Here is a 54,588-nt window from a genome sequence, read left to right as displayed (position 1 = left end):
GATGACTTCAATCGCGAAGGACTGGCTATTGAGGTCGACTTCTCGCTGCCTGCTGAACGTGTCGTGCGTGCGCTGAACCAGATCATTGAGTGGCGCGGAAAGCCCCAAGCTATTCGTGTGGACAACGGCCCAGAATACGTCAGCGGAAAGCTCATGGAATGGGCTGAGAAACGCAATGTGCGGCTCGAATATATCCAGCCCGGTAAGCCCCAACAGAATGCCTATATCGAGCGCTACAACCGCACCGTTCGTGGCGAATGGCTGGGGCAATACATCTTCGAAACAATTGAGGAGGCACAAGACCAAGCAACACAATGGCTCTGGACTTACAACAACGAGCGACCCAACATGGGCATCGGCGGCATGACACCCGCAATGAAACTGAAAACGGCTGCGTGAATTCTACGGCTGGACCCCATTAAAAATGGGGGGATTACCTAAGCGCTTGGCTTGAAACCCGTCCTGCAATTCATGCAGATATACAGCCTCCTGTGCGAGTATTTGGTACCAGCGCCTTTTCTACCGCGGAAGGTAAAAGGTCTATCAGGCGAATGCCCGGTCGCAACAAACAATGAGGGCCAACCTACGGCCCTTAATGATGAGAGCGGTCGGCCCTCATTGCTGCGAAATGATCGGCGGGGCGCACCTACTAGTTCTTACCCGCCTTCGGAGTTGCGGACTTTCCGAAGCTTTTCGAAGTAGCGAACCCTTTTTGATAGTTCTCGCTCGAACCCGCGTTCAACAGGCAGATAATGCTGGGGCCTTGCCATCCCATCAGGAAAGAAAACCTGACCAGAGAAACCGTCGGGAGCATCGTGATCATATTGATACCCTTCGCCGTATCCAAGATTCTTCATCATTGCTGTGGGCGCATTCACGATGTGCATGGGGGGAGGTGCGGAACCGGATATTTTCGCATCAGCGCGCGCGGCTTTGTGTGCCAAATAGCCGGCATTCGATTTCGGGGCCAAGGCCAAGTAAATTGCGGCCTGAGATACAGCCAGATCGCCTTCGGGACTGCCAAGCTTTTCGAAAGTGTCCCACGCGCTCAGACAGATACGGGATGCCTCCGGATCTGCCAACCCTACGTCCTCCCATGCGATCATTGTCAGCCGCCGCAGGATAAAACGAGGATCTTCGCCGCCCTCAAGCGCTCTATGGACCCAGTAAATTGCGGCCTCGGGGTCAGAACCCCTTATCGATTTCTGGATGGCACTTGCGATCGAGTAGTGACCATCTGACGCGCGATCATACTGCGCCGCGCGCTGTGTCAAGCGATTGGCCACTTCCTTTGCAGAATAGATATGGTCCCGGGGCCAAGTGAGCGTGCTCTCGACCAAATTCAGAAGAGCCCGCCCATCACCATCCGCCATGGCACAAAGGAGCTCCTTCGCTTCGTCGTCCAAAGGCAGGGGGCTATCAAGAACCCTCTCAGTGCGTGCAATTATGGCGGATAGCGCTCGTTCGTCAAGGCGCTCCAAGACCATCACCTGACACCGGCTAAGCACAGCCCTGTTCACAGAGAATGATGGGTTCTCTGTCGTTGCTCCGCATACGGTAACCGTCCCGTCTTCCATCACTGGCAGCAAGGCGTCAAGCTGGGTCTTGTTGAAACGGTGGATCTCGTCAATGAAAAGGAGTGTTCCCTGCCCCCTGCGGTGGCGGCCGCGCGCCGCCTGGAAAGCCCTCTTAAGGTCCGCGACGCCACTGAATATTGCACTGATCTGCTCGAAATGAAAATCCGTTTTCATAGCCAGCAGCCTGCCAATAGTGGTCTTCCCGACGCCGGTCGGCCCCCACAGGATTAGAGACGAGATTTTCCCTGCTGCCAACATGGAGCCCAGCGGACCATCGCCGGCCAGTAGCTTGTCTTGACCGATAACTTCCTCGATGGCTTGAGGCCTCAGTAGGTCAGCCAAGGGGCGGGTCTTAGCCTTTCCTGTTTCAGGCTCAGTCGCATCGTCTTGTTGCTCAAACAGGTTCATTCGTCGCTCCATTCATTTCCCCAATCAAAGGCACATCAGGTCTTCGTTCGAGGTTCGCGACAAACGTGCATCGAATTCGGGCCACCTTAGAAGTCCGCGTCCAGGTGCTGTAAAAGGTTAGTCTTTCGCTGGAGGGCGATTGAGCCTCGATCCACCGCTTGCTGGACTAGGCCCATATCCTCACTGCAAACAATTAGTTTCTTCTGTGCGCGTGTCGCGCCCGTGTAGAGCAGCGTCTTATCCAGCATGTGCGTTGCCCTTCTGTTCAAGACGAGGATTACGTTCTCCCACTGCGACCCCTGCGCCTTATGGATGGTCATAGCGTAACCGAGGCTCATCTTGTCCAACAGGTCTGCATTTAGATCGAACATCCGGCCGCCGATCTTAACGCAGCCAAGGTGCCCGTCCTCGGTTTGTTCATCGAAGATCTCCACGATGGTGCCGAGATCGCCATTTCTAACGCCAATGTCGTAGTCGTTCTTTGTTATGAGGATTGGATCGTTCAGGTAGAACTTGCTGCCTGTGAAACTTACGTAGTCATAGACGCCGTCCTCATGGACTAGACGAACTACAGGACGGTTGAAGCCCAGCCGGCGTTGCATGCCCATGTTCAGGTTTCCGACACCAGCTTCGCCAGCTTGCATCGAGGTTAGAATTGCGCACCGTTCAGCCCCCCCGTGAACCTGGAACAACTGACCAATTTCATCTGGGTCGACGCGTCGTAGGACAGCGCAATCAATTTCCACTCCCTCCTGATAGTCAGGCAAAGCTATGCACCCGTGTTGATGCCTCACCGCCGTTGCAAACCGATGAATTCCGCTCTCGGCTCCTTGGCGTTTCACCTCAGTTAGTTCGACGGCCGGGAAGGTCGATTTCATAATGTTATGAAACAACAGGCCGCCCCCGACGGGCGGCAATTGGTCCACGTCACCTACGAAGATAAAACGCGTGGCAGCAGGTAGGTGTAGCAGAAGGGCGTGCATGGAATATAGATCAACCATACTGGCTTCATCGATCACAACGATGCAATGGTCGGGACGCTGGTCCTGCTTCTTCCTTGCCATGTCCGCACAGAACTTAGCAATTGTCGAAGCAGGTCTACCAGTGGCTTCAACCATCCTTTGTGCAGCCCGCCCTGACAACGCGACCTGGAAGATATCAACACCAAAGGAGACCCTCTCCAACACCGTCACGATAGCCTGAAGGATTGTCGTCTTGCCCGTCCCTGCTCCGCCCGATAGCGCGAACACGTTCATACTTGACGCAAGCAACACCGCACGCCTTTGCTCATCCGTGAGCCTGAATTGAATGGTCTGCTCAAATTCGCGCAATCGCTCCGTAACCGCCTCAACGGTTAGATTGCACTCCCAATCCGCCGCGCTGCTGCCCGCGCCCGGCGGTCGAAGGATTGCATCACGCAGCCTCTGCCCCGTAAGGGCCTCAAGCAGAAATTCCCCTTCAAGTTGAAAGCCGTCCTCGCCACGGATATAGCCGATGAGTTCCTGTTCCATCGCGTGCCGCAGGACGACATTGAAGTCGACACCCATCTCTCTGCATTTCTTCTCGAACGCAGGCCGTAGCATCAAAGTCGATGACGTAGCGCGACAATATTGCGAAATGAGATCGGCTGCCAACGCAGCTTGGTATTTCGGGTGATCCGAGGCAAAGCCCAACCCCTTTGCAATCTTGCAGCACAGCTCGAATGGGACGTCGAAGTTCAGCAGCCGAAACGGGTTCTCCTTCAACATCGCGATGGTTTTCTCACGCCAAACCGCCGAAAGCGTTTCAGCCAGCTTTACCGGCAGATGGTGATCAGCAAGCCAGTTGATAGCTGCCATGTAGGCATCGCTTGGGAATTCCAGTAGCAGTGGGCCGATGGACCGACTCGGAACCCCAGCCTCCAAAAGCGAGCTAATGTCCCGTTCCTCGATGATCTCGATCAAGCGAGGATTGCGGGCCAGGCGACCAGCCTTGACCTCCCCAATGCCCTTCACGTTTCTCTGGAGCCACGTTTCCAGCAAGCGAGTGTTTGGCTTTACGAACCGAGCTGTATGGGCTTCGAGATGATCCTCGATGATTGTGTATCCGCCGGCCGTGAACGTTGTCTGTGCCGTCGGCCCGTCGACTTCCCACAAGGAACCAACCTTGGCAGCATCCTTGCAGGCTTCTGGCAGCGAAACAGAGAGGCTATTCGCCACGTGTATGACGCTGCCATCAGCTGCGATGCGCATAGCGCTGACAGAGCCATTTCGACGCCTCTTCGATACCTGGATGAGCATGGGTCAGCGGAAGTCTTTCGTCGTCTCCAAGAAGGCATCTCTCGCCGACTTGAAATGCTTCACCTCTTCGAGTTCACGGCGCAATTGTCGGTTCTCCTCTTGCAAGCTTGCGATCCGCTGCAACAGCTTCGAATTCGACGTCGCTGTGCGCTTCATTCGATCATTGGCTCTTTCCCTCGCGGCGCTTTCCTCAGCGATGGATTTGGATAGGGCTGGATGTTGCGAACCCCATCGAACGTCGAGTTCTTCGACGAGTTGTTTGATGGCGGGGTTCTGTCCAAATGAACGTCTGTTGAAGCCAAGCTCAGTGGCAACCTCCTTGCGGTTTAGCTTACCCCGACGAATATAGTCCGCATGATCACCCCGCGCTTCCCGCTCAGAGACCCATGCAACGAAGCGAGCAAAGTTCTCGCTCCCTAATTGCCGACCGCTGGACATTATTCCGCCACCTTCATCTGGAACTTGGTCCTCAACTGATCTTTAAGCCTGCTGATCTCTTCGTATGCTTCAACAAGCTTCCCTTGTAGTCGCTCTACATCCTCATCCAACTTGGCGTTATTTTCGAGAAGACGATTGTTCTGTTGGAATAGCGAAACATAGGAATGGTTCTGGGACGCTAGGCGATCGGCCATGTTTTGCTCGAACGCCGCTTTGGCATATTCCGAAAGCTTTATCTGCTCGAGCTTACGATACTTTTCAAGCAGGGCCGAGTAGGCGGCCTTTCTCTCAGTTGCTGAGGGCCTAGCGTTGCTCAAACTCCGGGCCTTGATCGCGGCCTCCAAGCGCGTGTTCAGCGACCCTATGAACTCTACAGTGCGCAGAACATCTCGCCGATCCTTATTTCTGAGGTGTCCCTCGTTGAGCCCCGCTGCTTTGTTGAGAGTTGCGGCGACCAATTTCCACTCCTTGATTTTGACTGTGCGTCCGGGCTTCAATCCCCGGGTGAATGCCAGCTTCTTCTCGAACGCTACGAGTGCGACATCCACAATGCTTTTGTAGCTTTGCGCAACATCAGCATCATAATACCAGAGAGGCGGGCGAGCTTTGTCAGGCAGCTGAGGAGAGAAATCGAGATCAAAATCTTCCATTTCAAGGTCAGACATCCACCTTCTCCATTTTTCTCACCAGAGCCTCCAGAGCCCTAAGAGTCTTTTGAGCGCCATCAACGAACAGTGGGCCGATCAGATCATTGCCTTGCCATTCCTGAGCCTCCGCTCGGTAGGTCGCAAGACGTCGTTTTAATGTCAGGAAGTGAGGATCATCCTTGTTGTCAGTTTGTTTTATTATGCAACTATTTACACACCCTACGCAGCTATCTACATCAGCCGTTTGGGTTCTTGGAATACCCGCTTCGTCACGGCAATTCGCGAGTTGTTTTGTGTTCTCAGTCAAAACACATAAACCATATTCATGAGGGGTGACAATCGGCTCGCCAACATGCTCTTCTATAATCTGCCTAATGGTTGCATCACGCGCACTCTTATCGTGCATCTCGACTAAACCAATATTGTCCGCTTGCCTCGTGAGGAATTCACCCAGCTGCCCATGGAGGGTGGCAGCACCATCTACGTATCGACTGACGAGTTCAAAAATCTGGCGCCTGCCAAGGTGCTGATACTCCGACAGCTCGACCTTATTATGCGTGTAGACTCCAGTCATTTTCGACCCGAAATGGTGCCGGTAATGATCGCGGATAAGTGGCATAATATTTCCATCGAAACGGCGCATGGCAAACTCGGCCCAAGCATGGCGGAATCCATGAGCTGTTACGTGCGGGCAGTAGTTACGGACATCATCACCCTGTCCCTCAAGAAAAATCTCGTAGAAGGAATTAACCTGCATCGTAACGTTAATAGCGTTTTTATTCAGAGAGTATACCGGCTGGTTCTGCGAGTTGAAACTATACCTAAAGTAGGAGAAAAGCTCTTTCCTCCTCTCGCAGGTCAAGCCGACGCCACCTAGACCATCCAGGACATCGATAAAATCGGCGACAGCAGCCGAAACATGCCGATCCGTAACGACCCCATGGTTGGTTTTTTCGATGTTCGACGCGAAGATATAGTCCGCCCCCTTTTTCTCGAACGCGTCGCGTGCCATTCCGCTCGCTTCACTATGTCGGATACCAGTCAAAATAAGAATCGCCAAATAACATGCTGTAAGAAGATGGTCCCCCTTTCGGGTAATTGAACTCTTAATTGAATGTGTGCCAATCGCGAATGGGATTGATGGAAGGGGAAGCTGATCTCTCGACTTCACGTTCGGGTAACACTTGCAAAGCTCCTCGAAGAACACTTGATCTACAGACCAAGCCTTTAATCGGCTGCCATAGCATGTGCTCCGTTCACCAAAATTTGAGAAAAATTGGCCAGCGGTCTTCCAACTAGGAAGCCTTCCCTCTTCGCGAAGCCTTCGTTCCGTTTGAAACCACGCGAGGACGTATTTGGTCTCATCCGATTTTATCAGCTGGAAACAATAACCTAGGACAGCCAAAGCAATTTCGAAAGGAACGATCGAAAAACTTCCGCCAGCCCGCCAATCTGCGTAGCTTTCGCCGGCATCTCTCACCCATACTGAGCAAAGGTCTTCCCAACGCCCACTTAGATTAGACGCCGGTAAGTACTGCTCAGGCACCAAACGGTGCTCCGCGTACCGCAAATCATACATCCACGCAAGTAGACGAATTCTACTGAACACCGTGGGCCCCCGAGCAATCGAACCATCGATATTGTGTATCACGAGCTCTATAAGTTCACTCTCACTGAGATCAGCTAGCAGTCGCCCCTGAAACTTACTGTTCATGAAATGAAATACTGAGGCAATGTTACCATAGGTAGAACTCATGCTTCTGGGACTCTGCACAGTCGCAAAGCCATCATCCACCCCTTCACAACGCAAGAACACAATATTCTTTGCGACCAGCTGCTGCCAGCTTCGAAGCTCCCCGAAACGACTCCTAAAGTCAATTTTCACTACCTCGCCCGAATCGACGTGATGAATAAACCAAATATCGTCGAAATACTTACCTGGGTTCTTGGCGTAACAAGAAGAGTCAATGAGAGGAGCACCGTCAGACGAACTAGCAGCATCTATCATTCCACGATCCATGAGTTCCCCCCTTCCGATATCGGTGCATGTGGTATCCTGCGTTCCAAATGCCCATATTTTTCAGATGCATCTTTCAGACTGACAGCACTGAAGCGCTTCAGGAGCAACTCAAGAAAGTTAAGCTTTGCCCACGCATTGATAGCCTTGTCGAGGTCTTGGGTGGCAAAAAGACCCTCTAACTCTCCCTCGATATGGCGCACCTCTTCCATCATCATGCGAGCCGTGAGACCGGAATCGAAGAGATAAATCATTCCATCCTTTTTAATCAAACCGCTTTTTTCGACAATAAATTTCTCTGCCTTGGCGGCCGCTAGGATTGTTTCGGGAGGAGCTTCGAGACTACTTCCCCGCAAGCCTATAAAATCCACTAAAGCAGAAACTGAAAACGGGCTTGTTCTCTCCTCCCATTCACCAATAATATCATGTGAAATACTGGCCATTTCCTCTGACACGGCGGCGGCAAACGCCCTGCCCTTCCTCAGCTTCACTTTATCTCTCGACCGCGCCCGATAGATTTCCTCACGGGTCTTCAATGTATGAAATTCATTCTGCGCTTGTCGTGAGAGTTCATCTGGATCTTCACTGTAATAGGACTTCAGCAGCGTAGTGGATTTAATGAATCCTCCTCGTTTTGCTTCTTCCGCATATACATGCGACTGAGCAATTGCCGAAGGAAGCAGTGCTTTAGCCGTACGCCTTTCGACGTCACCAAAATTAAACGCTCTGCCATTCTGACGTTTGACTTGAACGACGCTTAAGTATATCTGTTTAACTACAATTAAGTTTGCGTCTGACAAACCGTACTCGATCAGCCCTTCCGAGTGATCGGAAAAAGCCAAATGATAGAAATTCCAGGTGGAGCTAAAACGGGCAGTCTGCGGTTTATAGGGTGATATCATCGCTTCAGAAACGACATTCCCCAATGGGCGCTGATCATAGTCCCACAGATATGCTTTAAGCGCTCGACCCATCCTTGTATTCTTCTTAATACAAACGTTCTCTGCCTTACCACTCCGCCCCTTGAAGCTTCTAATCCAAATTCCTGTCGCATCTTCATCAATTTGCGCCCGTTTGAGGCGAACCGTGTTAGACAACTGAATTCTTCGTGATGCCAACAGCCAGACAAGGCACGTCTCTTCTTCCAAACTGGGGCCTAAGAAGTCGAGAAGTGAAAGCATTAATCTGGACATAATGGAGAAATTCTTCCCTCCATTTTCCCAAATAGACCATTGAGATTTCGGGTATGAACATGACGCAGTGACTTTTAAAAGCTGGTCTGCGAAACCCTTCGCTCCATTTTTGGCCAAATTCACTGCGGATGAAAAACGTTCGAAATGTATTGACTTCCGCCATTGGGACATTGCGATTGCATTGAGAAACGCATCATCCATAGCCACCAGAATCTCGATGTTAATACCCAAGATTTCGAACCACTCATTCTCCCATTTCAGAACTCTGGGTGAGTACGCTTGTGTTCTTTCAATCTTCCTGAGCCGTTCCACGCCGATCCGCGTCACCGCATCGCAGATCTTAGCATATAGCTCTGGATGCTCGTTCCGAAGTCGCTTTCGAACATCTGACCATTTTCGGATAAACGCAGATGCATAATCAGTAACAGCATCGATGTACTGCTCATTCGTATAGTTAAGACTATCGCCGAATACATCTTCGAGAGACCTGGTCGGGTATCTTTCTACCGCTCTTAGGTTTGGCCAATAGCCGCTATCGAGGGCTTTTGCCCCCTTCCCCCCGATAAGGGTTCTGATCTCGCGCTTCACTTTTAGATCATCGCTCTTATCGGCGGCTTTATTGAACAGCCTCTTGGCGTCGTCCATGCTTGCCTTGATGCTGTATTCTGATGTCAACTCAGACTTTAAACGCTTGAGTAGCGCTCTTCCAAAATAACGCCTGTCTGATTCTTCACCGCTGACCGCTACCTTCACTATATATTCAAATGCTCTTTTATAACTTGGCACACGGGAAGCTGTGATGCCCGATTCTGGGGAATTTATGACTGCAATCATCGGCCCGATATATCGGTGGCATCGTAGTTGGGCAGGGACGCCAACCTCTTGAACCACGCCGAGGCTATCTACACCAATCCGTGCCACCCCCTTCAATGTGCCTGGTACATTCTGGACGTCGCTACGGTATCCTGCAGCATAGTCGCTCTCTTCTTCAGTAAGGCCTCCACGAATTAAACGCGCTTCCGCAAATGAAGATCGATTAGTCATTCAAACTCCTCCGTCACGTAGCGGACTTGGCTGGCATCAGATGTTTGATCGACCATTTTGGCATTCTGTTCTTCAGCGTTGCCATGGAGAAGGATTTCGAAGTTGATGTATATATTCGTGGTGTCGAGACTTTCATGCCCTAACCTCTCTCTAAGCTGCTCATAGTTTTCGTTCAAAGCGCGAAGCCTATTCGCAAGGTTAGTCGCGTAGGTATGTCTCAATCCGTGGAATGTCCGTGTCCGGCTATGCCGTATCCACATATCGAGATTGGGAGTGTTCGCATTCCCATTCAATAGTATGGCGTCCTTGCAAGACTTATAAATTTTTGACGGATATGACGTGCTTAATCTTTTGTCGCGCGCCGACCCAAACGCAATATCGCCCGACACATGAAAGGTATTAACATAGCGGAGGATATCCTTCGCCAAGGCAGTTGGGAAAGCAATCTTCCGTACCTTTCCGGAACCCCGCCCCTTACCAATGATTGCGTATAAAAAATCGTTTCTCTGGCTGCTTTCAGCTTTCTTCAGCTCACTCCTAATTCTTGGAATACTGAAGTTGTCGGGATCAACGATTTCAGCGCCGCGGCAACCGGTCTCGTAGGCTACGCGAAGTATGAGTTCATCTCGCCTTCTTAGCCTCGCGTTCTTTTTAACAACGTAACCAGAGAGGGTTTCGAAGTCTTTATAGGAAAGGTATTTCGCGTAAAGGCCAAACGGATCGAGTGAATTCTTTGTTCCGGCCGCCAGATTCACTTCCTCTTGCAGACTATGATTTATGTATTCCGATACCTCTATAGCCTTCTCAATGAACCCCAGATGCTCCATCGCCCTATAGAACTTTGCGATGAACCCGTGATAGTGTTCAACGGTAGTCGCTTCTAATCGCTTCTCTTGAAAGAGATGTTTGTCTAAGTATGCTTCGAGAAAGAACGCATCGACTTGGAGAGGCTCTATCCCTTTGCTTTTGGCAAAGTTCAGGAAATTTGCGACTTGGTGAGCCAGTTGATCATAGCCTCTCGGCTTCCGGTAGTATTCATTCATGAGCCAGATAGACGCAGGGAAGTAGGGTGCGAGCGTATCACCGTCTCGGATCATCTTGACGGTTCTCACCATGCCTTGGTGTTCGACTTCGCAAGTGACAACCTCAAATCCGCTCATACTGCTCCTGATGATGATCTGCAGGCTGTGGGCAGGTAGTTAATTCACCATTCAATATTACATTTTGCCGTAAAAATATACCCCGTCGTCGAAACGACCCTCAAAACGCTGGTTTGGGTATTTTTTTGCTTTGGTCTATAGAGTTAAATATGAAATCAGGTTGTAATGCGAATCCCCCGATTTGTCGTATTGCGCGGCCCGCCGCATGAGGCGTTTCGACAGCCCCGCCTTGTCGAGCGGCGCATCGCCTTTCCACGCCGTGACCTGCTCGATCAGGTTGAGCAGCGCCCGCCCGTCGCCATCTGCCATCTCCAAAAGCGCCTCGCGCGCCTCGGGCTGCAACGGCAGGGGCTTGCCCAACTCGCGCTCGGCCCGCTGCGCCAAGCGCTCCAGATCGGTGAGCGGCAGGCGCTCCAACACCAGCACCTGCGCGCGAGACAGCACAGCGGCGTTCAATTCGAAACTCGGGTTCTCGGTGGTGGCACCGACCAGAAGGATCGTGCCATCCTCCATATGCGGCAAGAACCCATCCTGCTGCGCCTTGTTGAAACGGTGGATTTCGTCGACGAACAAAAGCGTCCCCTGCCCCTGCCGCCGCCGCATCTTGGCCGCGTCGAAAACCTTGCGGAGTTCCGGCACACCCGAGAAAATCGCGCTGATCTGCACGAAATGCAGATCGGTCTCATCCGCCAGAAGCCGCGCGATGGTGGTCTTGCCAACGCCGGGCGGCCCCCAGAAGATCAGCGAAGACAGCGCGCCCGCGGCCAACATCACCGACAGCGGCGCATCGGGGCCCAGCACTTTCTCTTGCCCAATCACCTCGGACAGCGCGCGCGGCCGCAGCCGGTCCGCCAAGGGGCGGTGCCCAGCCTCTGCTGCTGCGTCGCCGTCATCAAATAGATCCGCCACGCTACCCCCTGAACCGCAGAGCGACACGCCGGTCGCCGCGCTGAATAACCATCTGAATGCGCCGCACCTCGCCCGACAGCAGGGCGGCCAAACTGTGCGTCTCTGCCACCTCTACCCCATTCACCGAAAGGATCACATCACCATCCCGCAGCCCCACACGCGGGCCATAGCGGCCCGCATCCATGACCACGACGCCACTGCTTTCCAACGGCAGGTTCAGTTCTGAAATCACCGCCGGATTGATACGCGCAGCGCGCAATCCGGGCAAAAGGCTCCGCGCGCCTAGCGTGACCTCGGCCCGGTCCGGTTCATCCGGGGCGGCGATCAGCGCCACGGTCATCTCTTGCAGAACGCCATCGCGCCTGACGCCCACGCGCGCGGAATGACCAAGACCGGCGACCGACATGCGGTAGATCATCTCTGACGGCGTGTTGACCGGCTGGTCATCGACGCTGACGATGACATCCCCCACCAGCAACCCCGCCGCGTTGAAGGGGCTAGCGCGATGCAGCCCCGACACGATGATCCCACCCGGTCGATCCAACCCCAGCGGCCCGGCCATATCTGCATCCACCGGTTGCCCGGCCAAACCCGCCCAAGGGCGGCTGAACGCCACCTCCCCCGCGCGGGCCTGCGCGACAAAGGCCGCGACAAGATCAGCAGGGATCGCAAAACCGATACCGTTGCTGCCACCCGAGCGCGTCAAGATCGAGGTGTTCACCCCGATAAGCCGCCCCGCCATGTCAATCAGCGCCCCGCCCGAGTTGCCGGGGTTGATCGGCGCATCGGTCTGAATGAAATAACCTTGCCCGCCATTATCCGCCGCCCCCGACCGTGCAAGACCCGAGACGATCCCGCTCGACACCGTCTGCCCCACGCCGAAGGGATTGCCGATGGCCAAGGCAAGCTCACCCACCTCGACCGCATCGCTGTCGCGCAACTCAAGAAACGGCAGGTCCGCCGCGCCTTCCAGCTTGAGAATCGCCAGATCGCTTTCCGCATCGCCCAACAGCACATGGGCGCTGAATTCGCGCCGATCATTCAGCACCACACGGATATCGGTTGCCGTGCCCACCACATGATAGTTCGACACCACGATGCCATCCGCCGACAGAATCACCCCGGAGCCGAGCGAATTCTGCACCCGGGGCCGCTCGGAGAAGGGATCCCGAAAGAATCGTTCGAAAAACGGATCGGCCTGAAGCGGCGTGCGCTGAGGCTTGGTCAGGATGCGGGCGTAGATGTTGACCACCGCGGGGGTCGCCTGTTTGACCAGTGGCACGAAACTCAACTGCATCTGCGCGGCGGAACTGGGCACCTGCTGCGCCGCTAGGGGGGCGGCAAGCAGCGTTAGGATCATCAGCAAATATCTCATGCCGTCAGATATGCGCAGCCGCCCCGGCTGGCGCAACTCCCATTTCGGACTGATCTTGAAATCTCTGCCGCGACAACGAAAAAGCCCCGCCAAATGGCAGGGCTTTCCATTCCGCAATCTGCGAAATCCTATTCTGCGGCGTCTTCTTCGGCCAGACGCGCTTTGTCTGCGGCGCCTTTGGCGTCGCGGTCGCGGTCGACGAATTCGATGATCGCCATCGGCGCCATGTCACCATAGCGGAAGCCAGCTTTCAGAACGCGGACGTAACCACCTTGGCGGTCTTTGTAGCGCGGGCCGAGGATGTCGAACAGTTTCGCGACATACTGGTCTTCTTTCAGCTTGCTTGCTGCCTGACGACGGGCGTGCAGATCGCCACGTTTGGCCAGCGTGATCATCTTTTCGATGATCGGCTTCAGTTCCTTGGCTTTCGGCAAGGTGGTTTTGATTTGCTCATGCTCGATGAGCGAGCCTGCCATGTTTGAGAACAGCGCCTTGCGGTGTTCATGTGTACGGTTCAGGCGGCGGTATCCACGTGCGTGACGCATTGTCTTACTCCAATAGTGATGCCCTCTACGGGCGGTTTTGCTTTGTCTGGCCCACGATGCGTGTCAGGGGCTCTCCTTGGGGCTTGCGCCCGGTCGTAACGGTGCCCGATTTCTTTTGCAGAAATCGGCCCGGAAACTTTAAAAGCTTCCGGGGCCGTGTCTCTTAGAACGAATCCTCGAACTTCTTGGCGAGGTCTTCGATGTTTTCGGGCGGCCAGTCTTCGACATCCATGCCAAGGTGCAGGCCCATGCCCGACAGCACTTCCTTGATCTCGTTCAAGGACTTGCGGCCGAAGTTCGGCGTGCGCAGCATTTCGGCTTCGGTCTTCTGGATCAGATCGCCGATGTAGACGATGTTGTCGTTCTTCAGGCAGTTTGCCGAACGCACCGAGAGCTCCAGCTCGTCGACTTTCTTGAGCAACAGCGGGTTGAACTCAAGACCATCGTCGTCGTCCTGACGGGACGCCGATTCCGGCTCGTCGAAGTTGACGAAGATGCCGAGCTGGTCCTGCAGGATACGCGCGGCGAAGGCCACGGCGTCATCCGGCGTGATGGACCCGTCTGTTTCCACTTTCATGGTCAGCTTGTCGTAATCCAGCACCTGGCCCTCACGGGTGGGCTGAACGTCATAGGAGACCTTCTTGACCGGCGAATAGATCGCGTCGATCGGGATCAGGCCAATGGGCGCATCTTCAGGCTTGTTCTTGTCAGCGGAGACATAGCCCTTGCCGGTGTTGACGGTCAGCTCCATGTAAACATCCGCACCATCGTCGAGGTGGCAGATCACATGCTCGCGGTTCAGAATCTCGATACCGGCGGATTCGGAGATGTCACCGGCGGTCACAACGCCCGGACCTTTGGCAGAGATCGACAGGCGTTTGGGGCCTTCGACTTCCATGCGCAGGCTGACGCCCTTCAGGTTCAGGATGATGTCGGTCACGTCTTCGCGCACACCGGCGACGGAGGAAAACTCGTGCAGCACGTTGTCGATCTGCACAGATGTGATCGCCGCGCCCTGCAGCGAGGACATCAGCACGCGGCGCAGCGCGTTGCCGAGGGTCAGGCCAAAGCCCCGCTCCAGCGGTTCGGCCATGACAGTCGCCTGACGTGCGGGGTCATTGCCCGGCTTGACGTCAAGCTGTTGCGGCTTGATCAATTCAGCCCAATTCTTGTGGATCATGCGTCCCTCCATCCTTGTTTGTGCCTCATGTCCAAATGACACAAACGCTCGAGGTTTCTGAAAAGCGGTATGGGGCCGCACGCAAGGCGCGACCCCATGTAAAACAGTCCCGACTTAAACGCGGCGGCGTTTGGGCGGGCGGCAGCCGTTGTGGGCCATCGGGGTCACATCACGGATCGAAGTGATGTTGAAACCGGCAGCCGCCAGAGCGCGGAGGGCGGATTCACGACCCGACCCGGGGCCCTGAACTTCGACTTCCAGCGTCTTGACGCCGTGATCCTGAGCTTTACGGCCAGCATCTTCTGCGGCCATCTGAGCTGCGTAAGGAGTCGATTTACGCGACCCTTTGAAACCCATGGTGCCAGCGGAGGACCAGGAAATTGCGTTGCCTTGAACATCCGAGATCAGGATCTTGGTGTTGTTAAAGCTCGAGTTCACATGCGCCACGCCTGCGGCGATGTTCTTGGAGACCTTACGCTTGGTCTTTGTCTTATCGCGTGCCATTGATCAGACCCTCCCTTATTTCTTCTTGCCAGCAATGGCCTTAGCGGGGCCTTTGCGGGTGCGAGCATTGGTGTGGGTACGCTGACCACGGACGGGCAGGTTACGACGGTGGCGCAGGCCACGGTAGCAGCCAAGGTCCATCAGACGCTTGATGTTCATCTGCGTATCACGACGCAGGTCGCCTTCGACGGTGTAGTTGGCGTCGATGTGCTCACGCACGGCCAGAACTTCGGCGTCGGACAGCTCGTTAACGCGACGGGTCGCGTCGATGCCAACGGCTTCGCAGATGGCTTTGGCGGAGGAGGTGCCAATACCGGTGATATAGGTGAGGGCGATTGGAACCCGCTTTGCAGTCGGGATGTTTACGCCGGCAATACGTGCCACGTTAGCTATTCCTTTTCGTTGCGGGTCCGTCGCTCCAGACCCTTTTTTCACAACACAAGCCCGAGGCGTTTGGGCCATCGGGCTGAGGCTGATCAGGTAATCTTGCGGGGCTGGGCGGAACCCTTGCCGCAATTTGATTCTCTTGCGAGATAGGGGTGACTATGAGGTTTTGCGCAGGGCGTCAAGCCTTGCACAAAACTCCCGTAGGATCAGTGGAGCGGAGCGAAGGGCAGCGTCGCCCCTGCCCCACCACCGGGAAATCACTTGTCGAGAATCTGCGCGATTGCGCCGCGGACTTCTTCGATCTGACCCAGACCATTCACACCGCTGAGCATCTCTTTGGCATAGTAATAGCCGATCAGCGGAGAGGTCTGTTTGTAGTAGGCCATCAGACGGGTTTTGAGGCTTTCCTCATTGTCGTCCGCGCGGCGCTTGAACTCGGTCCCGCCACAGTTGGCGCATTTCCCATCTTCGGGGATCGGTTTGGTCAGGTCGTTGTAAACCTCGCCGCAGGACGCACAGGTGGAGCGTGCGGTGATGCGGGCGACCAGCGCCTCATCGTCGACCTTCATCTCGATCACGGCGTCGAGGGTCTGGCCCTCTTGCTGCATCAAATTGGCCAGTGCGTCGGCCTGCGCCAGCGTGCGGGGGAAACCGTCGAAGATAAAGCCGCCATGCTCGGCCTTGTCGGTGAGCTTTTCGCGGATCAGGCCGATCACGATCTCATCGGTGACCAGCGCGCCGCGGTCCATGACATCGGCCACGATCTTGCCCATCTCTGTACCGCTGTCCTTAGCCTCACGCAGCATGTCGCCGGTGGAGAGCTGAACCATGTTGCGGGTTTCGACCAGATGACGTGCTTGGGTGCCTTTGCCTGCGCCCGGAGGCCCGAGTAGGATAATATTCATCGACGTACGGGGCTCCGTTTCTTGCGTGTACCTTTGCCTTTGCCCGCGCCTTTGCCGCGCAGCTGAGACTTCTCAAGCAGACCTTCATACTGGTGCGCCAGCAGATGGCTCTGAACCTGTTGGATCGTATCCATTGTGACCGAGACGACGATCAGCACCGAGGTGCCACCGAAGTAGAAGGGAATAGCGAACTGGCCGCGCAGAATCTCGGGCAGAACACAGACCGCCGCCAGATAGGCCGAGCCGAGCACGAGGATGCGGTTGACCACATATTCCAGATACTCAGAGGTGCGCTTGCCGGGGCGGATGCCGGGGACAAAGCCGTTCTGGTTCTTCAGGTTGTCGGCCACGTCATCAGGTTTGAAGCTGACGTTGAACGTGTAGAAATACGCAAAGAAGACGATCATCGCCACGAAGAACAGCAGGTAAAGCGGCTGACCGGGGCCGAAGTTCGCCAGAAGCCACGACATCACTGGGCTGGTGGAATTGCCCGAAAACGTGCTGACGGTGACCGGCAGCAGCAGCAAGGACGAGGCAAAGATCGCCGGGATCACGCCTGCCGGGTTCACTTTTACGGGCAAATGGCTGGTGCCGCCGTCATACATCTTCATCCCGACCTGACGGCGGGGGTATTGGATGTGAATCTTCCGCAGCGCGCGCTCCATGAAGACCACGAACATGATCGTCGCAATCACCATGACCAGCACACCCACGATCACCGCAGGGCTGATGGCACCCGAGCGGCCCGAGGCAAAGAACTGCGCGATGGCTGCGGGAACCTCGGCGATAATGCCGACGAAGATGATCAGCGAGATGCCGTTGCCGATGCCGCGCGCGGTGATCTGCTCACCCAGCCACATCAGGAACATGGTGCCGCCGACGAGGGTAATCATGCAGGCGGCGATGAAGCTAAAGCCCATCTGCCCATCCGCCACGATGTCACCAGCCTGAAGGCTGACCGCAAGACCGTAGGACTGCAAGGTCGCCAGCGCCACGGTGCCGTAGCGCGTGTACTGGTTGATCTTCTTGCGCCCCTGTTCGCCCTCTTTTTTCAACTGTTCCAGCGCCGGGACCATGGAGGTCAGCAACTGGACGATGATCGAGGCCGAAATATAGGGCATGATGCCCAGAGCGAAGATACCCATCCGGCCAAGTGCGCCGCCGGTGAACATCGAGACCATGCCGCCGATGCCTTGGCCCGCGCTCTCCATAAAGTCACGCAGTGCGCCGCCGTCGATGCCGGGCACCGGGATAAAGGTGCCAAGGCGGTAAACGATAAGCAGCCCGAGTGTGAACAGGATCCGATTGCGCAGGTCTGTTGCCTTGCCCAATGCGGCCCAGCTCGTGTTCGCGGCCATGTTTTCGACGGCAGATACCATGAGGGGTCTCTTCTTTTGTTGCGAAAACGCCGCCCGGGCCGTTTTCCGGCGGGCGGCGTTCGGGAAAACTTGAGGTTATGTAAGCGGCTGGCGCGCCGCTCACAAGCCTTAAGGCCGCTTTACTCGGATGCCTCGGCCGCCTTGGGGGCGGTCACGGTCACCTTGCCGCCTGCCTTCTCGACCGCCTCGATGGCGGACTTGGAGGCGCCAGCGACGTTCAGGTCGATCTTGGAGGTGATGTCACCCTTGGCCAGAACGCGGATACCGTCCAGCTCACGACGCACCAAACCGGAAGCGATCAGAGCCGCACCGTCGATGGTGTTGCCGGCGTCGAGCTTCTTGGCGTCGATGAACTTCTGGATCAGGCCCAGGTTCACGACAGCGAAAGACTTGCGGTTCGGCTTGTTGAAGCCACGCTTGGGCAGACGCTGGTAGATTGGCATCTGGCCGCCTTCGTAGCCGTTGATGCTGACACCGGAACGGGACTTTTGACCCTTGATACCACGGCCACCCATCTTACCCTTGCCAGAGCCGGGACCACGGCCAACGCGCATACGCTTCTTGGTTGCGCCTTCGTTATCGGAAAGTTCGTGCAGTTTCATGTCGCTTCTCCTTTTGCCGGAAATGGCCCCCAGCGACGGGAGTGGCCAAACGCGGCGTTGCGATTCCATTGCGACCCAACACGGGCCACCGGGGGCGTATAGGGGATGACGTGGCGCGTGACAAGGGGGTGAGCACGCTGGCCCTCTTCCCGGGCCACAAGGGCCCTCGCCTGCCCGTGGGGTGGCGATCACGACGGTAATCCGTGCCACTTTATTATGCGGCGATAGCGCGCCTTGGCAGAGTTGCGCCATGCCTCAGTAAATCGCCAACCCGGTCGCACCATAGGCGCGCCCACTATTGTTGGCACGCCTTTGGCGTGACTAACGGGCAGGCGATGGTCCGGCGCCTGCGGCTTGATACCGGGCCAGTGGCGCTTCAAAACGACGCACCCAGTCCGCACAAAGCAAAACGCCCCGCAGTTCCCTGCGAGGCGCTTCCGTAGAGCGGTCCCCCAACCCTACCGCTGAACTGGCGTTCAGCCTTTCTCTTCGACGATCTCAACCATATGCGAGACCTTGTTGATCATGCCGCGGACGGAAGGTGTATCTTCCAGTTCACGTGTACGACCCATTTTGTTCAGACCCAGGCCAACCAAAGTTGCCTTTTGCTTAGCGGGGCGGCGGATCGGCGAGCCGACCTGCTTGATTACGAGTGTCTTGGCCATGCTTATGCCTCCTCAGCCACTTGTGCGGAGGACTCTACGTTGTCTTCACGCTTGGGCAGAATGTCAGCCACTTTCTTGCCGCGACGCTGCGCGACGGAACGGGGCGATTGCTCTTTCTTCAGACCGTCCAGAGTGGCGCGGATCATGTTGTAGGGGTTCTGCGAACCGACCGATTTGGACACAACGTCTTTCACGCCCAGCATCTCGAACACGGCACGCATCGGACCACCGGCGATGATACCGGTACCTTCAGGTGCTGTACGCATGATAACGCGGCCTGCGCCGTGGCGACCATGCATGTCGTGGTGCAGGGTGCGGCCTTCGCGCAGTTGAACGCGGATCATCTGACGCTTGGCTTGCTCAGTCGCCTTGCGGATGGCCTCGGGTACTTCTTTCGCTTTACCCTTACCAAAGCCCACGCGGCCTTTCTGATCGCCCACGACCACGAGTGCGGCGAAGCCGAAACGCTTACCACCCTTAACGGTCTTGGACACGCGGTTGATCGCGACCAGACGGTCAGCGAATTCCGGGGTTTCGTCGCGTTGGTTGCGGCGGTTGCCCCCACGGTTGTCATCTCTTGCCATCTGGCATCTTCCTTTTTCTGTGGCCCTGAGGCCCTTAGGATCAATCCTGGTGAGCCCTTGGCCCCCGGATCATCGAGAGGGCCAACCCGGCCCTCTTCGCAGGAAAGCTATGCGCGGGGCACAGCCTCCATATGAAAGCGGGTGCGTGGTTGCCCACGCACCGGACAATCAGATCTTCAAACCGCCTTCACGCGCGGCGTCGGCCAGAGCCTTCACCTTGCCGTGGAAGAGGAAGCCGCCACGGTCGAAGTATGCTTCTTCGACGCCGGCCTTCTTGGCACGTTCGGCAATCGCGGCACCGACCTTGGTCGCTGCTTCGATGTTGTTCTTGCCGAAAACGCCCAGATCCTTTTCCATCGAGGAAGCGGAAGCCAGTGTCACGCCGTTCACATCGTCGATCAGCTGAGCCGAGATGTTTTTGGACGAACGGTGTACCGACAGGCGAAGACGCCCGGCGTTCACTTTGCGGAGTTTGTTCCGAACGCGCATGCGGCGTTTCAGGAACAGCTGTCTTTTGGTGTTTGCCATCTTTCCGTTCCTTACTTCTTCTTGCCTTCTTTGCGGAACACGAACTCACCCTTATAGCGGATGCCTTTGCCCTTATAGGGCTCGGGCTTGCGCCATGCGCGGATGTTCGCGGCGACCTGACCAACAAGCTGTTCGTCAATGCCTTCCACAACGATTTCGGTCTGCTTCGGTGCTGTCACGGTGACGCCTTCGGGCGCAACGTAGTCAACATCGTGGCTGAGGCCGAGGTTCAGTTTCAGCGTGTTGCCATTGACGGCCGCACGATAACCAACACCCTGGATTTCCAGCTCCTTCTTGAAGCCCTCGGTGACGCCGGTCACGAGGTTTTCAATCATGGTGCGGGACATGCCCCACTGTTGACGTGCGCGCTTGGACTTACCACGCGGTGTCACAGAGATTGCATCGTCTTCGACCGTCAGGGTCACGTCGTCAGTTGCGCGGAAGCTGCGGGTGCCCTTGGGGCCCTTCACTTCGATCGTCTGACCGCTCACCGATGCCGAGACGCCCGAAGGCATGGCGACTGGTTTCTTACCAATACGAGACATTGTCTTCTCCTTAGAATACGGTGCAGAGCACTTCGCCGCCAACATTGGCAGAGCGTGCAGATGCGTCCGACATCACACCTTTGGAGGTGGAGACAATCGACACGCCGAGGCCCTGACGGACAACGGGGATGTCATTGACGGCCATGTAGACGCGACGACCGGGTTTGGAAACCCGCTTCAGTTCACGAATAACAGGTTCGCCTTCGTAGTACTTGAGGCTGATCTCGATGGCGGGGTGGCCATCGGCGCCCGTGACTTTTTCGTAGCCGCGGATGTAGCCTTCGTCGGCCAGCACGTCCAAGACCCATGCACGCAGCTTGGAAGCCGGTGTGGAGACGGTGGATTTGCCGCGCAGCGAAGAGTTACGGATGCGTGTCAGCATATCTGCGATAGGATCGTTCATCTGATGCGCTCCTTACCAGCTCGACTTGACCATGCCGGGGATTTGGCCCGAAGAGCCGAGGTCCCGCAGCGCGATCCGCGAAATTTTCAGTTTACGATAGTAGGCGTGCGGGCGGCCCGTCAGCTGGCAGCGGTTGTGCAGACGCACAGCGGAGCTGTTGCGCGGCAGTTTCGCCAGTTTCAGGGAAGCGCGGAAACGCTCTTCCATCGGTTTGCTTTCGTCGCTCACGATCTCTTTCAGAGCCGCGCGCTTCTCAGCGTACTTTTTGACCAGTGCTTCGCGCTTCTTTTCGCGCTCAATCATGGATTTCTTAGCCATTTCTAATCCTTCCCGCGCTTATGAATTGAAGGGCATGTTGAAAGCTTTCAACAGCGCCTTGGCTTCAGCGTCGGTTTTCGCCGTGGTGGCGATCACGATGTCCATACCCCAAGTCTCGTCAACTTTGTCGAAGTCGATTTCGGGGAACACGATATGCTCTTTCATGCCCATGGCGTAGTTGCCACGGCCGTCAAAGCTCTTGCCCGAGATGCCGCGGAAGTCACGGATACGGGGCATTGCGATCGTGATCAGACGATCAAGGAATTCGTACATGCGGTCGCCACGCAGGGTGACTTTCGCACCCAAAGGCATGTCTTCACGCACGCGGAAACCAGCGATGGATTTCTTGGCCACGGTTGTCAGAGCCTTCTGGCCTGCAATCGCGGTCAGGTCTTCCTGAGCCGACTTGGCTTTTTTGCTGTCGCGCACGGCTTCGGCACCGCAGCCGATGTTCAGAACGATCTTGTCCAGCTTGGGGATCATCATGTCGTTCTTGTAGCCGAATTCCTCTTTCAGGGCGGCGCGGATCTTCTCGCGGTATTCGGCCTGAAGGCGGGGTGTGTAGGTTGCGGTATCAAGCATCGATCACGTCCCCCGTGGTCTTGGCAAAGCGCACTTTTTTGTCGCCTTCGATTTTGAAACCTACGCGCGTGGCTTTGCCATTGGCATCGACCAGTGCGAGGTTGCTCAGGTCGATCGGCATCGCCTTGGGGATGCGGCCGCCCTGAGATGTCTGTGTCTGGCGCGTTGCGCGGATAGCGATTTTCACGCCGTCAACGATGGCCTTGTTCGACTTGGGGTCAACAGACGAGATGGTGCCCGTCTTGCCCTTGTCCTTGCCGGACAGGACGATGACCTTGTCACCTTTGCGAAGTTTAGCAGCCATGATTACAGCACCTCCGGAGCGAGCGAGATGATTTTCATGAAGTTCTTCGCACGCAGCTCACGAACAACCGGCCCGAAGATACGGGTGCCGACAGGCTCGTTGTTGTTATTCAGGATAACAGCAGCGTTGCGGTCGAAGCGGATGGCGGTGCCATCTTCACGACGAACTTCTTTGGCAGTGCGAACGACAACGGCCTTACGGACGTCGCCTTTTTTCACACGACCGCGTGGGATGGCTTCCTTGACCGAGACGACAATGATGTCGCCGACGGATGCGTATTTACGCTTGGAACCACCCAGGACCTTGATGCACTGAACACGGCGCGCGCCGCTGTTGTCAGCAACATCCAGGTTGGTCTGCATCTGGATCATTTGGTTTCTCCCGACCTTCTGGGGGGCGATGCGGCCCTCATCCCAGGGTTTCGTTTAAGGGGCTCAGGCTTCGGTTTTGTCCGAAGTCAGAACTTCCCAACGTTTGGTTTTCGACTTGGGGGCACATTCGATGATGCGAACGCTGTCGCCCACCTTGAACGTGTTGTTCTCATCGTGAGCCCGGTACTTCTTGGACTTACGGATGGTCTTTTTCAGAACCGGATGCGTAAAGCGGCGCTCTACGGAAACGGAAACTGTTTGTGCGTTGGCGTCCGATGTCACGGTGCCTGTAAGGATACGCTTGGGCATGTTTCAGGCTCCTATTATTCGGCTGCCGCAGCAGCGGCTTTCTGGTTCAGCACGGTGTGGACACGGGCCACGTCACGCTTAACAGTCTTCAGACGTGCGGGGTTTTCCAACTGGCCGGTGGCCTGCTGGAAACGCAAGTTGAAGGATTCTTTTTTCAGGTTCACAAGTTCGTCGCGGAGCTGGTCCGGCGTCTTGTCATGCAGTTCGCTGGCTTTCACGGCCTCTTCCTTTCAACATCACCAGTAGGCCCCTGTCAGGGTGACCATGATTCTGGTGGAGTTCATGATGAAAGGTGCCAATACGCGCTGAGGTCGCTCATGGCAACCCCCGTTGGCCCGGCGCCTGTGAATTAGGCGGGAAAGACGCTGGCGATAGGAATATGTTCCGCATAAGAAGGGCCTATGTCAAACATCAAATCGCTTTTCGCCACCCGCCTCTACCACGCCGCCCTGTCGGACCATGGCAAACCCATCGACACCGATGAGCTCGCCGCCTCTTGTTTCTCGATCGCCGAGGATGATGAGGCCGGGCAGGACTGGTGCGAAGAGAACGGCTATGCGGGCTACACCTCTTATGCGTCGCTCGACGACCTCCCCTACCGCTTTCCGATCTTCAAAGATCTGGTCGCGGTGCTGGACAAACATGTGGCCGCCTTTGCCAAGGATCTCGACTTCGATCTGGGCGAGCGGAAGCTGGTGCTCGACTCCCTGTGGCTGAACATCCTGCCCGAAGGCGGCATCCACACCTCGCATATCCACCCCCACTCCGTGATCTCTGGCACGACCTATGTGACCATGCCCGAAGGTGCCAGCGCGATCCGTTTCGAGGATCCGCGCCTGCCGATGATGATGGCCGCGCCGGGCCGGGTGAAAGACGCCCGCGAAGAGCTGCGCCCCTTCATCTATGTCGCACCCGACGCGGGCGACGTGTTGCTCTGGGAAAGCTGGCTGCGTCATGAGGTGCCGATGAACATGATCGAAGAAGACCGCGTTTCGGTCTCGTTCAACTACAACTGGGCCTGACCCATGGCCGAGGACGTGAGCGCCCTCCCCCTGTCGGATCTGACAATCGACGCCGAGACCCGCCCGCCCCTGCCCGACATGGGCGACGTCACCGAGGCACAGCGACAAGCTGGCCGGCATCTTGCGGCGATCCACCGTCACTACCTGAGCGATTTATCACAAATCGCTCAGGTGATGACCCGCATTGAGGCCGGAGACGCGCCCCCGGCTGAGCTTGCGCATATCGTCCTGCATAGCCAGATGGCCCAGAATTTCGCCGCCGCCGGGACGCTCTGCGGTCAGCAATGCTGGGCGCTGACGATGCACCACAATATCGAAGAACAGAGCATTTTCCCGCAGTTGCACGCCCGCGGCTCTGAACCGGTGCGCGCAATCGTGGACCGGCTGCGGGCCGAACATGAGGTCGTTCACGCGCTTCTCGAACGGCTGGGCGCGGCGGCGGGCGGATTGACCGAGGCACCAAGCTCAGAACAATTCGCCGAAACCCGCGAGATATTCGACCAACTGGTCGCAGTGGTGCGCTCGCATTTCAAATTCGAAGAGACCGCCTTGGCCGAGGCATTGGGCGTCTATCAGGTCGACATCTGAGGCACCGCCCGGCGGCTATTTCAGCTTCTTCGCCGCCTCTTCTTGCGCCTTGACCGCTGCCTTTTCTTCCTTGGTCAGCTTGTTGCCCCACTGATTGTTGCTGAGCCCGAGATCACTGGGCATCGGCTTGGTCTTGCCCTTCTTCACCTCTCCGCCCTTGTCGAGAAACACTTTGATGAGGTCTTCGTCGGTGTTCGGCTTTGGGACGTGCTTCATCGGGCTGGGCCTTTCCTGCGGCATGGGGTTAAGCAAAGGCTACCTAGATTAAAGCGCATTGGCCAGCGTTGCAGGTGCTGCTTGCCCCGCCTGCCCGATTGGTGAACATTCAACCTTTAGCTTTATTTGGGTATCCCCTGCCGATATTTGTCCCGTTCCTTTTGCTCTTTATATCCCTCGCTTTTACAACCGCCGCCGCGTCCACGCCGGGCTATGAGGACTTCAGCCTGCTCGGCGCGCTTTGTGTCATCGCCAGTGCGATCCTTCTACTGCGGTCTTTGCGCGGCGCGCAGCAGCAGCGCAAAAAATGGATCATCGTCGACGGCTCCAACGTCATGCATTGGAAGACCGGCGCGCCGAACATGAATGCGGTCCGGGACGTTGTGGATGAGTTGCGCACGAGGGGCTATTCCCCCGGCGTCGTGTTTGACGCCAACGCGGGCTATCTGCTCGCGGGCCGCTATCAACATGACAAGGCGCTGAGCAGACAACTTGACCTGCCGGTGGACCGGGTGATGGTCGTCCCAAAGGGCACGCCTGCAGATCCCTATATACTCCAATCCGCCCGAGACTACGGCGGGCAGGTCGTCAGCCGCGATCAGTTCCGCGATTGGGCGGAGGCCCATCCTGAAATCGCTGAGCCGGGGCACCTGATCAAAGGTGGCTACCGGGATGGCAAACTCTGGCTCGACCTTGAGGCCGACGCGCCGGTCTGACAACGCAAAACCCCCGCCGATCGCTCGACGGGGGTTTTATGTCTTTCAGCCACCCCTTGCGGGGCTGCGGGCTTACCAGTCCTCGCGGACAACAACCCGGGTTTTGATCGGCAGCTTCATGGCTGCCAGACGCAGGGCTTCGCGTGCCACGTCTTCACCGACACCGTCGATTTCGAACATGATACGGCCCGGCTTGACCTTGGCTGCCCAGAAGTCGACGGAACCTTTACCTTTACCCATACGAACTTCGACGGGCTTGGAGGTAACCGGTACGTCCGGGAAGATGCGGATCCAGACACGGCCCTGACGCTTCATGTGACGCGTCATGGCGCGGCGTGCCGCTTCGATTTGACGGGCTGTAACCCGCTCCGGCTGCAGTGCCTTCAGGCCGTAGGTGCCAAAGTTCAGGTCAGACCCGCCCTTTGCCAGACCCTTGATCGAGCCCTTAAACTGCTTGCGGAATTTAGTACGCTTTGGTTGAAGCATTTCTCATTCCCCCTTAGCGACGACCGCCGGCACCGCGAGGTGCTGGGCCGTCTTGGAGTTCCTGTGCCTTACGGTCACGCGCGGCGGGGTCGTGTTCCATGATCTCGCCTTTGAAGATCCATGTCTTGATCCCGATGATGCCGTAAGCGGTGGCCGCTTCGACATGTGCGTAATCGATGTCGGCACGCAATGTGTGCAGCGGCACGCGACCCTCACGGTACCATTCGGTACGCGCGATTTCGGCCCCACCAAGACGACCCGCGAGGTTCACGCGGATGCCCAGTGCGCCCATGCGCATGGCGTTCTGCACGGCACGTTTCATGGCGCGGCGGAAAGACACCCGGCGCTCCAGCTGCTGTGCAATGCTCTCACCAACCAAGTGTGCGTCCAGCTCGGGCTTGCGGACCTCAACGATGTTGAGGTGCAGTTCCGAGTTGGTCATCTTGGCGATCTTCTGGCGCAGCGTCTCGATGTCCGCGCCTTTCTTGCCAATGATGACACCGGGGCGTGCTGTGTGGATCGTGACGCGGCACTTTTTGTGCGGACGCTCGATGATCACACGGGCAACACCAGCTTGGTGACACTCTTTCTTGATGAAGTCGCGGATTGCGAGGTCTTCAAGCAGAAGATCACCGTAATCCTTGGTGTCGGCGTACCAACGGCTGTCCCAGGTGCGGTTCACCTGAAGACGCATACCGATCGGATTGACTTTGTTACCCATCAGGCTTGCTCCTCAACTTGACGCACTTTGATCGTGATCTCGGCAAACGGCTTGATGATCTTGCCGAACCGGCCACGGGCACGCGGGCGACCGCGCTTCATGGTCAGGTTCTTACCGACATAGGCCTCGGCCACGATGAGTTCATCGACGTCCAGGTTGTGGTTGTTCTCGGCGTTGGCAATCGCGGACTGAAGGCATTTCTTCACGTCCTGCGCGACCCGCTTCTTGGAGAAGGTGAGGTCTGTCAACGCTTTGTCCACGGATTTACCACGGATCAAAGCTGCAACCAGGTTCAGTTTCTGCGGGCTGGTGCGAAGCATGCGCAGTTTTGCCATTGCTTCGTTGTCTGCCACGCGGCGGGGATTCTTATCCTTGCTCATGGCTTATTTCCGCTTCGCTTTTTTGTCGGCGGCATGACCGTAGTAGGTCCGAGTCGGGGAGTACTCACCGAACTTCTGACCGATCATGTCTTCGCTGACGTTAACAGGGATGTGCTTATGACCGTTGTACACGCCAAACGTCAGACCCACGAACTGGGGCAGGATCGTGCTGCGGCGCGACCAGATCTTGATCACTTCGTTACGGCCGCCCTCGCGGGAAGCCTCTGCCTTTTTGAGGACATAAGAGTCAACAAAAGGACCTTTCCATACTGAACGAGCCATGAATTAACGCCCCTTCTTCTTGGCGTGACGCGAGCGGATGATAAGCTTGCTGGACGCTTTGTTCTTGTTGCGGGTCTTGGCACCCTTCGTCGGCTTCCCCCAAGGAGTAACCGGGTGACGACCACCAGAGGTCCGGCCTTCACCACCGCCGTGCGGGTGGTCGATCGGGTTCATCACCACACCACGTACAGAAGGACGGATGCCCTTGTGACGCATGCGGCCCGCTTTACCGTAGTTCTGGTTGGAGTTGTCGGGGTTAGACACGGCACCAACGGTGGCCATGCATTCCTGACGCACGAGACGCAGCTCGCCGCTGCTCAGACGGATCTGAGCGTAGCCACCGTCACGACCCACGAACTGGGCGTAGGTGCCGGCGGCACGTGCGATCTGACCGCCCTTGCCGGGCTTCATCTCGATGTTGTGGACGATCGTACCGATCGGCATGCCCGAGAAAGGCATCGCGTTACCGGGTTTGATGTCCACTTTGGCGCCGGCGATGATTTTGTCGCCGATGGCCAGACGCTGGGGGGCCAGGATGTAGGCCTGCTCGCCATCTTCGTACTGGATCAGCGCGATGAAAGCGGTCCGGTTGGGGTCATATTCGATCCGCGCGACAACAGCGGACATGTCCAGCTTGTTACGCTTGAAATCAACGATACGGTAGAGGCGCTTTGCACCACCACCTGTACGACGCATTGTGATTCGTCCGGTGTTGTTCCGACCGCCAGATTTGGTCAAACCCTGAGTAAGGGCTTTGACCGGGCGGCCTTTCCACAGCTCCGAACGGTCGATCAGTACCAGTCCACGCTGGCCTGGCGTCGTCGGTTTGTACGACTTGAGTGCCATGTTCTCTGTCTTCCGTTTGCTTGGCACGCATCCATCGAGATGAAAGCGCGTTGGTTGTAGGGCCCCGAAGGTCCCCTGTAGGAGTGGTGGGTGGGCTTAAATCTCTTGCGAGGCAGGCATCCCAACCACCGGGATCGTTCAAATAGCCAAACCCCGGACGAATCCGGGGCTTGAGCCGATGTGGCGACCTAGCAGGTTCAATTCTGCCCGTCCAGTGGGCATGGCGAAATTCCTCTCCCGCTGCCCGCACAAAAGAAAAGAAGGCGCCGAAGCGCCTTCTTCCTTAGGTTTACCGATTACCCGAAGCAGGTATTAGTCAAGGCCAATGCTCTCTGCCAGACGCATACCGGGGTCGAGGATTTCAACTTCTGCTTCGTTGAATTCCGGCATGCTTTCCAGACGCTCTTCGGTGACGCCGGGGACGATCACTTCGTCTTCACGCATGATCAGCTTCTCAACCGGAATGGCGACTTCGTTTTCGCCCATCCCAAGGAAACCACCAACGCCGATGATCGCAACAACGGTGTCGCCACGGACGCCGATAAAGTCGATCTCGCCGACGTCTTCACCAGTCTCGGTGGCGACGCTGCGGCCGGTCAGTTCTTCGGCAGTCAGGTTAAAGATCGGCAGACGTTGCACATTCTCCTGGTAGCGGGCGCGGTCTTCTTCGGCCATATTGCCCTGCTCGTCAGCGTTGAAGTCTTCCATCAGCACGCGGGCTTGCTCTTGCTCCACGTTGATCTCGGCGCCTTCGGCACCTTCAACATTGACCTGCGGCGCTTCGGCTTCTTCGACGACGACATTCGCGTCTTCGCCCTGCTGCACGTTCACGTCCGCTTCTTTCTGGTCAACATCGACGCGGGCTTCTTCGGATTCAGCCACGTTCACATTGGCTTCGGCCTGCTCAACCGTCACGCGCGGCTCGGCTTCTTCGATGGTCACTTTCGGCTCGGGGCGCACGAACTTCACGACGGGCTCGGGCTGTTCCAGATCAACGATCGGCTCACCTGTGTCCACGTCAACCTGCGGCTTGGGAACCTGCACGGTCACGACCGGCTCAGGAATACGCACGGTGACCTGCGGCTGTGCCTGCTCAACGGTGATGATCGGCGCTTGCTGCTGCACGCGAACGGTCGGCTCGGGCACGGCGACGGTTACTTCGGGCTGGCCCTGCTCAACAGTCACCACGGGAGCATCCTGCGAGACGTTTACATCTGGCTCGGGCACGGTCACGTCAACTTCGGCGTCTTCCTGCTCGACAACCACTTGGCCGCCAGCGACATTGGCGGTCGCGGCTGTGCCACCTTCGACTTCTGCTTCCATCTCAGCTTCGGCTTCGGCGTTGCGTTCAATGGTTTCTTCGACGTTCTCTGTCGCGTCCTGCGCCAGAACCGGAGCGGCTGCGAAAAGGGCCACAGCGGATACGCCGGCCATGAGCGTTTTGGTATAGATCATTAGGTCTCTCCCGTATTCGTTTAAGATAAGTGAGGCGCCCAGCACCTCGTCTTCCACGGTGAGACAACCGGCAGCTTTCTGCTCTGTTCCGAGAAAATTGATAGCATTTTTTCGGAACTTTTTACGGGTCGCCACATGATTGAAGCAGGGGGCGATGGGAACCCGCATGGGTAATGCCGCTCCTAAAAACGCAAAAACCCCCGCCGGAGCGGGGGTCTTACATCAGCGATATGTTACGGCTTAGGCGGCGCGACGCGCCTGTGCGAAGGATAACAGGCGCTTGCTCTTTTCATCCCACAGGTGCAGCCGCGCATTGGCGAGGCTTTCGCGAATGGTCATGCGGTTCCCTTCAGCCAGCGCCACGTGATCGCCCAGCACTTCCGGCAAGCGGTAGAACGGGATGCGGCTGTACAGATGGTGCACATGGTGAATGCCGATATTGGCGCTCAGCCACTGCAGGGGCCGGGGCAGGATATAATGTGATGAGCCGTGAAAGGCCGCGTCATGCAAATCCCAGGCTTCGTTTTCTTCCCAATGGGTCGTCTCGAACTGGTGCTGCACATAGAACAGCCACATGCCCGCCGTGGCCGCCAGCAGGGTGCTGGGGACGAAGATGAGCAGAATGGGCATGATACCCCCGAAATAAAAGATCACCGCAAGTGCTGCGAGGATAGTCAGGTTGGTGCCCATCGCGCTTAACCAATAGCGGGTTTGCGCCATCAGCCCCAACGGGACACGGTTCTGCACGAAAAACAGATAGCTCGGCCCGAGACCAAAAAGCACGACCGGATTGCGGTAGAGACGGTACTGCAACCGCCCAAGCAGTCCAAGCTCGCGATACTCTGCAACGGTGAGGGTGTGAATGTCGCCGATTCCGCGACGGCCAAGGTTCCCGGCCGAGGAATGGTGGATCGAATGGGTTCGGCGCCAAACGTCATAGGGCGTCAGTGTCAGCACCCCCAGCACGCGGCCCACCCAATCGCTGGTGCGACGGCTGCTGAAAAAGGCCGCATGGCCGCAGTCATGCTGAATCGCAAAGAGGCGCAGCAGGAAGCCCGCATTCACCAGCGAAATGCCAAGCGTCAGCCAGCCGCTGATCGACAACGCCCACCAAGCCAGTGCCCAAAGAAGGACAAACGGCCCAAGCGTAATCGCCAGTTCTAAACTGCTGCGCCAAGTGCTTGGCTCGCGGTAGCGGGCCAGCACGCGCACCCAGTCGCGCGCGTTCGACACGTCCGCAGACGCGCCAGAGGTAGATTTTTCGTGAGACATAGAGCTGCTTTTTATCGTTGCTTCATGCCTTGTAAAGGAAAGCGCGCAGCAAGCAACTTATCCGTTGAGTATTAACGCGGGGTTTCCGCTCACGCGGCTAACAACCGTCGAGATAGGTCGCCTTGCTGGCCCCGAGTGATTGATCCTATCGGCCTCCACGCCTACGCTTGCGCATGACTTCGCCCGACCTGCCCTTTCAAACCGACGCCGTGACCCGCGCCTTCGCTGACTTTCCAGATACGGTACGCCCCGGCCTCTTGGAAGTACGGCGCCTCATCTTTGAAGTCGCGGCGACCGAGAATGTGGGACCCATCGATGAAACCCTGAAATGGGGTCAGCCCGCCTATCTCACATCCGAAAGCAAATCCGGCACAACCCTGCGCGTTGGTGTGCCAAAGTCTGGCGGTTACGCGGTCTTCGTGCACTGCCAGACAACCGTAATCTCAGACGCCCGTACGGTTTTCGGAGACGCCTTCACCTATGATGGTAATCGCGCCGTCCTCTTTGATGCACAGACCGAGGTCGCCAAAACGCCCCTGGCCCTTTTGATCGCCCAAGCGTTGACCTACCACCGTCGAAACGAAAAAGGCCCCCGCTGAGCGGAGGCCTTTTCCAAATGTCAGTACCGAAAACTTACAGCCCGGTGGAGACGTCGATCGTGTTGCCCTCTTCAAGCGTCACGTAAGCCTTTTTAACGTCTTTACGGCGACCCATCTGGCCGCGGAAACGCTTGACCTTGCCTTTGGTGATGGACGTGTTCACGGCCTTCACCTTGACGTTAAAGAGCGCCTCAACGGCCTCTTTGATCATCGGCTTGTTGCTTTCAATCGCCACTTCGAAAACGACAGCGTTCTGTTCGGACGCCATGGTTGCTTTCTCGGTGATGATCGGCTTGCGGATCACGTCGTAGTGTTCATGCTTGGCGCTCATTTCAGGCGTGCCTCCAATGCTTCGATCCCCGCTTTGGTGATCACCAGAGTGTCACGCTTGAGGATGTCATAGACGTTTGCGCCCATCGACGGCAGGACATCCAGCCCTTCGATGTTGCGCGCGGCCTGTGCGAAGTTCTCGTTGACCGAAGCGCCATCGATGACCAGCGCGCGCTTCCAACCCAGGTTCGACACCTGTTTGGCCAGAGCGGCTGTTTTGCCCTCGGATGTGGCTTCGTCGATGATGACCAAGGAACCGGCTTTTGCTTTGGCGGACAGCGCGTGGCGCAGACCCAGCTTGCGGAACTTTTTGGTCAGCTCGTGGCCGTGGCTACGCGGGGTCGGACCCTTGTAGATACCACCCTTACGGAAGATCGGCGCGTTACGGTCACCGTGGCGTGCGCCGCCGGTGCCTTTTTGGCGATAGATCTTCTTGGTCGAGTAGCTGGTCTCGGACCGGGTCTTGACCTTGTGCGTACCCTGCTGCGCGTTGTTACGCTGCCAGCGTACGACGCGGTGCAGGATGTCGGCACGCGGCTCAAGGCCGAACAGTGCTTCGTCCAGGTCTACGGACCCGGCCTTGCCACCGTCGAGTTTGATGACATCGAGTTTCATGCGTCACCTTCTTTCTTGTCAGCGTCGGCATCGGAATTGTCGGCATCCGAACCTTCAGCTGCGATTTCAGCTTCTGCGGCTTTCAGCGCTTCGGCTTCCTGTGCGGCTTGCTCTTCGGCCAAACGCTTGGCTTCGGCTTCTGCCTCTGCTGCGGCTGCGGCGGCTGCCTCTTCGGCGGCTTTTGCGGCTTCGTCAGCGGCGGATTTCAAAGCGGCGGGCAGAATCGCGTCTTCGGGGAACGGCTTTTTGACCGCATCCTTGACGGTGACCCAGCCACCTTTGGAGCCAGGAACGGCGCCTTTAACCATGATCAGGCCACGCGCGCTGTCGGTCTTGACGACTTCGAGGTTCTGCGTGGTGACACGGGCCGCGCCCATGTGACCGGCCATTTTCTTACCTTTGAAAACTTTGCCGGGATCCTGACACTGGCCTGTGGAGCCGTGCGAACGGTGGCTGATGGAGACACCGTGTGTCGCCCGCAGACCGCCGAAGTTGTGACGTTTCATCGCACCGGCAAAACCTTTACCGATCGAAGTGCCTGCAACGTCAACGTACTGACCCGCGAAGTAATGGTCCGCGATGATTTCCTCACCAACGTCCAGCATCGCGTCCGCATCGACACGGAACTCAGCAACCTTGCGCTTGGGTTCCACTTTCGCAGCTGCGAAGTGGCCACGCATGGCTTGGCTTGTGCGTTTGGCTTTCGCCGAACCGGCACCGAGCTGAACGGCAGTGTAGCCGTCACGGTCTGCGGTGCGCTGTGCGACAACCTGAAGCTTGTCCAACTGAAGAACGGTCACAGGAATCTGCTTGCCGTCTTCCATGAACAGCCGGGTCATGCCGACTTTTTTTGCAATAACGCCTGAGCGCAACATATGATTACCCTCCCGGCTTACGATTGCAGCTTGATCTCGACGTCCACGCCAGCGGCGAGGTCGAGCTTCATCAGCGCGTCCACGGTCTGGGGGGTCGGATCAATGATATCCAGCAGACGCTTGTGCGTGCGGATTTCGAACTGGTCACGGGATTTCTTGTCAACGTGGGGACCACGCAGAACGGTGAATTTCTCGATTTTGTTCGGCAGCGGAATGGGACCGCGAACCGAAGCGCCTGTGCGCTTGGCGGTGCTGACGATTTCCTGAGTGGAGGCATCGAGCACCCGGTAGTCAAACGCCTTGAGGCGAATGCGGATGTTCTGGCTTTGAACGGCCATATGCATATCCCTTGTTTTGGGATTCTAACGGATTGGAGGAAGCAGGCTCATCCGGCCCCCTCATCGCGCCTTGGTATTAAATCAAACGGGGCGCGTCTAACGCACCCCGGTTCAATGGGCGTCCTATAGGGGGAATCGCAACAGGTGGCAAGAGGGTTCTAAAAACCCCCGTGTTTTTAGAACCAGTGCGCAAAGTCACGCCGCCCACGGCGTGACAGCGCACCCCGCCAACGTTCAATCACCACCGAAAAACACACTTAGCTTTCCATCTCACCAAAGCTTCCACAAAGCCCCCTCCCCCCCAAAAGCAAAAGGCCGCAGCAAACGCTGCGGCCTTTCAAAATCTCTCAGACGTCAGGCCCGAAGGCCCCGCCCAAAATCACTCAGTGATTTTGGAAACAACGCCGGCGCCAACCGTACGGCCACCTTCGCGGATCGCGAAGCGCAGACCGTTTTCCATGGCGATCGGTGCGATCAGCTCAACGCCGAAGGACACGTTGTCGCCGGGCATGACCATCTCGGTGCCTTCTGCCAGCTGAACGGTGCCGGTCACGTCAGTTGTACGGAAGTAGAACTGCGGACGGTAGTTCGCGAAGAACGGCGTGTGACGGCCACCTTCCTCTTTGGTGAGGATGTAGGCTTCGGCTTCGAACTTGGTGTGCGGGTTCACAGAACCGGGCTTGCAGAGAACCTGACCGCGCTCAACGCCGTCACGCTCAACGCCACGCAGCAGCGCGCCGATGTTGTCGCCAGCTTCACCACGGTCCAGCAGCTTGCGGAACATTTCCACACCGGTGCAGGTGGTTTTCTTGGTGTCGCGGATGCCGACGATTTCGATTTCGTCGCCAACGTTGATCACGCCACGCTCAACACGGCCGGTCACAACAGTACCACGGCCAGAGATCGAGAACACGTCTTCGACGGGCATCAGGAACGGCTGATCAACAGCACGCTCTGGTGTCGGGATGTAGTTGTCGACTTCTTCCATCAGCTTGCGGATCGCGTTCTCGCCGATGTTCTCGTCACGGCCTTCCATCGCCGCCAGAGCGGAACCGGGCACAACGGGGATGTCGTCGCCGGGGTAGTCGTAGGAAGACAGCAGCTCGCGGATTTCCATCTCAACCAGCTCAAGCAGCTCTTCGTCGTCGACCTGGTCAACTTTGTTCATGAAGACGACCATGGCGGGGATGCCAACCTGACGGCCGAGCAGGATGTGCTCACGCGTCTGGGGCATCGGGCCGTCGGCCGCGTTCACAACCAAGATCGCGCCGTCCATCTGAGCGGCACCGGTGATCATGTTTTTCACATAGTCAGCGTGGCCGGGGCAGTCGACGTGGGCGTAGTGACGTGCTTCGGTTTCATACTCAACGTGCGCGGTCGAGATGGTGATGCCGCGGGCCTTTTCTTCGGGCGCGCCGTCGATCTGGTCGTACGCTTGGAAGTCACCGAAGTATTTGGTGATCGCCGCGGTCAGCGTGGTTTTACCGTGGTCAACGTGGCCGATTGTGCCGATGTTGACGTGTGGCTTGTTACGTTCAAACTTTGCCTTTGCCATGGTGTTGGCTCCTTTAGATGTTGGGTGGTGGGCTTAAAAACCCACCCTACAGATTGGGTAGGGCGGGGTTCACCCCGCCATCCCGGTTATGCAAATTTGGCCTGAATCTCGTCGGAGATGTTCTGCGGCACAGGCTCGTAGTGGTCGAACTGCATGGTGAAGTTCGCACGACCGGAAGACATCGAACGCAGCGTGTTGATGTAGCCGAACATGTTGGCCAGCGGTACGAAGGCGTCGATCGCGATGGCGTTGCCGCGCGTGTCTTGACCCTGCACCTGACCCCGACGGGATGTCAGGTCACCGATGATGCCACCAGTGTACTCTTCCGGTGTTACAACTTCGACCTTCATGATCGGTTCCAGCAGTTTCGCGCCAGCTTTCTTCATGCCTTCGCGCATACCCATACGGGCGGCGATTTCGAAGGCCAGAACGCTGGAGTCAACGTCGTGGAATTTACCGTCGATCAGAGCAACCTTGAAGTCGATGACCGGGAAGCCCGCCAGCGGACCGGAGTCCAGAACCGACTTGATCCCTTTTTCCACGCCCGGGATGTATTCCTTGGGGATGGCACCACCGACGATGCGGCTCTCAAAGGAGTAACCTTCGCCCGGCTCGGTCGGCATCAGGATCATCTTAACTTCACCGAACTGACCCGAACCACCCGACTGTTTCTTGTGGGTGTAGGTGATTTCGGCTTCGCGGCTGATCGTCTCACGGTATGCCACCTGCGGCGCACCGATGTTCGCTTCAACTTTGAATTCGCGCTTCAGACGGTCCACCAGGATGTCGAGGTGCAGTTCGCCCATGCCCTTCATGATGGTCTGACCGGATTCCAGATCGGTTTCGACGCGGAAAGAAGGGTCTTCGGCGGCCAAACGGGCCAGACCAGCAGACATCTTTTCCTGGTCGGCCTTGGTTTTCGGCTCAACCGCGATCTCGATCACCGGATCGGGGAAGGTCATGGTTTCCAGAACCACCGGATCGTTGGCGGCACAGAGCGTGTCACCTGTGGTGGTGTCTTTCAGACCGGCCAGCGCGATAATGTCGCCCGCATAGGCTTCTTCAATCTCTTCACGGTTGATCGAGTGCATCATCATCATACGACCGACGCGCTCTTTCTTGCCCTTGGTCGAGTTAAGAAGGGTATCGCCCTTCTTCAGCACGCCCGAGTAGATGCGGGTGAAGGTCAACGAACCAACGAAGGGGTCGTTCATGATTTTGAACGCAAGGCCAGAGAACGCCATGTCATCATCCGCGCGGCGCGGGATGTTACGGGTTTCTGTCTCATCGCCCGGCTTGAAGCCCATGTAGTCGACAACGTCCAGCGGGCTGGGCAGATAGTCGATCACGGCGTTCAAGAGCGGCTGAACACCTTTGTTCTTGAAGGCAGAACCACAGAGAACGGGGATGAACTTGATCGCCAGCGTGCCCTTGCGGATCAGGTCGCGCAGGGTGTCGACGTCAGGCTCGGCGCCATCCATCAGGTAGTTTTCCATCGCCTCATCGTCCATCTCGACCGCGGTCTCGATGAGCTTGGCACGCCATTCGTCGGCGGTGTCCTTCAGGCTGTCACGGATGTCGCGCTGTTCCCAGCCAGCACCCAGATCTTCGCCGGACCAGACCCATTCCTTCATGGTGACCAGATCAACGATGCCTTCCAGCTCGTTCTCTGCACCGATCGGAATCTGGATCGGCGCCGGTGTGGCACCGGTACGGTCTTTGATCATGTGAACGCAGTTGAAGAAGTCCGCGCCGATTTTGTCCATCTTGTTGACGAACACGATACGCGGAACCTTGTAGCGGTCAGCCTGACGCCAAACGGTTTCGGTCTGCGGCTCAACACCGGCGTTGGCGTCGAGAACGGCAACCGCGCCGTCGAGAACCGCCAGCGAACGCTCAACTTCGATGGTGAAGTCAACGTGGCCGGGGGTGTCGATGATGTTCATCCGGAACTTGGTGTCGGATGTCGCATCGGCTGTGGGCTCTTCCTGGCGCTGCCAGAACGTGGTCGTCGCGGCGGAGGTGATGGTGATGCCGCGCTCTTGTTCCTGCTCCATCCAGTCCATCGTTGCGGCGCCGTCATGCACCTCACCGATGTTGTGGGATTTGCCGGTGTAGAACAGGATGCGTTCGGAACAGGTGGTTTTGCCGGCATCGATGTGAGCCATGATGCCGAAGTTGCGGTAGCGTTGGAGCGGATAGTCGCGTGCCATGGGGCTGCTTCCTCGAAAATGTCAGTACGAACAGATCGCGCCCGAAACCGGGCGCGACGTTGAAATTACCAGCGGTAGTGGCTGAACGCTTTGTTCGCGTCGGCCATCTTGTGCGTATCTTCGCGCTTTTTAACAGCGGTACCACGGGACTGAACGGCGTCCAGCAGCTCGCCTGCAAGGCGCTCTTCCATGGTGTTTTCGTTACGCGCACGGGCGGCTTTGATCAACCAGCGGATCGCCAGCGCCTGACGACGCTCGGGGCGCACTTCGACCGGCACCTGATAGGTGGCACCACCAACGCGGCGCGAACGAACTTCGACCGACGGCTGGATGTTTTCAAGCGCTTCGTGGAACACTTCGATCGGGGCGCGTTTGATCTTGTCTTCGACGCGGGTCATCGCGTTGTAGACGATGCGCTCGGCGACAGATTTCTTGCCGTCGATCATCAGGTTGTTCATGAATTTGGTGAGAACCAGATCGCCGTATTTGGCGTCTGGCAGGACTTCGCGTTTTTCAGCGGCGTGGCGGCGTGACATGTCAGTGTCTTCCTCTTGGCGGGTGGTGGGGCGCTGCCCCACCGAACATCGGGTGGAAAGGCGGGGCCGTGCCCCACCTGTGCGAGATTACTTCGGACGCTTCGCGCCGTACTTCGAACGACGCTGCTTACGGTCTTTAACGCCCTGCGTATCAAGAACACCGCGCAGGATGTGGTAACGCACACCCGGAAGGTCTTTTACACGACCGCCGCGGATCAGAACCACGGAGTGTTCCTGAAGGTTGTGGCTCTCGCCCGGGATGTAAGAGATGACTTCGAAACCGTTGGTCAGGCGCACTTTGGCAACCTTACGCATGGCCGAGTTCGGCTTTTTGGGTGTCGTTGTGTAAACCCGTGTGCAGACGCCGCGCTTTTGCGGGCACTCCTGCAGGTGCATGGATTTCGAACGTTTGACTTTCGGCTGCCGCGGCTTGCGGATCAGCTGTTGGATCGTTGGCATTCCGGATATATCCCCGTATCGCTCAGATTTTGTACACGGGGGATCCCCCATGCGGCTAAATTCGGTTACTTCATGCGTCCACAAAGCAAAATGACCGCAACGTTCCCGTACCGAGGAAAACGACGCGGTGGGTTAACAGAGGATCGGGCCAGTAGTAGGCCGGATCGTGACCACTTCAGTTATGAGTTCGGACTGGCAGAGCGGCCTCCGCCTCCGAGATAGCGGGCGTATAGAGCGTTGCGCGGGGCCTGTCAACAGCACCGCCCGGCCCGGCACCGCCGAGAGCGTGCCATCGCGTGCTCTGGCTGCGCCATCTGCCCTTTGCCTTGCCGAGCCCCCTTGCCAGCGGCCGCGCCCTGTCGCCATATTCGCGCAAGTTTTCCTTGAGGGGTAATACCATGCAAGCCATCGGCCTGTGCCGTTTTTCTTACCCCGCCCTTGGTGGATTTCAGGTGGGGCACGACACCACCGAGGAGCGCATCGCCTACCTCTATGACGAAGCCCGGCTCGAAGAGCGGTTCCGTCTACTCGAGACCGTCGCCCTGCCCTGCCTCAAGGCCCAGACAGACCCGGATTTCTCCCTCGTTTTCGTGATCGGCGACCAGTTCCCGGACCACCACGCCCGCCGCCTCGAATCGCTCCTTTCCGACTTGCCTCAGGCGGTGATCCACCGCGAGCCGCCCCGCCAGCACCGCGAGGTGATGAAAGAGGTGCTGAACGCCGCGCGGATCAATCCCAAAGAGCCCTGCCTGCAATTCCGCTATGACGATGACGATGCGGTCTCCGTGGATTTCATTGCCCGGCTGCGGCGTGCGGTTGAGGACAGCGCGGGGCTTTTGGAAGGCCAACGCTCCGTCGCTTTCGACTGGCCCAAAGGGTATATCGCGGAGTTCGGGCAGGGCGGCATCCGCGCGGCGGAAGTGTTCCGCCCCCTCAATGTGGCGGCCTTGGCGATGTATGTGAAGGGCGGCAGCCCGGTCACGATCATGAACTTCGCCCATGAGAAACTGCCGCGCTTCATGCCCTGCGTCAGCCTGCCCGAAGCGGCGATGTTCGTGCGCAGCCACAACGGATCGAACGATTCGCGCCAAGGGCTTGCGCGGCATGTGGACGTGGCCCCGCTGGATGCCGAAGGCGAAGCGCTGTTTCGAACGCGCTTTGCCATCGACAACGATCAGGTGCGGCGGGTCTTCTCGGCTTGAACCTTCAGCTTCCGCTCACGGTAGAGGGTAAAGACCCCCGTGGCCACGACAATGCCAGCGCCGACCAGCGTCAAGACCCCCGGCCATTCGCCAAAGACGGTCCAGCCCAGCAGCAGCGCCCAAAGCAGGCCGGTATAGCGAAACGGCGCGACAAAGCCGATGTCGCCGACCCGCATGACTTGGATCGAGAAGAAATAGCCGCCCAACACAAAGACCCCGGAGCCGCCGATCAGCGCCGCCACCGACGGGGTCACCGGCGCCCATGGTCCGCCGAGCGATGCCAGCCCCGCCGCCGTCATCACCGACAGCGCGGTCACCAAGGTGACGGTCATGGAAGGCACCGCAGGCGACAAGGCGCGGGTCGACAGGTCACGGACCGTCACGCAAAGGACCGCAATCAAGACGTAGACCGACCATATGTTGAACCCCTCCGCGCCCGGCTTCACGATCAGCAGGACTCCGCAGAAACCGATCCCAATTGCCACCAACCGCCGCCAGCCCACCGCCTGCCGAAACACCAGCGCCGCGGCCAGCGTCACCGAAAGCGGCACCACCTGAAGGATGGCGGTCACATTGGCCAAGGGCATGTTGAACAGTGCCGTGAGAAAGAAATAAGCCGCTGCAATCTCAGCCACCGAGCGCAGGGCGATCACCCGCCAATCCCGCGGCTGAAGCCGGAAATCGATCCGGCCAAGCTGACGGCTGAGGGCCAAGATCAGGACCGAGGTCGTCACCCCCCGCAGGAACAAAAGCTGAAACAGCGGCAGCGCCCCGTCAGTCATTTTCAGCAGCGTGTCGTTAAACGTGAAACAGGCCATCGAGGCGATCATCAGCAGCGCGCCGATGGTATTGGGGGACATGAAAGCGCTCCGGGAAAAAACCGCGCGGCTTATATCGATGCCGCTCCCGAATGACTGGCAGCGGGCACGGAAGCTGTCAAGAACGGGGCCCGTGCAAGGTAGCGGCCTGCGCCCCTCAAATGCGGCATGGCGGCTGCGTTGGACGGCTGTCCTTACGGCTGTTGCCCGGCGTTACTGGTTGGACGCCTGCGCCACCGGCTGTTGCTGACTGGCCAACAGATTCCGAACTGTGCTGCGCAGCAACCCCGGCTCGACAGGCTTTTGCATCACGGTCGCGGCCAGATCGCGGAAGGCGTCATACACCTCAAGATCGCGGGTGCGGCCGCTGAGGAAGATGATCGGCGTGCCGGCAATGTCGGGGTTTTCGCCAAAGCGATGCGCCAATTCCAAACCGCCCATATCGGGCATGGAGATATCACTGATGATTAAATCGGGTTTCAGATCATTCACCACCGCCAGCGCATCGCGGGCGTTCAGGCACGATACAAAGGTCAGCGATCTGTCATCGGAAAAGATCATCTTTACCAATTCCAGAATGATCGGATCATCGTCGATATGTAGAATGCGAGACGTCATCTGAAGAACCTTACGACGGTTAAGCTTTCGCAAACCTATTGCGACTATGTGGCGGATGTAAGGCTACGGCGGCAAATTCCCGGCCATCTCGCTGGCAACGTGCAATCAATGCTGGGGCACCGCGCATAAAAAAGCCCCCACAGCTTTCACTGCGGGGGCTTTTGATTGTCAGGTCAGAGCGGCGATCAATCGCGGCTCTCGTCGTCACCGACCGGCGTGTTGAACACATCGCCACCGACGATGTCATCATCCGCGGAGACCGCAGGTGCTGCCAGTGCGGCAGCGGCTTCGGCTTCTTCGCGGCGCGCTTCGATCACGACGTTGTCGCGGTCTGTCGCCACTTTGCGCATCTGCTGGGTCGCCCCACCAGTGCCCGCCGGGATCAGGCGGCCCACGATGACGTTCTCTTTCAGACCAACCAGCTTGTCCCGCTTGCCCTGGACCGAAGCTTCGGTCAGCACGCGCGTTGTTTCCTGGAAGGACGCGGCAGAGATGAAGCTGCGGGTCTGCAGCGACGCCTTGGTGATGCCCAGCAGGATCGGTTCGCCCTTGGCAGGACGGCCACCCTTCGACAGGGCCTTTTCGTTGGCCTGATCGAATTCCTGCTTGTCGACGTGTTCACCCTTGAGCAGCGTGGTGTCGCCGCTTTCTTGGATTTCCCACTTCTGCAGCATCTGACGCACGATGACTTCGATGTGTTTGTCGTTAATCTTCACACCCTGCAGGCGGTAAACGTCCTGCACTTCGTCAATCATGTATTCGGCCAAGGCCTCAACGCCCATGATCGCCAGAATGTCGTGCGGCGCGGGGTTGCCGTCCATGATGTAGTCACCCTTCTGCACGAAGTCGCCTTCGGCAACGGGGATGTGTTTCCCCTTGGGCACCATGTATTCAACCTTCACGTCCGGATCATCCGAGCTTTCAATCGCGATGCGGCGCTTGTTCTTATAGTCCTTGCCGAAGCGCACATAGCCGTCGATTTCCGCGATGATGGCGTGGTCTTTGGGGCGACGTGCCTCAAAGAGTTCAGCCACACGCGGCAGACCACCGGTAATGTCCTTGGTCTTGGCACCTTCACGCGGGATACGCGCGATGATGTCACCGGCCTGCACCTCGGTCTGGTCCTCAACAGACAGAACCGCATCCACCGACATCGGATAGGTCACCGGGTTGCCCGCATCGTTGCGGACCGGTTCGCCATCTTCACCCACCAAGATGATCTCGGGCTTAAGCTCGTTGCCCTTGGGGGCTGCGCGCCAGTCGATCACGATCTTCTGGGTCATGCCGGTTGCTTCGTCGGTGTCTTCTTTGACCGCGATGCCCGAAACAAGGTCGACGTATTTGGTCATACCCGGTTTCTCGGCGATGATCGGCAGGGTGTAGGGATCCCATTCGAACAGCTTGTCGCCGCGTGCCACGCTGTCGCCTTCCTTGACGTGGAGCTTGGTGCCGTAGCCGATCTTGTGGCTGGCGCGCTCATCGCCGTTCTCATCGACGATCGACAGTTTCATGTTCCGGCCCATGACGAGCATTTCACCGGCGCTGTTTTCAAGCGTCTGCGCATTGTCGAACACGATTTTGCCGGACTGGCTGGCCTCGAGGAAGGACTGCTGACCACCCTGCGCAACGCCGCCGATGTGGAAGGTCCGCATCGTCAGCTGAGTACCGGGTTCACCGATCGACTGGGCCGCGATGATGCCGACGGCCTCACCTTGGTTAACGAGCGTACCGCGTGCAAGGTCACGGCCATAGCACATGGCGCAGACACCCTCTTCGGCATCACAGGTCAGCGGGCTGCGGATCCGTGCGGACTGCACCCCGGCTTCGTCGATGGCATCCGACATGCGCTCGTCGATCAACGAACCTGCGGGCACCAGAACATCCTCGGTGCCGGGCACCAGAATGTCATCCGCGGCAACACGGCCCAGCAGACGCTCGGCCAGCGAGGAGACAACCTCACCGTCATTGACAGCCGCTTCGGCAGTGATCGCGGTTTCGGTCCCGCAGTCATGCTCACGCACGATGCAGTCCTGGGCCACGTCCACCAGACGGCGTGTCAGGTAACCGGAGTTCGCCGTTTTCAGAGCGGTATCCGACAGACCTTTCCGCGCACCGTGTGTCGAGTTGAAGTACTCGAGAACGGTCAGACCTTCTTTAAAGTTCGAGATGATCGGCGTCTCGATGATGTCGCCATTCGGCTTCGCCATCAGGCCGCGCATCCCGCCCAGCTGTTTCATCTGCGTAACCGAGCCACGGGCACCGGAGTGGGCCATCATGTAGACCGAGTTCGGCTCTTTCTCGGAACCATTCTCGTGGTACGTGGTGGCCGAGATGGAGCCCATCATCGCGTCGGTGACCTTGTCGTTACACTTCGACCATGCATCGACGACCTTGTTGTACTTTTCGCCCTGAGTGATCAGGCCGTCCATGTACTGCTGTTCAAAGTCCTTCACCTGCTCACGGGTTTCTTCAACCAGCGGCCATTTGGTGTCGGGGATCAGCATGTCGTCTTTACCGAAGGAAATGCCCGCTTTGAAAGCTTCGCGGAAACCCATGGTCATGATCTGGTCACAGAAGATAACCGACTCTTTCTGACCGCAATAACGGTAGACGGTGTCGATGACCTGCTGCACTTCTTTCTTACGCAGCAGTCGGTTGACCAGATCAAACGGCGCTTTCGCGTTCAGCGGCAGCAGCGCACCAAGACGGATACGACCGGGGGTCGTGTCGAAGCGCATCATCACTTCGTTGCCTTCGGCGTCGATCTGTTTGATCCGCGCTTTGATCTTCGAGTGCAGGTGAACCGCACCGGCGTCGAGAGCGTGCTGCACCTCGTCGACGGAGCCGAAGACCATGCCTTCGCCAACCATACCTTGGCGCTCAAGGGTCGTGTAGTAGAGACCCAAGATCATATCCTGCGACGGCACGATAATCGGCGCGCCGTTTGCAGGCGACAGAACGTTGTTCGTGGACATCATCAGAACACGCGCTTCCAGCTGGGCTTCCAGCGAGAGCGGCACGTGAACGGCCATCTGGTCACCGTCGAAGTCAGCGTTAAAGGCCGAGCAGACCAGCGGGTGCAGCTGGATCGCTTTACCTTCGATCAGAACCGGTTCGAACGCCTGAATGCCAAGACGGTGCAATGTCGGCGCGCGGTTGAGCATGACGGGGTGTTCGCGGATCACCTCATCAAGGATGTCCCAAACCTCGGGACGCTCTTTTTCGACCAGCTTTTTCGCCTGCTTCACGGTGGAGGACAGACCTTTGGCCTCCAGACGCGAGTAGATGAACGGCTTGAACAGCTCCAACGCCATCTTCTTGGGCAGACCACATTGGTGCAACTTGAGTTCCGGGCCGGTCACAATGACCGAACGACCCGAGAAGTCGACGCGCTTACCCAAAAGGTTTTGACGGAAGCGACCCTGCTTGCCTTTCAGCATGTCCGAGAGCGACTTCAGCGGGCGCTTGTTGGCACCCGTGATGACGCGGCCACGGCGGCCGTTGTCGAAGAGCGCATCGACGGATTCCTGCAGCATCCGCTTTTCGTTGCGGACGATGATGTCAGGCGCGCGCAGTTCGATGAGACGCTTCAGACGGTTGTTCCGGTTGATCACGCGGCGGTACAGGTCGTTGAGGTCAGAGGTCGCGAAACGGCCCCCGTCCAGCGGCACCAGCGGGCGCAGTTCTGGCGGGATCACCGGGATCACGGTCATGACCATCCACTCAGGACGGTTGCCCGACTCGAGGAAGGACTCGACCACTTTCAGACGCTTGATGATCTTCTTAGGCTTCAGCTCGCCTGTCGCCTCTTTCAGATCGGCGCGCAGGGTCTCGGCTTCGGCTTCCAGATCAATCGCCGCCAGCATTTCGCGGATCGCTTCGGCACCGATGTTGGCGGTGAAAGCGTCCATGCCATAGGCGTCTTGGGCGTCCATGTACTCTTCTTCGGTCATCATCTGACCGTATTGAAGATCTGTCAGGCCCGGCTCGATCACGACGTAGTTCTCGAAGTAGAGAACACGTTCCAGATCACGCAGGGTCATGTCCAGCATCAGGCCGATGCGCGACGGCAGCGACTTGAGGAACCAAATGTGTGCCACTGGCGATGCCAGTTCGATGTGGCCCATACGCTCACGACGGACCTTTTGCAGTGTCACTTCGACACCACATTTCTCGCAGACAACGCCGCGATACTTCATCCGCTTATATTTGCCGCAGAGGCATTCGTAGTCTTTGATCGGGCCAAAGATACGCGCGCAGAACAGGCCGTCACGCTCTGGCTTGAACGTCCGGTAGTTGATGGTTTCCGGCTTTTTGATCTCGCCGAAGGACCAGCTGAGGATCCGCTCTGGCGAGGCCAAAGAGACCTTGATTTCGTCAAACGCTTTTTGCGGCGTCAGCGGGTTGAACGGGTTGTTTGTCAGTTCCTGGTTCATTTTCAAATCCTTGAAAGGGGTGCGTTGGGAGGGACCGGACCCGTTTTCTTTTACAGAAAACGGGCCGGGATTTTTAGAAAATCCCGTTTACCGCGTCACTCATCCTCCTCCGCATCCAGGAGTTCCATATTCAGGCCGAGGCCGCGTACTTCCTTAACGAGAACGTTAAAGCTCTCTGGAATGCCCGCTTCGAAGTTATCCTCGCCCTTGACGATGCTTTCATAGACCTTGGTCCGGCCCGCGACGTCGTCCGACTTGACGGTCAGCATTTCCTGCAATGTGTAAGCAGCGCCGTAAGCTTCGAGAGCCCAGACTTCCATCTCACCAAAGCGCTGGCCACCGAACTGTGCCTTACCACCCAGCGGCTGCTGTGTGACGAGCGAGTACGGCCCTGTCGAACGTGCGTGAATTTTGTCGTCCACCAAGTGGTGCAGCTTGAGCAGGTACTTGACGCCGACGGTCACCGGGCGGGCAAACTGCTCACCTGTACGACCATCGAACAGTACCGACTGACCAGACGTGTCGAACCCGGCCCGCTTGAGGCTGTCGTTCACGTCCGCTTCCTTAGCACCGTCAAAGACCGGCGTGGCGATTGGCACGCCGCGGCGCACGTTGTCGGCCACTTCAAGAAGCGTATCCTCGTCCATGCCGGTGATGCCCTCTTCGTAGACATCATCACCGTAAGCCAACTGCATTGCTTCACGCACAGGTGTCAGATCGCCGGAGCGCTTATACTCTTGCAGCGCCTCGTCGATGTTGATGCCCAGACCGCGTGCGGCCCAGCCCATGTGTGTCTCAAGAATCTGACCGACGTTCATCCGCGATGGAACACCCAGAGGGTTAAGGCAGAAGTCGACCGGGGTACCATCGGCGAGGAACGGCATGTCCTCCATCGGCACCACTTTCGAGATCACACCCTTGTTCCCGTGACGACCGGCCATCTTGTCGCCCGGCTGCAGCTTACGCTTCACCGCGACGAAGACTTTGACCATCTTCATCACACCCGGGGGCAGATCGTCACCACGACGGACTTTCTCGACTTTGTCCTCAAAACGTGCATCCAAGGTCCGCTTCTGGATCTCATACTGCTCGTTCAGGGCTTCGACGATCTTCGCGTCATCCTCGTCCTCAAGGGCCAGCTGCCACCACTGACCACGGGTCAGGGTTTCCAGCAGTTCCTCGGTGATCTGGCTGTTCGCCTTCACGCCTTTCGGGCCTTTGACGGCGATTTTGCCAAGGATCATATCCTTGAGACGCGCGTAGATGTTGCGGTCGAGGATCGCCAGCTCGTCGTCCCGGTCACGGGCCAGACGTTCGACTTCCTCACGCTCGATCTGCAGCGCACGCTCGTCTTTCTCAACACCGTGACGGTTGAAGACGCGCACTTCGACAACGGTGCCGAAATCGCCCGGCTTCACACGCAACGAGGTGTCGCGCACGTCGGACGCTTTCTCACCAAAGATGGCGCGCAGAAGCTTTTCTTCCGGCGTCATCGGGCTTTCGCCCTTCGGTGTGATCTTACCCACAAGGATGTCGCCCGGCTCCACGTCCGCACCGATGTAAACGATACCGGCTTCGTCGAGGTTGCGCAGGGCTTCCTCGCCGACGTTGGGAATGTCGCGGGTGATTTCTTCTGGCCCAAGTTTCGTGTCACGCGCGGCGACTTCGAATTCCTCGATGTGGATCGAGGTGAAGACGTCATCACGGGAAATCCGCTCGGAGATCAGAATGGAGTCTTCGTAGTTGTAGCCATTCCACGGCATGAAGGCGACGACGACGTTCTTGCCGAGCGCCAGTTCCCCCATGTCGGTGGACGGACCATCCGCGATGACCTGCCCCTTGGTGACCTTCTCACCCACCTTCACCAGCGGACGCTGGTTGATGCAGGTGTTCTGGTTCGAGCGCTGGAATTTGCGCATGCGGTAGATGTCCACACCCGCGTCGCCCAGCTCAAGGTCTTCGGTGGCCCGGATCACGATACGCGACGCATCGACTTGGTCGATGATACCCGCGCGGCGTGCCGTGTAGGCCGCCCCGGAATCGCGTGCCACAACTTCTTCGATGCCGGTGCCGACAAGCGGCGCCTCAGCTTGCAGAAGCGGAACCGCCTGACGTTGCATGTTCGAGCCCATGAGAGCGCGGTTGGCGTCGTCGTTTTCGAGGAACGGGATCAACGAAGCAGCGACCGAGACCAACTGCTTGGGCGAAACGTCGATCAGGTCCACGTTTTCCGTCGGGGCCAACGTGTAGTCACCGGACTGACGGGTCGAGACCAGTTCGTTGACGAACTTCATGTTTTCGTCGAGGTTGGCGTTCGCCTGAGCCACGGTGTGGCGCATTTCCTCGGTTGCGGACATGTAGTGCACTTCGTCGGTAACGGTGCTGTCTTTGACCACGCGGTAAGGCGTTTCGATGAAGCCGTATTTGTTCACGCGGGCAAAAGTGGCCAGCGAGTTGATCAGACCAATGTTCGGCCCTTCCGGCGTTTCAATCGGGCACATCCGACCATAGTGGGTCGGGTGAACGTCACGCACTTCAAAGCCCGCACGCTCACGTGTCAAACCGCCCGGCCCAAGCGCCGAGAGACGACGCTTGTGCGTCACTTCCGAGAGCGGGTTGGTTTGGTCCATAAACTGCGACAGCTGCGAGGAACCAAAGAATTCACGCACCGCAGCCGCGGCTGGCTTAGCGTTGATCAGGTCTTGCGGCATCACCGTGTCGATCTCGACGGAGGACATCCGCTCTTTGATCGCACGCTCCATGCGCAGCAGGCCGACGCGGTACTGGTTTTCCATCAATTCGCCGACCGAACGCACACGACGGTTGCCGAGGTGGTCAATGTCGTCAATGTCGCCACGGCCATCGCGCAGATCAACCAGCGCTTTGATACAAGCGACAATGTCGTCACGGTCCAGCGTGCGCTGTGTGTCAGGCTTATCAAGCGCCAAACGCATGTTCATTTTCACGCGGCCAACAGCCGAGAGGTCATAGCGTTCGCTATCAAAGAACAGCGTGTCAAAGAGCGCGGAAGCGGCCTCAACGGTGGGCGGCTCGCCCGGGCGCATGACGCGGTAGATGTCCATGAGCGCGGTGTCGCGGTTCATGTTCTTGTCCATCGCCATGGTGTTGCGCATGTAGGGGCCGACGTTGACGTTGTCGATGTCCAGCAGCGGAATCTCGGTGATGCCCGCGTCGATCAGCTCCTTCGCGGTGCCGCCGATCAGCGTGCCGTCTTTGTCGTATTCCAGCGTCAACTCGTCACCGGCTTCGACGTAGATCGCACCGGTTTCTTCGTTGATGATGTCACGCGCGACAAACTTGCCAACGATGTGATCGAAAGGCAGCAGCAGGTCTTTTACCTTGCCTTCGTCGAGCAGTTTTTTGACGGCGCGAGGCGTGACCTTTTTGGTCGCTTCGAACAGGATTTCACCTGTCGCGGCATCCACCAGATCATAAGTCGGACGGGTGCCGCGCACGCGGTCGGGGAAGAAGGGTGCAACCCAGCCCTTGTTCTTCTCCAGCGTGTAGGTGACCGTGTTGTAATAGGCGTTCATGATCGCCTCTTGGTCCAGCCCAAGGGCATAGAGCAAGGTCGTCACAGGCAGTTTGCGGCGGCGGTCGATCCGGGCATAGACGTTGTCTTTGGCGTCGAATTCGAAATCCAGCCAAGAGCCGCGGTAGGGGATGATGCGGCAAGCGAAGAGGAGCTTACCCGAAGAGTGGGTCTTGCCCTTGTCGTGGTCAAAGAACACGCCCGGGGAGCGGTGCATCTGGGATACGATCACACGCTCGGTGCCGTTGACGACAAAGGTGCCGTTCGGCGTCATCAGGGGCATGTCGCCCATGAACACGTCTTGCTCTTTGATGTCTTTGACCGACTTCGCGCCGGTGTCTTCGTCCACATCAAACACGATGAGGCGCAGCGTCACCTTGAGAGGCGCGCTGTAGGTCATGTCACGCTGCTGACATTCCTCAACATCGTATTTCGGCTTTTCAAGCTCGTACTTGACGTATTCAAGCACGGAGGTCTCATTGAAATCTTTGATCGGGAAGACCGACTGGAAAACGCCTGTGATACCTTCACCATCGGTGGGGGTCTCGGCGTCGCCGGAATTCAAGAACAGATCGTAAGAGGATTTCTGAACCTCGATGAGGTTCGGCATCTCCAGCACTTCGCGGATTTTGCCGTAATATTTACGCAGACGTTTCTGGCCAAGGAAGGATTGTGCCATGTGTCGTGTCACCTTTCGTGTCTCTTGCCGAGCGCATCAACCACCGGGGCCGTGGTGCGCGCCCATAAGAGCGGAAAATCCGGGTCAATTCTTGGAATGCGTCCCACTGCATCCCTTCCGACCATGGACCTCTCCAGAGAAATGTTCCGAGCTAGAACATTCGTCAAAACAGGTCAGGCTGGACAGGAAGATTCCCGTCCAGCCCTTGTTCATGCGTGGTGCACGTTGCCGCGCACCTCTGGCTTAGGCCAGCTCGACTTCGGCGCCAGCTGCTTCCAGCTTGCCTTTGATCTCTTCGGCTTCGGCTTTGTCGACGCCTTCTTTGATCTTGCCACCGGCTTCGACCAGGTCTTTGGCTTCTTTCAGGCCGAGACCTGTGATGCCGCGGACTTCCTTGATCACGTTGATCTTGGATGCGCCGGCGTTCTTCAGAACGACGTCGAATTCGGTCTTTTCTTCTTCGGCAGCGCCGCCATCAGCAGGACCAGCCATCATCACTGCGCCGCCAGCGGCGGGCTCGATGCCGTACTCGTCTTTCAGGATGGTTTTCAGTTCTTGTGCTTCAAGCAGAGTCAGACCAACGATGTCTTCTGCCAGTTTTTTCAGATCAGCCATGTTTAGCTCTTTCCGTAACGATATGTGTGTTCCAACGCGCGTGTTCAACCCGAGCGCCGGCTTGACGATATGCCTTACGCAGCCGCCTTGTCCTCGATCGTGGACAAGATGGATGCGATGTTGCTTGCAGGTGCGCCAATGGCCCCGGCGATGTTCGAAGCAGGTGCGCCGAGCATGCCCGCGATGGTGGAGATAAGCTCCTCCCGCGAAGGCATTTTCGACACGGCTTCGACACCAGCGGCGTCCAACGCGTTCTCACCCATGGAACCACCGAGGATCACCAGCTTTGGGTTTTCCTTGGAGAACTCCTGAGCAACCTTGGCCGCAGCCACAGGATCCTCAGAATAGGTCAGAACGGTCATACCCGTCAGAAGGTCAGCGATGCTTTCGCATGGCTTGCCCTCAAGGGCGATCTTGGCGAGCCTGTTTTTGGCAACACGCACGGCCCCACCGGCAGCGCGTGCGCGCGCCCGAAGGTCCTGCATTTCGGCAACTGTCAAACCGACGTAGTGGCTAACCACAACGACGCCAGAGCTTTCAAAGATCTGGCCGAGTTCGTCGACCAGCTGTTCTTTTTGTGCTCTATCCACAGTTTCACTCCAAATTTGGGGGTTGCCCCCCGGCTCAGTTCAGGATGCGATCTTTTGCATCCCATTCGGGTCCAATGTCAGGGTCCCGGCCAAAACCGCCCGAGGGCAGAATTTTTCCGGTTTCCCATCTCAGGAAGGAATTATTCAGGCCAAAGCCCAAACCCTCCGTCTCGGACAGACGCGCAGACCGATCTTCTGGTCCTTGCGTATCTGACGGCCGAAGCCGCCAAATCTCGGGTCGCAAGGTGGGGGGCTGGCCCCCACCCGGCGAGGATCACTCGGCGGTTGCGTTCTCGACAGCGACCGACACGCCTGGGCCCATTGTGGAGCTCAGGTTGATCTTTTTCATATATGTGCCTTTGGCACCGGCAGGCTTGGCTTTGGACACCGCGCCAACGAAGGTACGGATGTTTTCGGCCAGCTTGGCTTCGTCGAAGGACAGCTTCCCAACGCCTGCATGGACGACACCGCCCTTTTCGGCTTTGAACTGAACTTCACCGCCCTTGGCCGCTTTCACGGCGTCGGCGACGTCCATGGTCACGGTGCCAACCTTGGGGTTCGGCATCAAGTTACGGGGGCCAAGCACTTTACCCAGACGGCCAACGATCGGCATCATGTCGGGTGTCGCGATGCAACGATCAAAGTCGATCTTGCCAGACTGCACGGTTTCCATCAGGTCTTCTGCGCCAACGATATCTGCGCCAGCTTTTTCGGCTTCTTCAGCTTTCGCGCCACGGGCGAAGACAGCAACGCGCATGGTTTTGCCGGTGCCGTTGGGCAGGCCGACAACACCGCGGACCATCTGGTCTGCGTGGCGTGGGTCCACACCGAGGTTCATCGCGATCTCGATGGTTTCGTCGAACTTCGCGTTTGCGTTTGCTTTGATGAGGCTTACCGCTTCTTCAACGGTGATCTCTTCTTTGCCAGCAAAGGCTTCACGGGCGGCGCGGGTGCGTTTTCCAAGTTTTGCCATCTTACTTCACCTCGATGCCCATGGACCGGGCAGAGCCCAGAATGATTTTCATCGCCGCTTCCACGTCGTTCGCGGACAGGTCGGCGGCTTTTGCTTCTGCGATCTCGCGCAGCTGCTTGGTGGTCACGGTGCCGACGGTTTCACGCGAAGGCGTTTTCGCGCCAGAGTTCACCTTGGCCGCTTTTTTCAGATAGTAGGACGCCGGGGGCGTCTTGATGTCCATCGTGAAGGACTTGTCCTGATAGTAGCTGATCACGGTGGGGCACGGTGCGCCCGGCTCCATGTCTGCGGTCTTGGCGTTGAACGCCTTGCAGAATTCCATGATGTTGATGCCGCGCTGACCGAGAGCCGGACCAACGGGCGGGGACGGGTTTGCTTGACCCGCTTTAACTTGCAACTTCATCGTACCGACGAGTTTCTTGGCCATCTGACCATTCTCCTTTCAACACCCTTGGGGCGCGCCCCGCGGGATCTTCGTTGCGTGGTCCGGGTGAGGCGCCGCGGCGCCCTCGCCTCCCACAATGACCGACACGCTTGAGGCGCCGGGTTGGCGGACCTGAGCCCGCCGCGCACTCAGACCTGCTTGTTGACCTGAGTGAATTCCAATTCGACCGGGGTTTCCCGGCCAAAGATCGAGACCGACACCTTGAGGCGCTGGTTGTCCTCGTCGACCTCTTCGATCATGCCGTCGAAGTCTTCGAACGGACCGTCGGCAACCTTGACCTTTTCACCGATCTCGAAGTGGATCAGCGTGCGTGGAGCTTCTTCGCCTTCCTGCACGCGACCCAAGATCGCCTGAACCTCGGCATCGCGCATCGGCATCGGGCGGCCCTGCGGGCCCAAGAAACCGGTGACGCGGTTGATCGAGTTGATCAGGTGATAGCCCGCGTCGGACATTTCCATATGCACCAGCACATAGCCGGGCATGAAGCGACGCTCGGTTGTCACCTTCTTGCCACGCCGAACCTCGATCACCTCTTCGGTGGGCACCAGCACTTCGTCAATCTGGTCTTCAAGTTCCTGCTCGGCCACGGATGCGCGGATCTGCTCGGCGATCTTCTTTTCGAAGTTCGACAGGACACTGACCGAATACCACCGTTTTGCCATCTGAACTCTGGTCCCTGTCTTGCCATGCGGGCTGCCCCGGCATGTAAATTCGTCAATCACACGGAGCCTCGGCCCCGCAACATCTGAACAAAAAATCGGCGCGCAACTCGAATCGCCGCACGCCCCTTTTCAGGTCAGGTCTGCGCAATAGCCCGCGCAGACGCAGGTTTCAAGGGTGTAAAGATAAATTCACCCGAGCGGGCGATGCTTAGCCGAACATCCCAAGGATCTGCTGCAAGCCGCCGCGGATCAGGATATCGACAATAGCAAAGAAAACCGCTGTTAGCGCGGCAAGGATAAAGACCATCACAGTGGTCAGCATCACTTCGCGCTTGGTCGGCCAAACAACCTTGGCAACTTCGGTACGAACCTGCTGGATGAACTGAAGCGGATTGGTGGTGGCCATGACATCTTTCCTTGTTGCCCGATTGGGCGGATGTAACGGGTCCGCCCCCTAGTTTCAAGACACCATCGCGTGCGGCCTAGGCTTCGGAGTTGCGCAGACTGTCAAACCGGCGATCGAGGGCCTCGTCGTGGCGGGTGTCAGCCGCTGCCATTTCGCCAAAGTCCGGCAGATAAAGCCCGTCGACCGTCCCTTCGGGAAAGCGATCAAGCACCGCATCCCATTTCATCGCAAAAGCATCCAAACGCGCATGAAGCGCCGCCGCCCGCTCCGGCCGCCGCGCGGCATACCAGCGCCCAAGCGCTAAGGCGCGCCCCCAAAACCCGTCATAACCAAGGGCCAGAAAAACCCCAAGCGTGACAAACACCGCGATGAAAACCACGCCCAGCACCAACCAAGGCCGCAGAATCACAGCGAGCCCAAGCAGGCTCAGTATCACCGCCCGAGGCGACGGTCGTTTCTTGGGCATCTTGAGCGGCAAACGTCTTTTGGATTTAGCTTTGGCCACCTCTGGCTCCGGCAGTTCGGGAAAGGCATCGCGTCCGGACTGCCGATGTTTGGCGGGGGGCTGCGGTGTATCCATCGCGGTGCCCGCATTCGCGCCCTCATGCCTATCCGCCATCACGTTTCGGATAGCAGAGAGCGCGGTGGGGTCCAATTCAGATGCTGACGAAGGGGCAAGCTTATCTGTGGGGGTCATCTTGTCGATCTCTTTAGGCGGTTGCGAAAGAGTTACCGATCTATTGCGCCCCCTGCAGGGCGGAAAAGGGACAGTTCTTGGGCATAGCGATTTTCGCCCCCCCAACACAAAACCGCCGCAGCTTTATAGCTGCGGCGGTTTTGTTATTCTGTTCATCGTCGAGAGATACTTAATATCAGGAACTTATTAGGTTTGGCGATGACCTACTCTCCCACGTCTTAAGACGCAGTAC

Annotated in this window: 59 protein-coding genes and 1 pseudogene; 6 read left to right on the top strand and 54 right to left on the bottom strand. The window is 57.6% G+C overall.

The features are described 5' to 3' along the window. Nucleotides 1–399, top strand: a 399-nt coding sequence (locus J3456_RS18175; protein ID WP_349581615.1) for an integrase core domain-containing protein, incomplete at its 5' end; no start/stop codon positions are given. A 257-nt stretch (nt 400–656) separates the two neighbouring features. Here J3456_RS18175 and J3456_RS18170 read toward each other — a convergent pair. From J3456_RS18170 to rpmC, 27 genes and pseudogenes are all read right to left on the bottom strand, one after another. Further along, complete coding sequence (locus tag J3456_RS18170) at nt 657–1,985, bottom strand: replication-associated recombination protein A (protein WP_093737960.1); 1,329 nt, start codon at nt 1,983–1,985, stop codon at nt 657–659. Nucleotides 1,986–2,071: 86 nt separating this feature from the next. Beyond that, nucleotides 2,072–4,264, bottom strand: a complete 2,193-nt coding sequence (locus J3456_RS18165; RefSeq protein ID WP_349581613.1) for an AAA family ATPase — start codon at nt 4,262–4,264, stop codon at nt 2,072–2,074. A 3-nt stretch (nt 4,265–4,267) separates the two neighbouring features. After that, nucleotides 4,268–4,702: a VPA1267 family protein gene (locus J3456_RS18160; protein WP_093737964.1), complete on the bottom strand. Its 435-nt coding sequence runs from the start codon at nt 4,700–4,702 to the stop codon at nt 4,268–4,270. Beyond that, the gene (locus J3456_RS18155) at nt 4,702–5,367 is read right to left on the bottom strand and encodes a hypothetical protein (RefSeq protein ID WP_093737966.1); all 666 of its coding nucleotides are present in this window, start codon (nt 5,365–5,367) and stop codon (nt 4,702–4,704) included. The genes J3456_RS18160 and J3456_RS18155 overlap by 1 nt, the downstream gene beginning before the upstream one ends. Further along, nucleotides 5,360–7,369 carry a hypothetical protein gene (locus J3456_RS18150; protein ID WP_339638257.1) on the bottom strand — a complete coding sequence of 670 codons (2,010 nt, stop codon included), beginning with the start codon at nt 7,367–7,369 and terminating at the stop codon, nt 5,360–5,362. Before J3456_RS18150 ends, J3456_RS18155 begins: the two co-directional genes overlap by 8 nt. Beyond that, on the bottom strand, nt 7,354–9,603 hold the full coding sequence (locus tag J3456_RS18145) for a hypothetical protein (protein ID WP_349581610.1): 2,250 nt from the start codon (nt 9,601–9,603) through the stop codon (nt 7,354–7,356). Before J3456_RS18145 ends, J3456_RS18150 begins: the two co-directional genes overlap by 16 nt. Next, nucleotides 9,600–10,763, bottom strand: coding sequence for a tyrosine-type recombinase/integrase (locus tag J3456_RS18140; RefSeq protein WP_349581608.1), 1,164 nt, complete (start codon nt 10,761–10,763; stop codon nt 9,600–9,602). Before J3456_RS18140 ends, J3456_RS18145 begins: the two co-directional genes overlap by 4 nt. A gap of 144 nt (nt 10,764–10,907) precedes the next feature. Beyond that, nucleotides 10,908–11,672 (bottom strand): annotated as a pseudogene (locus tag J3456_RS18135) (AAA family ATPase); the annotation flags it as partial. Nucleotide 11,673: 1 nt separating this feature from the next. Beyond that, the gene (locus tag J3456_RS18130; protein WP_349581606.1) at nt 11,674–13,047 is read right to left on the bottom strand and encodes a trypsin-like peptidase domain-containing protein; all 1,374 of its coding nucleotides are present in this window, start codon (nt 13,045–13,047) and stop codon (nt 11,674–11,676) included. 128 nt (nt 13,048–13,175) lie between these two features. Continuing rightward, nucleotides 13,176–13,592, bottom strand: coding sequence for a 50S ribosomal protein L17 (gene rplQ, locus J3456_RS18125; RefSeq protein WP_007118863.1), 417 nt, complete (start codon nt 13,590–13,592; stop codon nt 13,176–13,178). 163 nt (nt 13,593–13,755) lie between these two features. Next, entirely contained in the window at nt 13,756–14,772 is a 1,017-nt protein-coding gene (locus J3456_RS18120; RefSeq protein WP_007118862.1) for a DNA-directed RNA polymerase subunit alpha, read from the bottom strand. 114 nt (nt 14,773–14,886) lie between these two features. Beyond that, nucleotides 14,887–15,276, bottom strand: coding sequence for a 30S ribosomal protein S11 (rpsK, locus tag J3456_RS18115; RefSeq protein WP_067622222.1), 390 nt, complete (start codon nt 15,274–15,276; stop codon nt 14,887–14,889). 15 nt (nt 15,277–15,291) lie between these two features. Then, a complete protein-coding gene (rpsM, locus tag J3456_RS18110) occupies nt 15,292–15,660 on the bottom strand; it encodes a 30S ribosomal protein S13 (protein WP_007118860.1) in 369 nt (122 codons plus the stop codon). A gap of 260 nt (nt 15,661–15,920) precedes the next feature. Then, nucleotides 15,921–16,568 carry an adenylate kinase gene (locus J3456_RS18105; protein ID WP_349581603.1) on the bottom strand — a complete coding sequence of 216 codons (648 nt, stop codon included), beginning with the start codon at nt 16,566–16,568 and terminating at the stop codon, nt 15,921–15,923. Next, nucleotides 16,565–17,947: a preprotein translocase subunit SecY gene (gene secY, locus J3456_RS18100; protein WP_120351861.1), complete on the bottom strand. Its 1,383-nt coding sequence runs from the start codon at nt 17,945–17,947 to the stop codon at nt 16,565–16,567. Before secY ends, J3456_RS18105 begins: the two co-directional genes overlap by 4 nt. 119 nt (nt 17,948–18,066) lie before the next feature. Beyond that, the gene (rplO, locus tag J3456_RS18095) at nt 18,067–18,549 is read right to left on the bottom strand and encodes a 50S ribosomal protein L15 (protein WP_067622231.1); all 483 of its coding nucleotides are present in this window, start codon (nt 18,547–18,549) and stop codon (nt 18,067–18,069) included. 476 nt (nt 18,550–19,025) lie between these two features. After that, on the bottom strand, nt 19,026–19,214 hold the full coding sequence (rpmD, locus tag J3456_RS18090) for a 50S ribosomal protein L30 (RefSeq protein WP_007118856.1): 189 nt from the start codon (nt 19,212–19,214) through the stop codon (nt 19,026–19,028). A gap of 2 nt (nt 19,215–19,216) precedes the next feature. Then, nucleotides 19,217–19,798 (bottom strand): 30S ribosomal protein S5, encoded by a 582-nt coding sequence (gene rpsE, locus J3456_RS18085; RefSeq protein WP_067267992.1) that lies wholly within the window; start codon nt 19,796–19,798, stop codon nt 19,217–19,219. 168 nt (nt 19,799–19,966) lie between these two features. Next, nucleotides 19,967–20,326 carry a 50S ribosomal protein L18 gene (rplR, locus tag J3456_RS18080; protein ID WP_067622237.1) on the bottom strand — a complete coding sequence of 120 codons (360 nt, stop codon included), beginning with the start codon at nt 20,324–20,326 and terminating at the stop codon, nt 19,967–19,969. Between the two features lie 11 nt (nt 20,327–20,337). Further along, complete coding sequence (rplF, locus tag J3456_RS18075; protein ID WP_067622240.1) at nt 20,338–20,871, bottom strand: 50S ribosomal protein L6; 534 nt, start codon at nt 20,869–20,871, stop codon at nt 20,338–20,340. A gap of 10 nt (nt 20,872–20,881) precedes the next feature. After that, the gene (gene rpsH, locus J3456_RS18070; protein WP_067622243.1) at nt 20,882–21,274 is read right to left on the bottom strand and encodes a 30S ribosomal protein S8; all 393 of its coding nucleotides are present in this window, start codon (nt 21,272–21,274) and stop codon (nt 20,882–20,884) included. A gap of 12 nt (nt 21,275–21,286) precedes the next feature. Beyond that, complete coding sequence (gene rpsN, locus J3456_RS18065; RefSeq protein WP_007118851.1) at nt 21,287–21,592, bottom strand: 30S ribosomal protein S14; 306 nt, start codon at nt 21,590–21,592, stop codon at nt 21,287–21,289. Nucleotides 21,593–21,610: 18 nt separating this feature from the next. Continuing rightward, on the bottom strand, nt 21,611–22,174 hold the full coding sequence (rplE, locus tag J3456_RS18060) for a 50S ribosomal protein L5 (protein ID WP_067622246.1): 564 nt from the start codon (nt 22,172–22,174) through the stop codon (nt 21,611–21,613). After that, nucleotides 22,167–22,478, bottom strand: a complete 312-nt coding sequence (rplX, locus tag J3456_RS18055) for a 50S ribosomal protein L24 (RefSeq protein ID WP_067267981.1) — start codon at nt 22,476–22,478, stop codon at nt 22,167–22,169. Before rplX ends, rplE begins: the two co-directional genes overlap by 8 nt. Before the next feature lie 2 nt (nt 22,479–22,480). Then, nucleotides 22,481–22,849: a 50S ribosomal protein L14 gene (rplN, locus tag J3456_RS18050; RefSeq protein ID WP_005621870.1), complete on the bottom strand. Its 369-nt coding sequence runs from the start codon at nt 22,847–22,849 to the stop codon at nt 22,481–22,483. A gap of 63 nt (nt 22,850–22,912) precedes the next feature. After that, nucleotides 22,913–23,158, bottom strand: coding sequence for a 30S ribosomal protein S17 (rpsQ, locus tag J3456_RS18045; protein ID WP_120351863.1), 246 nt, complete (start codon nt 23,156–23,158; stop codon nt 22,913–22,915). A gap of 14 nt (nt 23,159–23,172) precedes the next feature. Then, nucleotides 23,173–23,376: a 50S ribosomal protein L29 gene (rpmC, locus tag J3456_RS18040; protein ID WP_007118846.1), complete on the bottom strand. Its 204-nt coding sequence runs from the start codon at nt 23,374–23,376 to the stop codon at nt 23,173–23,175. A 183-nt stretch (nt 23,377–23,559) separates the two neighbouring features. Here rpmC and J3456_RS18035 point away from each other — a divergent pair, with 183 nt between their 5' ends. Next, entirely contained in the window at nt 23,560–24,180 is a 621-nt protein-coding gene (locus J3456_RS18035) for a TIGR02466 family protein (RefSeq protein WP_067622256.1), read from the top strand. 3 nt (nt 24,181–24,183) lie between these two features. After that, nucleotides 24,184–24,768: a hemerythrin domain-containing protein gene (locus J3456_RS18030; RefSeq protein WP_349581598.1), complete on the top strand. Its 585-nt coding sequence runs from the start codon at nt 24,184–24,186 to the stop codon at nt 24,766–24,768. A 15-nt stretch (nt 24,769–24,783) separates the two neighbouring features. Here the strand turns inward: J3456_RS18030 and J3456_RS18025 are convergent, their stop codons facing one another. After that, on the bottom strand, nt 24,784–24,984 hold the full coding sequence (locus tag J3456_RS18025; RefSeq protein WP_349581596.1) for a hypothetical protein: 201 nt from the start codon (nt 24,982–24,984) through the stop codon (nt 24,784–24,786). Between the two features lie 161 nt (nt 24,985–25,145). Here J3456_RS18025 and J3456_RS18020 point away from each other — a divergent pair, with 161 nt between their 5' ends. Continuing rightward, complete coding sequence (locus J3456_RS18020) at nt 25,146–25,700, top strand: NYN domain-containing protein (protein ID WP_349581594.1); 555 nt, start codon at nt 25,146–25,148, stop codon at nt 25,698–25,700. Between the two features lie 72 nt (nt 25,701–25,772). Here J3456_RS18020 and rplP read toward each other — a convergent pair whose 3' ends face one another. From rplP to J3456_RS17985, 7 genes are all read right to left on the bottom strand, one after another. Then, nucleotides 25,773–26,186 (bottom strand): 50S ribosomal protein L16, encoded by a 414-nt coding sequence (rplP, locus tag J3456_RS18015; RefSeq protein WP_007118841.1) that lies wholly within the window; start codon nt 26,184–26,186, stop codon nt 25,773–25,775. 13 nt (nt 26,187–26,199) lie between these two features. After that, nucleotides 26,200–26,907 carry a 30S ribosomal protein S3 gene (rpsC, locus tag J3456_RS18010; RefSeq protein ID WP_067625857.1) on the bottom strand — a complete coding sequence of 236 codons (708 nt, stop codon included), beginning with the start codon at nt 26,905–26,907 and terminating at the stop codon, nt 26,200–26,202. Further along, nucleotides 26,907–27,287, bottom strand: coding sequence for a 50S ribosomal protein L22 (gene rplV / locus J3456_RS18005; protein ID WP_067267968.1), 381 nt, complete (start codon nt 27,285–27,287; stop codon nt 26,907–26,909). The genes rpsC and rplV overlap by 1 nt, the downstream gene beginning before the upstream one ends. Before the next feature lie 3 nt (nt 27,288–27,290). After that, nucleotides 27,291–27,569, bottom strand: a complete 279-nt coding sequence (rpsS, locus tag J3456_RS18000) for a 30S ribosomal protein S19 (RefSeq protein ID WP_007118838.1) — start codon at nt 27,567–27,569, stop codon at nt 27,291–27,293. Nucleotides 27,570–27,572: 3 nt separating this feature from the next. After that, the gene (gene rplB, locus J3456_RS17995) at nt 27,573–28,415 is read right to left on the bottom strand and encodes a 50S ribosomal protein L2 (RefSeq protein ID WP_067267965.1); all 843 of its coding nucleotides are present in this window, start codon (nt 28,413–28,415) and stop codon (nt 27,573–27,575) included. Between the two features lie 312 nt (nt 28,416–28,727). Beyond that, nucleotides 28,728–29,870 carry a PRC-barrel domain-containing protein gene (locus tag J3456_RS17990; RefSeq protein ID WP_349581591.1) on the bottom strand — a complete coding sequence of 381 codons (1,143 nt, stop codon included), beginning with the start codon at nt 29,868–29,870 and terminating at the stop codon, nt 28,728–28,730. Nucleotides 29,871–30,110: 240 nt separating this feature from the next. Next, nucleotides 30,111–31,142 carry a fatty acid desaturase family protein gene (locus tag J3456_RS17985; protein ID WP_349581590.1) on the bottom strand — a complete coding sequence of 344 codons (1,032 nt, stop codon included), beginning with the start codon at nt 31,140–31,142 and terminating at the stop codon, nt 30,111–30,113. 173 nt (nt 31,143–31,315) lie between these two features. Here J3456_RS17985 and J3456_RS17980 point away from each other — a divergent pair, with 173 nt between their 5' ends. Beyond that, a complete protein-coding gene (locus J3456_RS17980; RefSeq protein WP_349581588.1) occupies nt 31,316–31,741 on the top strand; it encodes a DUF1801 domain-containing protein in 426 nt (141 codons plus the stop codon). 34 nt (nt 31,742–31,775) lie between these two features. Here the strand turns inward: J3456_RS17980 and J3456_RS17975 are convergent, their stop codons facing one another. From J3456_RS17975 to rpsL, 8 genes are all read right to left on the bottom strand, one after another. Further along, a complete protein-coding gene (locus J3456_RS17975) occupies nt 31,776–32,072 on the bottom strand; it encodes a 50S ribosomal protein L23 (RefSeq protein WP_007118833.1) in 297 nt (98 codons plus the stop codon). Next, entirely contained in the window at nt 32,069–32,686 is a 618-nt protein-coding gene (gene rplD, locus J3456_RS17970; RefSeq protein ID WP_067622160.1) for a 50S ribosomal protein L4, read from the bottom strand. The genes J3456_RS17975 and rplD overlap by 4 nt, the downstream gene beginning before the upstream one ends. Continuing rightward, on the bottom strand, nt 32,683–33,561 hold the full coding sequence (rplC, locus tag J3456_RS17965; protein WP_349581587.1) for a 50S ribosomal protein L3: 879 nt from the start codon (nt 33,559–33,561) through the stop codon (nt 32,683–32,685). Before rplC ends, rplD begins: the two co-directional genes overlap by 4 nt. A gap of 17 nt (nt 33,562–33,578) precedes the next feature. Next, a complete protein-coding gene (gene rpsJ / locus J3456_RS17960; RefSeq protein WP_067267998.1) occupies nt 33,579–33,899 on the bottom strand; it encodes a 30S ribosomal protein S10 in 321 nt (106 codons plus the stop codon). 379 nt (nt 33,900–34,278) lie between these two features. Continuing rightward, nucleotides 34,279–35,454: an elongation factor Tu gene (gene tuf / locus J3456_RS17955; protein WP_067622157.1), complete on the bottom strand. Its 1,176-nt coding sequence runs from the start codon at nt 35,452–35,454 to the stop codon at nt 34,279–34,281. Between the two features lie 86 nt (nt 35,455–35,540). Further along, nucleotides 35,541–37,667, bottom strand: coding sequence for an elongation factor G (gene fusA / locus J3456_RS17950; RefSeq protein ID WP_259946344.1), 2,127 nt, complete (start codon nt 37,665–37,667; stop codon nt 35,541–35,543). Between the two features lie 65 nt (nt 37,668–37,732). After that, the gene (rpsG, locus tag J3456_RS17945; RefSeq protein WP_067267956.1) at nt 37,733–38,203 is read right to left on the bottom strand and encodes a 30S ribosomal protein S7; all 471 of its coding nucleotides are present in this window, start codon (nt 38,201–38,203) and stop codon (nt 37,733–37,735) included. 87 nt (nt 38,204–38,290) lie between these two features. After that, nucleotides 38,291–38,662 carry a 30S ribosomal protein S12 gene (gene rpsL / locus J3456_RS17940; protein ID WP_007118826.1) on the bottom strand — a complete coding sequence of 124 codons (372 nt, stop codon included), beginning with the start codon at nt 38,660–38,662 and terminating at the stop codon, nt 38,291–38,293. A gap of 398 nt (nt 38,663–39,060) precedes the next feature. Between rpsL and J3456_RS17935 the strand changes: the two genes are divergently transcribed. Further along, complete coding sequence (locus J3456_RS17935; protein WP_349581586.1) at nt 39,061–39,864, top strand: putative rhamnosyl transferase; 804 nt, start codon at nt 39,061–39,063, stop codon at nt 39,862–39,864. On the opposite strand, the gene J3456_RS17930 is transcribed toward J3456_RS17935, so the two are convergent. From J3456_RS17930 to J3456_RS17880, 11 genes are all read right to left on the bottom strand, one after another. Continuing rightward, nucleotides 39,837–40,724, bottom strand: coding sequence for a DMT family transporter (locus J3456_RS17930; protein WP_349581585.1), 888 nt, complete (start codon nt 40,722–40,724; stop codon nt 39,837–39,839). The two genes, J3456_RS17935 and J3456_RS17930, sit on opposite strands and share 28 nt — an antisense overlap. Nucleotides 40,725–40,895: 171 nt before the next feature. Next, the gene (locus J3456_RS17925) at nt 40,896–41,300 is read right to left on the bottom strand and encodes a response regulator (protein WP_349581584.1); all 405 of its coding nucleotides are present in this window, start codon (nt 41,298–41,300) and stop codon (nt 40,896–40,898) included. 185 nt (nt 41,301–41,485) lie between these two features. Continuing rightward, nucleotides 41,486–45,736, bottom strand: a complete 4,251-nt coding sequence (rpoC, locus tag J3456_RS17920) for a DNA-directed RNA polymerase subunit beta' (RefSeq protein WP_349581583.1) — start codon at nt 45,734–45,736, stop codon at nt 41,486–41,488. 95 nt (nt 45,737–45,831) lie between these two features. Continuing rightward, nucleotides 45,832–49,968, bottom strand: coding sequence for a DNA-directed RNA polymerase subunit beta (rpoB, locus tag J3456_RS17915; protein ID WP_349581582.1), 4,137 nt, complete (start codon nt 49,966–49,968; stop codon nt 45,832–45,834). Nucleotides 49,969–50,211: 243 nt separating this feature from the next. After that, entirely contained in the window at nt 50,212–50,583 is a 372-nt protein-coding gene (gene rplL, locus J3456_RS17910; RefSeq protein ID WP_007118820.1) for a 50S ribosomal protein L7/L12, read from the bottom strand. Nucleotides 50,584–50,657: 74 nt separating this feature from the next. Further along, complete coding sequence (gene rplJ / locus J3456_RS17905) at nt 50,658–51,173, bottom strand: 50S ribosomal protein L10 (protein ID WP_007118819.1); 516 nt, start codon at nt 51,171–51,173, stop codon at nt 50,658–50,660. A 274-nt stretch (nt 51,174–51,447) separates the two neighbouring features. Beyond that, a complete protein-coding gene (gene rplA / locus J3456_RS17900) occupies nt 51,448–52,146 on the bottom strand; it encodes a 50S ribosomal protein L1 (protein WP_349581581.1) in 699 nt (232 codons plus the stop codon). A gap of 1 nt (nt 52,147) precedes the next feature. Further along, nucleotides 52,148–52,573, bottom strand: a complete 426-nt coding sequence (gene rplK / locus J3456_RS17895; protein ID WP_067622128.1) for a 50S ribosomal protein L11 — start codon at nt 52,571–52,573, stop codon at nt 52,148–52,150. Between the two features lie 146 nt (nt 52,574–52,719). Further along, a complete protein-coding gene (nusG, locus tag J3456_RS17890) occupies nt 52,720–53,253 on the bottom strand; it encodes a transcription termination/antitermination protein NusG (RefSeq protein ID WP_132446970.1) in 534 nt (177 codons plus the stop codon). Between the two features lie 208 nt (nt 53,254–53,461). Further along, complete coding sequence (secE, locus tag J3456_RS17885) at nt 53,462–53,659, bottom strand: preprotein translocase subunit SecE (protein ID WP_007118815.1); 198 nt, start codon at nt 53,657–53,659, stop codon at nt 53,462–53,464. 76 nt (nt 53,660–53,735) lie between these two features. Beyond that, nucleotides 53,736–54,356 (bottom strand): hypothetical protein, encoded by a 621-nt coding sequence (locus tag J3456_RS17880; RefSeq protein WP_349581580.1) that lies wholly within the window; start codon nt 54,354–54,356, stop codon nt 53,736–53,738. Between the last annotated feature and the right edge of the window lie 232 nt (nt 54,357–54,588).

This window comes from Sulfitobacter sp. NFXS29 (assembly GCF_040148765.1).
GTDB lineage: Bacteria > Pseudomonadota > Alphaproteobacteria > Rhodobacterales > Rhodobacteraceae > Sulfitobacter.
The sequence above is the reverse complement of the archived record's forward strand: the minus strand, read 5'-3'. Positions and strand labels throughout refer to the sequence as shown.

Excerpts from the sequence above, each read along its gene's own strand:
- J3456_RS18170 (WP_093737960.1), bottom strand. The coding sequence starts at position 1,985 with ATGAACCTGTTTGAGCAACAAGACGATGCGACTGAGCCTGAAACAGGA.
- J3456_RS18165 (WP_349581613.1), bottom strand. The coding sequence starts at position 4,264 with ATGCTCATCCAGGTATCGAAGAGGCGTCGAAATGGCTCTGTCAGCGCT.
- J3456_RS18160 (WP_093737964.1), bottom strand. The coding sequence starts at position 4,702 with ATGTCCAGCGGTCGGCAATTAGGGAGCGAGAACTTTGCTCGCTTCGTT.
- J3456_RS18155 (WP_093737966.1), bottom strand. The coding sequence starts at position 5,367 with ATGTCTGACCTTGAAATGGAAGATTTTGATCTCGATTTCTCTCCTCAG.
- J3456_RS18150 (WP_339638257.1), bottom strand. The coding sequence starts at position 7,369 with ATGGATCGTGGAATGATAGATGCTGCTAGTTCGTCTGACGGTGCTCCT.
- J3456_RS18145 (WP_349581610.1), bottom strand. The coding sequence starts at position 9,603 with ATGACTAATCGATCTTCATTTGCGGAAGCGCGTTTAATTCGTGGAGGC.
- J3456_RS18140 (WP_349581608.1), bottom strand. The coding sequence starts at position 10,763 with ATGAGCGGATTTGAGGTTGTCACTTGCGAAGTCGAACACCAAGGCATG.
- J3456_RS18130 (WP_349581606.1), bottom strand. The coding sequence starts at position 13,047 with ATGAGATATTTGCTGATGATCCTAACGCTGCTTGCCGCCCCCCTAGCG.
- rplQ (WP_007118863.1), bottom strand. The coding sequence starts at position 13,592 with ATGCGTCACGCACGTGGATACCGCCGCCTGAACCGTACACATGAACAC.
- J3456_RS18120 (WP_007118862.1), bottom strand. The coding sequence starts at position 14,772 with ATGATCCACAAGAATTGGGCTGAATTGATCAAGCCGCAACAGCTTGAC.
- rpsK (WP_067622222.1), bottom strand. The coding sequence starts at position 15,276 with ATGGCACGCGATAAGACAAAGACCAAGCGTAAGGTCTCCAAGAACATC.
- J3456_RS18105 (WP_349581603.1), bottom strand. The coding sequence starts at position 16,568 with ATGAATATTATCCTACTCGGGCCTCCGGGCGCAGGCAAAGGCACCCAA.
- secY (WP_120351861.1), bottom strand. The coding sequence starts at position 17,947 with ATGGTATCTGCCGTCGAAAACATGGCCGCGAACACGAGCTGGGCCGCA.
- rplO (WP_067622231.1), bottom strand. The coding sequence starts at position 18,549 with ATGAAACTGCACGAACTTTCCGATAACGAAGGCGCAACCAAGAAGCGT.
- rpmD (WP_007118856.1), bottom strand. The coding sequence starts at position 19,214 with ATGGCCAAGACACTCGTAATCAAGCAGGTCGGCTCGCCGATCCGCCGC.
- rpsE (WP_067267992.1), bottom strand. The coding sequence starts at position 19,798 with ATGGCAAGAGATGACAACCGTGGGGGCAACCGCCGCAACCAACGCGAC.
- rplR (WP_067622237.1), bottom strand. The coding sequence starts at position 20,326 with ATGGCAAACACCAAAAGACAGCTGTTCCTGAAACGCCGCATGCGCGTT.
- rplF (WP_067622240.1), bottom strand. The coding sequence starts at position 20,871 with ATGTCTCGTATTGGTAAGAAACCAGTCGCCATGCCTTCGGGCGTCTCG.
- rpsH (WP_067622243.1), bottom strand. The coding sequence starts at position 21,274 with ATGAACGATCCTATCGCAGATATGCTGACACGCATCCGTAACTCTTCG.
- rpsN (WP_007118851.1), bottom strand. The coding sequence starts at position 21,592 with ATGGCTAAGAAATCCATGATTGAGCGCGAAAAGAAGCGCGAAGCACTG.
- rplE (WP_067622246.1), bottom strand. The coding sequence starts at position 22,174 with ATGCTTGATACCGCAACCTACACACCCCGCCTTCAGGCCGAATACCGC.
- rplX (WP_067267981.1), bottom strand. The coding sequence starts at position 22,478 with ATGGCTGCTAAACTTCGCAAAGGTGACAAGGTCATCGTCCTGTCCGGC.
- rplN (WP_005621870.1), bottom strand. The coding sequence starts at position 22,849 with ATGATCCAGATGCAGACCAACCTGGATGTTGCTGACAACAGCGGCGCG.
- rpsQ (WP_120351863.1), bottom strand. The coding sequence starts at position 23,158 with ATGCCCAAGCGTATCCTTACAGGCACCGTGACATCGGACGCCAACGCA.
- J3456_RS18035 (WP_067622256.1), top strand. The coding sequence starts at position 23,560 with ATGTCAAACATCAAATCGCTTTTCGCCACCCGCCTCTACCACGCCGCC.
- J3456_RS18030 (WP_349581598.1), top strand. The coding sequence starts at position 24,184 with ATGGCCGAGGACGTGAGCGCCCTCCCCCTGTCGGATCTGACAATCGAC.
- J3456_RS18025 (WP_349581596.1), bottom strand. The coding sequence starts at position 24,984 with ATGAAGCACGTCCCAAAGCCGAACACCGACGAAGACCTCATCAAAGTG.
- rplP (WP_007118841.1), bottom strand. The coding sequence starts at position 26,186 with ATGCTTCAACCAAAGCGTACTAAATTCCGCAAGCAGTTTAAGGGCTCG.
- rpsC (WP_067625857.1), bottom strand. The coding sequence starts at position 26,907 with ATGGGTAACAAAGTCAATCCGATCGGTATGCGTCTTCAGGTGAACCGC.
- rplV (WP_067267968.1), bottom strand. The coding sequence starts at position 27,287 with ATGAGCAAGGATAAGAATCCCCGCCGCGTGGCAGACAACGAAGCAATG.
- rpsS (WP_007118838.1), bottom strand. The coding sequence starts at position 27,569 with ATGGCTCGTTCAGTATGGAAAGGTCCTTTTGTTGACTCTTATGTCCTC.
- rplB (WP_067267965.1), bottom strand. The coding sequence starts at position 28,415 with ATGGCACTCAAGTCGTACAAACCGACGACGCCAGGCCAGCGTGGACTG.
- J3456_RS17990 (WP_349581591.1), bottom strand. The coding sequence starts at position 29,870 with ATGATCTATACCAAAACGCTCATGGCCGGCGTATCCGCTGTGGCCCTT.
- J3456_RS17985 (WP_349581590.1), bottom strand. The coding sequence starts at position 31,142 with ATGTCTCACGAAAAATCTACCTCTGGCGCGTCTGCGGACGTGTCGAAC.
- J3456_RS17980 (WP_349581588.1), top strand. The coding sequence starts at position 31,316 with ATGACTTCGCCCGACCTGCCCTTTCAAACCGACGCCGTGACCCGCGCC.
- J3456_RS17975 (WP_007118833.1), bottom strand. The coding sequence starts at position 32,072 with ATGAGCGCCAAGCATGAACACTACGACGTGATCCGCAAGCCGATCATC.
- rplD (WP_067622160.1), bottom strand. The coding sequence starts at position 32,686 with ATGAAACTCGATGTCATCAAACTCGACGGTGGCAAGGCCGGGTCCGTA.
- rplC (WP_349581587.1), bottom strand. The coding sequence starts at position 33,561 with ATGTTGCGCTCAGGCGTTATTGCAAAAAAAGTCGGCATGACCCGGCTG.
- rpsJ (WP_067267998.1), bottom strand. The coding sequence starts at position 33,899 with ATGGCCGTTCAAAGCCAGAACATCCGCATTCGCCTCAAGGCGTTTGAC.
- tuf (WP_067622157.1), bottom strand. The coding sequence starts at position 35,454 with ATGGCAAAGGCAAAGTTTGAACGTAACAAGCCACACGTCAACATCGGC.
- fusA (WP_259946344.1), bottom strand. The coding sequence starts at position 37,667 with ATGGCACGCGACTATCCGCTCCAACGCTACCGCAACTTCGGCATCATG.
- rpsG (WP_067267956.1), bottom strand. The coding sequence starts at position 38,203 with ATGTCACGCCGCCACGCCGCTGAAAAACGCGAAGTCCTGCCAGACGCC.
- rpsL (WP_007118826.1), bottom strand. The coding sequence starts at position 38,662 with ATGCCAACGATCCAACAGCTGATCCGCAAGCCGCGGCAGCCGAAAGTC.
- J3456_RS17935 (WP_349581586.1), top strand. The coding sequence starts at position 39,061 with ATGCAAGCCATCGGCCTGTGCCGTTTTTCTTACCCCGCCCTTGGTGGA.
- J3456_RS17930 (WP_349581585.1), bottom strand. The coding sequence starts at position 40,724 with ATGTCCCCCAATACCATCGGCGCGCTGCTGATGATCGCCTCGATGGCC.
- J3456_RS17925 (WP_349581584.1), bottom strand. The coding sequence starts at position 41,300 with ATGACGTCTCGCATTCTACATATCGACGATGATCCGATCATTCTGGAA.
- rpoC (WP_349581583.1), bottom strand. The coding sequence starts at position 45,736 with ATGAACCAGGAACTGACAAACAACCCGTTCAACCCGCTGACGCCGCAA.
- rpoB (WP_349581582.1), bottom strand. The coding sequence starts at position 49,968 with ATGGCACAATCCTTCCTTGGCCAGAAACGTCTGCGTAAATATTACGGC.
- rplL (WP_007118820.1), bottom strand. The coding sequence starts at position 50,583 with ATGGCTGATCTGAAAAAACTGGCAGAAGACATCGTTGGTCTGACTCTG.
- rplA (WP_349581581.1), bottom strand. The coding sequence starts at position 52,146 with ATGGCAAAACTTGGAAAACGCACCCGCGCCGCCCGTGAAGCCTTTGCT.
- rplK (WP_067622128.1), bottom strand. The coding sequence starts at position 52,573 with ATGGCCAAGAAACTCGTCGGTACGATGAAGTTGCAAGTTAAAGCGGGT.
- nusG (WP_132446970.1), bottom strand. The coding sequence starts at position 53,253 with ATGGCAAAACGGTGGTATTCGGTCAGTGTCCTGTCGAACTTCGAAAAG.
- secE (WP_007118815.1), bottom strand. The coding sequence starts at position 53,659 with ATGGCCACCACCAATCCGCTTCAGTTCATCCAGCAGGTTCGTACCGAA.
- J3456_RS17880 (WP_349581580.1), bottom strand. The coding sequence starts at position 54,356 with ATGACCCCCACAGATAAGCTTGCCCCTTCGTCAGCATCTGAATTGGAC.